Below are 57671 nucleotides of genomic sequence, written 5' to 3' on the forward strand. Positions count from 1 at the left end.
ATGGGCATGTACTCATTGAGAGATGGGTATGAGTCACTGAAAATATATTCGGAACCGCCGTATGCGACCCACGCTTGTACGGTGGTGTGAGAGGACGGAGGCCGTGAGGCCTCCTCCTACTCGATTGAAAGATTAGCCAATGGCTCTATTTAGCGTTCATTGCTCAGCGTTTAGTGGCTTAATCTTGAAGAACAGCGCATAGTTCAATGGGATGACTACCAAGGTCAGCACTGTGGCAAATAGCAGGCCAAACATAATGGTCACGGCCATGCTCTTGAAGAACGGGTCAATCAGCAAGGGCGCGACGCCAAGAATGGTCGTTGTTGCCCCCAAGATCACCGGCCGTGCCCGGCTCATCGCCGCATCGATGATCGCATGGTAAGGCTCCTTGCCGGCATGAATTTCATTATCAGCCTGATCAACCAGCACAATCGCATTTTTCACCATCATCCCGACTAAGCTCAGGAAGCCCAAAGTGGCCATGAACTCAAATGGCGTCTGGAAAATAATCAAGCCAATAGCGACACCTACAACCGCGAGTGGAACCGTTAGCCAGATAACCAGTGCCTGGCGGATACCATTGAACATGAATACCACCGCCAAGACCATCGCGGTGAAACCGTAAGGTGCGGATAGCATCAGGCCTTCATCAGCCTCTTTGGCATCTTTGTATTCACCGTGCCACTCCAACTGGTAGCCCAGAGGCAACGGCATGTTTTCGATTTCGGCCCTAATTGACTCGAACGCTGTTGACGTCAGTACGCCTGGCGCAGGGTCGGCCTGTGCCATAATGGTCGGTATGCGGTCGACGCGCCTTAGCATCGCATCCTGCCATACGACATCGTTTGACTCGATCAACTGACTCAACTGGATGAAGCTGCCTGCTGTTGAACTAAAGACCTGGGTTTGTTCAATAGCATACTCATGATTACGCTCATCTTTCGGTGCGCGAACAACAATAGGCACCAGATCATTGCCTTCGCGGTACACACCCACTTGGCGACCCGACAAGGACTGTGCAATTGCGCTGTTCAATTCTTGAGTCGTCAAACCGAACTGCTGGGTTTTTTCAGCGGAAAATACCGGGCTTAGCACCGGAACTTGCTGCCGCCAGTCATCTTGTACCGCAATCAGGTTCGGGTTGTTGTTCATTAATACTTTTGCCTGCTCGGCCAGTTGGCGCAGCACTTCACTGTCAGGGCCTTTGAACGCGGCTTCAATTTTCTTGCCGCCACCTGGGCCCAACATGAATTTCCATACATTGATAGAAGCATCCTGATAGCGTTCGCCTAATTCAACCTGTAGCTCGGCAACTAGCGACTCAATAATGTTGTAATCGTCGACATCAACCAAAAGTTGACCATAACTCGGGTTCTCTGGCTCGGCTGAGTAGGTCAGCATAAAGCGCAGACCGCCAGAGCCGATAAAGCTGATGGTATTGGTCACGCCGTCTTTGGCTCTCACGTCTTTTTCAATATCGAGCATGATGCTTTCGGTACGCGAGATATCTGAGCCTTGCGGCAGGAAGACATCAATCGCAAACTGTGCCCGCTGTGATTCTGGCATAAAGCCCGGTGGCACATAGCCGAAGGCTTTGACTCCAATAATGAACACCGCAACCATCACCATGATGCTGGTTTTCTGGTTGTTGAGGACTTTGACCAATACCCCTTTGTACAGCTTACTGGCGCGTCCTGGCTGTGCGTTGTTCTTCTGTGCGTTGACCTTGATGAAGTCATGGCACAGCAGTGGGGTGACAGTAATAGCCAGTACCCAGCTCAGGAACATGGAGTAGAGGATCACCCAGAACAGTGAGCCGGCGTATTCACCCATGTTCGATGGCGACAAGCCGATAGCGCTGAAGGCACAGATCCCGACGATGGTGCCACCGAGTAGTGGCCACTTGGTTTCGTCAACGATTTCGGCAGAAATCTCTTCGCGATTGGCATTCGGATTCTTCTGCAGCCGGGTCAGAATACCGTCGGTGACCACGATGGCGTTATCAACCAGCATCCCCAAGGCAATGATCAGGGCACCGAGCGAAATTCGTTGCATGGCGATGTCGTCAATCAGCATGACGATCAGTGTGCCGGCAACCGTCAACACCAGTACGAAGCCGATGATGATGCCAGTACGTACTCCCATAAATAGCAGCAAGACCACAAAGACAATGACAACGGCGGCAATCAAGTTGTTGATGAAATCGGCGACAGACGCTTTTACCGATTCAGACTGAATCGAAATGTTGTGCAATTCAATGCCAACAGGTCGCTGGCTTTCCAGCTCGGCAATACGGGCGGTGACCGCATCACCCATCTCAACGACATTGCCGCCAGCAACATTCGAAATCCCTAGACCGACAGCACGCATACCGTTGTAACGCATTAGTACGGATGTTGGCTCCTGGTAACCACGGGTCACTGCAGCGATGTCACCAAGGCGCAAGATGGTGTTGTTTTCACCAATACCAATTTGTAAGTTTTTCAGGTCATCAAAAGTACGTACGCTTGAGGTTGGTACTACGGCAACACGCATCGATTCTGTTTCCAGCGTCCCCGCTACCGTAACCATATTCTGCTTCTGCAGTACCTGATAGATTTGCTCGGCAGAGAGACCAAATTGTTCCAGGCGGGCACTGGCGATCTCGACAAAAATTGCTTCTTGTTTTTCTGCCATGGTAGTGGTTTTAGAAACTCCAGGTACCAGTACCAGTTCTCGCCTGAGATCATCAACGTAGTCTTGCAGCTGTTTGTCGCTATACCCTTCACCGGTGACCGCATAAAACTGGGCGAAGACATCGGCAAAGTCGTCGTTGACGATGGATGGCCCGGCGCCCGGTGGCAGCATACGCTGTGCATCATTGATCTTCCTGCGTAGCTTGTCCCATACTTGTTGCAACTCGGCATCGGTTTGGGAGAAGTTGCGTTTGATCTCTACGGTCACCTCGGACATGCCTTGCTTGGAGACGGAGGTAACCTCTTTGACCTCCTGCAGTGACTGTACCGCGCCTTCTATAACATCGGTGATTTCATCAGACACTTCCTGGGCGGTAGCACCCGAGTAAGGCGTCACAATCACCGCCTGCCGGATCACAAATTCCGGGTCTTCAAAGCGTCCGAGCTTGAGGTAGCTGAGGTAACCGCCGATCAAGGTCAGGGCGATCAAGACCCAAACACTGGTGCGTTTGGCTAATGTATAGCGCGCAATATTCATTATTTAGCCTCCATCACAATGGGTCTTACCTTGATGTTTTCAGATAAACTTGCCGTGCCTGCAACCACGATTTGTTCGCCAACTTGCAAGTTGGAGGTAACTTCTACTCGGCTGCCTCTTAGTGCACCTGTCGTTATAAAGCGTTTTTCCAATTGGTTCTCGCTGTTTACCAACCATAGGTATTGTTGACCTTGGTTATCGGGCAAAATGGCTGACAATGGGGCTGTAATAGAGGTCGATACTGCTTGTTTGTCATCACCTGGAATAACCCTTACAGTCATGCCAGGCAGAACCACGGTGTCGTTGAGCGCAACAAAACCCAGTGTTACTGAGTAGGTCTGGGTAACCGGATCTGGCTTGGTTGAGTAGGTTTTCAAGGTCAGCTCAAATTGCTTGCCCTGCAAGGCAGGGATTTGCGCCATGATTGTTGGCGAATGCTGGTCTTCTTTTAGCATCAGTCTCTCTGGTACATCTATCACCACTTCCATATCTGTTAAGTCATGAATAGACAGAATATTTTCGTTGGCCTGTACCAATACATGGGTATTGCGGTGCTTGCGGCTGATAATGCCGTCAAACGGTGCCAGCAGGTGGGTTTCCTCCAACCGGCGCTCAGCTTCGTCTAGGCGGTGTTGGGCGAGGCGGAAGCGGACTTCAATTTCTTCCAGCTGGCTTTTGGAAATTGCCTGGCTGGACTCAAAGATGGATTTGGCGCGCTGATATTCTGTTTGCATATTGCGCATCTCAATACGTGCAGAGTTTAAGTTTGTCTCGGCGTCTTTAGGATCCAGTTTAGCCAGCAGGTCCCCTTTCTTCACTTCATCACCTTCTTTTACCAGTACTTTAACCAAGCGGCCGGAGGCGCGAAATGAGAGATCGGCCTGCTGCGCGGCTTGAACGGTGCCGCTGAGGCTCATTTCCGATGTACTGGAAAAGCTAACCGTTTCGGTCATGGCAGGACGGACTACCGGCTCCTTGGTTTCTGCCGGTGACTCCGAATTACAACCCGTTAAAATTACAACGGATAGCGCTAGGCCAATAGCGGCTTTCAGTAGTTTGTAATTGGCTGAGGTTGGAAGTGGTAACTTCATTAATGCTGTCTCCGAAATGCTCGTTGTCAATGCGTGTTCTAAGTGTTGGTTTGTCATTTAATGTGGCTAATGGTAAAGAGCGTGCGGGGGGAACACTATGTATAAGAGATATTCATTTTTGGCAGAGCGCCATTACTGGCGGAGTCGATATTGTGCGTTTGTCTAGAAATGTGGGTGGAAGCTTTTTGTGGCAGGTGATTCTGCTGAGTGAGTGTTCGTTGGTTGGTTGCTGGTTGCTGGATTACAGGTACAGGGCATCGCTGCCCGGTTGGCCATATCTGTAAAGTGGCGCAGGCTGGAGGGGGAAGTGATTAGTGGATAATTAATAGTTTCAACAGGTAGGCACTGAGATCAATGCGTATAATCGCGATAATAATTAGGCCCCATACAAGGGGTTCCAATAAAAGATTCAGCTTTATCATTGTGAAAAATCCTAAATACACCATTGCCGCGAGGGGAAAATTGCTGATCGTAAGACAAAAAATCTGTGTGTGTTGTTTAAAACCAAGTTTATGGGTTAACGGTGGTAGTGGCTATGGATAAGAGAAATTCATATTTGAAGATTCAGTCTGTTGGCGAAAGCCGGTTGAACCATGGCCAAAATGGTATCAACGGCGCGTTACATCAATGATTGCGTGTCTGCGTTAGTTTAGAGTGGCCCTGCTAGATGTTTGTATATTTTTGAAAGTTGAGTAGTTGATGAGTCAGAACGACATTCTGCAAAAAATAGCCAGCTTTACGTCAATCGAGCAGGCGTTGGAGTACTTTGAAATTGACTTCGATAGTAAGTTTATCAATGAGTACCGCACCCAACTGGTCAAGCGCTTCAATGGTTACTTATTGATTTCAAAACCTGACGACTGGTTCTCTGCCCGTCGTGCTCTGAAAAATGCCTACTGCAAGGTGCAACGAGGCCGGTTGGACCCGCATACCCGCTCGGCCTGCCGTGGCTGTACCTCGTGTCAGCGGCGATAATAAGCGATAGCCTTGCTGTTAGTAAAAAGCCGACTCTGCGGGAAAGCGGATTCGGCTTTTGCTGGCTAAGTTAATGTTTCAGAACTAGATGGGTACCACGAGGATATCAACCGGTGATTTGTTGATGAGGTGCTTGGAGTAAGAAATAATATTGCTCCAGAAATCATGGTGATGACCACAAATGATCAGTTCGACCCCGTTATCTTGGATGATACCTTGTAGCTTGTTGCTCAAGTCACCGGTACCCACCAAGAAGTGTTTGATTGGATAGTCTGTATCGGTTTCGAAGGCTTTGAGCTGCGCCATTTTGGCTTCACCCAGAGGGTTTTCGTCCGGGGTCTTCTTGATATCAACCAGCTCTGGGTAGATTTCCCCGTGTGTGCCGTCAATGTGGACAAAAGAGACCTCTGCATTGAGTAGCTTTGCTAGAAAAACAGCTCTATCAATTAGCACATTGGTTTCTTCAGTTAGTTCAAGTGCAACTAGGATATGTTTGTATTTCATAACTACGCTCTCCTGCTTAGTAATTTGCCGAAGTAACTCAAAGTTACTTGGATATAACTCCAGCATAGTTCGAGACAGAAAAAAATAGTGTCGAAGATGTCTCAGAATAGCTAAAAAGCATTTAATTTGTTGAAATGTAATACAATAGTGCTGACAAGGCGGCGTCTTATCATTGCGTGTATTTATGCCTACCCTGTTGTTGTCTAATTTCTATACCGGTCACAGCATGGCTGGTGGCAAATTGGGTATGCTGAGTCTTGTCTATAATCAAGTGAAGTTATAGGCAATACTTACCCTGTTTATTTGTGAAGGAAAGCAAATATGACCTGCCAATCTGCTGTGGTGACGCCTGACATCACCTTAATGATGTCGGCATGGTTCAATCAAGACTTCCGCCTTTCGAACGACTTCCCTGTTTAGTCTCTTTGCTCGGGCTTACCGGCATTTTACCCATATAAACCGATTTCATCAGTGTGGCCTTCACACCGTTGATTTAATTGTCTATTGCCGCTGGCTGATAAGTCCAGGCGGCTTTATTGGAGAAAAGAGATGAAAAGGATCCCTGAACCATTCCGTATCAAGATGGTAGAGCGAATTCGGATGACCGATGAAGAAGATCGTCGCAAGGCATTAATCGAAGCGGGCTATAATCCGTTTATGCTGCGCAGCGAGGATGTGTATATCGACCTGTTGACTGACTCGGGCACCGGGGCGATGAGTGACAACCAGTGGGCTGGCTTGATGATGGGGGACGAGGCGTATGCCGGAAGCCGTAACTATTACAATCTCTGCCAGGCCGTTCAACATTTCTTCCGTTACAAGTTAACCGTACCTGCTCATCAGGGGCGGGGAGCCGAGCAAATTCTGTTTCCATGCCTAATTGAACGTATGCGCAGTGTCAGGGGAGGGACAGAAGCGATATTCCTCTCCAACTTCCACTTTGATACCACTGCAGGCCATATTGAAATGAGCGGCGGTAAGGCCATCAACTTACTGACTGAAAGTGCCTTCCATACCTCTATCTATGATGACTGGAAAGGTAATTTTGACCTCGAGAAGCTTGAAGCGGCGATTGAAAAATATGGCTCGACAAACATTGCCGCCATCATCACCACGGTAACGTGCAATAGCTCGGGCGGCCAGCCGGTCGCAATGGAAAACATGCGGGCGGTGTATGAGCTGGCGCAGAAGAACGATATTCCGGTGGTGATTGACTCGGCCCGGTACTGCGAAAATGCCTATTTTATCAAGCAACGTGAAGCGGGCTATGCGGATAAATCCATTCTGGCGATCATCCGCGAAATGTACCAGTATGGCGATATCCTGACGATGTCGGCGAAAAAAGATCCTATGGTCAATATCGGTGGGCTTTGTTGTATTAAAGATCACGAAGAGCTGTTTCAAGCGGTGCGTACGCGCTGTGTTCCTATGGAAGGCTTTGTTACCTATGGCGGAATGGCCGGACGGGATATGGAAGCTTTGGCCCGGGGATTATATGAAGCAGCGGATGAAGACTTTCTTCACTACCGGATCAGCCAGGTGAAATATCTCGGCGAGCGGTTGCGCGAAGGCGGGGTACCTATCCAATACCCTACCGGCGGTCATGCGGTGTTTGTCGATGCCAAGAAGATGCTGCCTCATATCCCTCCTCACCAATTCCCGGCTCACGCGCTGTGCAATGAGCTTTATCTGGAGTCTGGTGTGCGAGCGGTGGAAATCGGCTCGTTGCTGATGGGGCGGGATCCGCAAACCGGGAAGCAGAAAGAGACGGCCTTGGAGCTAATGAGACTGACGATTCCCCGGCGGGTATATACCAATGACCATATGGACTACGTTGCCGATGCGCTCATAGCGGTTAGCCAGCGGGCCGGTGAGATCTGTGGGTTGGAATTTGAGTACGAGCCACCAGTGTTACGTCATTTTACTGCAAGGCTGAAGCCGGTGAAGTGTGAGTGATTGTGTTAAAGGTGTTAAATGGTAACCACTTTGCTGAAAGAACCACCGCGGGTCGATGGCTTACGGTGGTTTTTGACCGATTTCTAACGTAGTGATGACGCTGTGCCCACAATCATAACGCTACAATAAATACCAAGTTATATGAGAATGCTCATTAAGGATATCAAAATGAAAAAGACCTTACTTGCACTGGTTGTGGCTGGCTTCGTACTGACGGGATGTGATCAAAAAGCCACACCTGAATCCCCATCTCAAACAGAGACTGATTCTGCAGTCGTGGTTGAAAACCCAACTCAAGCCGGTGGTGCTTCAACAACAGAAACACCGGTGACTTTGCCAGAGGTTGAGCAAACGGAAGCTGTCCCAGCGCAACTGCCTGAAGTGGCACAGCCAGTAGCCGATTCTGCTCACAGCGCCCGTAATGCATTGGACTGGAATGGTACCTATACCGGTATCCTGCCTTGTGCCGATTGCGAAGGGATCAAGACTGAGCTGGTGGTAAAAAAGGATGGTACGTTTATCCTGACCGAGGTGTACTTGGGCAAGGAAGACAATACCTTTGAATACGAAGGTTCCTTTAACTGGAATACTGCCGGCAACACCATAGCCCTGCCGGGTGCCGGAGATGATGTTGTGCAGTACTTTGTCGGCGAGAACCAGTTGTTCCGCTTAGACCAAGAAGGTAACCGGGTGACCGGAGAGTTGGCGAGCAATTACGTGCTACGAAAGCAGTAGTGCTCGGTGATGGGAACTGAAGAAACGATGTGGCTATTGCAAGTAAAAGACCAACGTCCATTTGCGAGTCATCAATGATAAAAGCCTCTCAGTTGAGAGGCTTGGTTTGCACAGGCTATTTCGCAACGGCATTTGGGAAGTTTTGCATTTCTTCAACGGCTTGTGCCTTATCGATTGGACGGTAAGCGCGTAGCACAAAGTTCCAACCGGCGTCATTCATTTCAATCACGTTGTTTGCTGCACCACAGGCCTCGCCTTTTGGTGCAAAGTGAATGGTGTAAGAACCGTCTTTATTTGCTGTTGCCGAGGTTGAATCTGCACTGTTTTTGTCGGTCATCAACCAACCTTCTCCAGAGTAAGCGGTGATGGACCAGTAGCCACCTTTATCATAACTCAGTGTCGGTTTTTCGAAAGTAATGCTGGCACACTCAACTTTACCCGTTCCGGCTCGTGTGGAATATATCGCATAATCTGCTGGTAGGCCTGCCCAACCGGATGCTGTACCTATCATGAAATCCTTGTTATCAGGCGTTGCAGTAATGCCCGTCGTAAAGGCTTTTTCCGTTTTGATGTCAGTGACCTGTTTTTCCCATTTTGCACGAATGGCATCACGAGAAGCGTTATCCCAATCTTCTGCCGGCTTGAAGGGCTTGGCTGATTTAGCATCAATAACGGCAGCATCTTGTAGGCGGTGGGCTTCATCCATGCCTGCGGTCGTAGCGGTCCGCATTAGGATGTAAATGTAGTCTGACCCAGCCTTTTTTGAATCAATGTAAATCTCCTCACCACCATAAATCGCCATGTGATTATCATGGTTGTTGTTGAAGAAATGCATGATTTGGTATGCATCACCTTTGGCCAAGCGGAAGGTTGCTCCTTTAGAAACATCTACCACTGCCGTTGAGTACAGCAAGTCGGTGTTTGAACGAATGATCATCTGATTATCAACAGTGACGTTGTCGCGGTTATGGTCAAACCGGTTGATTGGTTGACGTTCTAACTGCTGAGTGAAGTAAAGATCGGTTTCGGCGCGGGCGAAGTTGGCGTCAGTCACTTCGACGGCAGCCATTGTCTGCATTGAAGTGATGGCAATAACAGTCGCTAGGATAGTCTTTTTCATATCGCAAACCTTGAGGAATCATCAAAAGATGAATACACAGTATAGAATCACTTATAATCACTGAAATGAATTGTTGTTATTTGTATGATGACCAAAAGGAATTGACAGGATTAAAAGAGGCGACTGGCTCTGCAAGATAACCAGGTCGATTACAAATGAAAAAAGATCTGGCGAAACCAGATCTTTTTGATGTTGCCAGTATGTCTACCGTTGGCTGTTTATTTGGTAGTGTAGTAATGCCTAGTTGACCAGTTCGAGATCGGATTTCGGCACGCAACAACATGCCAGTACCTTGCCCGACTCTTTTTCTCCCGGTAGCAAGGCGGGTACATCGGGCTGGTCCACTTCCCCTGATTCCAACGTCATTTTGCAGGCTCCACAAAATCCGGCCCGGCAGCTGTTGGGCACATTGAGCCCCGCTGCTTCTGCCTGTTCCAGCAAGGTCTGTTGGTTATCGCCACTGAACAAATTACCGTTGATGCTGATAGTCACTTCTTTGGTTTTGCTCACTCCGCGAGTGAGTGGCCCAAAGGCTTCTTGGTGATACTGTGCCACATCAAGACCCGCATCCAACAACATCGATTTGGCATCGTCCATGAAGCGGTTTGGGCCGCATACAAATACCTGGCGCTCGCTCAACGCATCGAGCTGTTCTAAGTGCGCCGCTTCAAGCCGCCCGGATAAACCGTTCCAGGTTTTGTCAGGCCGGCTGAGGGCGATCATCACCTTCAGCTGGGGGAATTGCTTTTCTAGCGTCTTCAACTCCTCAAGGTAAGGAATATCTGCTTGGGAGCGGCACTGGTGGTAGAAGATCACGTCGCGGACTTGATCATGGTCGGCCAGGTAGCGCAGCATTGAAATCATCGGTGTTACACCACTGCCGGCAGAGAGCAATAACAGTTTGTCGGTGTGGTGGCCTAGGTGGAAGCTACCATCGGGCTGTTCTGCCACTAACGTGTCACCGACATGGAAATGGTCATGGAGCCAATTCGATATTCGACCATCATCGACCCGCTTAACCGAGATCCCATAGCGTCCCGGTCGGGAAGGACTAGACGACAGGGTGTAGCGGCGGGCCACATATTCACCGTTTATTTCTACCTGAACGGGGAGGTGCTGGCCTGGCTGGTAAGCCGGCAGTGATTGCTGTTTGGTAGGCTCAAGCCAAAAGGTGCAAAAGTCGCGGGCGACTTCCTCTCGTTCAACACAGGTCAGGGTGAGGGCTTGATTGCCATTGTCGAGATAAATCTCTTTTGGTTTGCTCTCAAGTACTTCGATCTTATCACCGGCACGAATGATCCCTTCATTGAGCGCGACCAAATTTTGGCCGAAGAAAACTTCGCCACTGCCGTCTGAGCGAAAGGATGAGAGGGTATTAAGCGGCTCTTTGAGTGCATTGAACTCGCCAGTAGCGGGATCCACCGTGGTCAGGATACACCGGGCACACGGTTTCACCACTTCGAACTCGACATCGCCGATGCGGATCCGTTTCCAGCCATCTTCGGCAAAAGGCTCGGTGCCGGATACCACCAAGTTGGTACGGAATTGATCCATTGTGTGTTGCTGGGGGCTGCGGGCATTGAGTGCCTCCAGTGAGGCTTCGCTGATCACCAGCAGTGGATAGCCATCTGCAAAGCTGACAGGCTGATTGATCTTGGCTCTCAGGCGTTGGGATTGTTCACCGGTATAGAGCAATTGGACCGGTTCACCGATAATTCGGCTGAACCAGTCATTGGCTGCTTGGGTTGTGAGGTATGCGTTGAAGGTGTCCTTCCACACGGTTGCTTCAGACTCGACCATTTCAAAGTCGGTATAGCGGAGTGTCAGCGGGGGCTGGCCGGGAAAATCGAGTACCAATCCGTTAGACAACAATGCCGCGGACACTTTGACTAGTTGAGGATGCTTTCTTGCCGTGATCATACTGCCGTCAAGCCGCGAGACCATAAAGCGTCGATCGAAACTCAACCCCTGTTGCTCAACCCATGCGTGTGACAGGTTTATTCCCGCTATCGACTTTACCGGGAATATGTTGATTTGGCTTAGCGTCGGAATTTTGGCTAATTGACTCACTGTTATCATCCTTGTGTCATTATTTTTGGTTTGGATAACGCCATTTTATCAAATACGGTTTGGTTCCGGTGGCAATTTTACTATTGATGGAATGCAGTGGCTTGATGTATTGGCGTAAAAGTCTCCCGTGGCGTCAAAATTACGCTTGGTAATTTATACTTATTTACAATATTTGTAGCTAGCTGTATGAAATTTATGAATATTTGTAAGAATTAAGCCTGATTGGTCGTTCATAATACCTACAAAATATAAATTGTTTTAAAGAGGGAGCTATGAACCTATTACGGCATTATGGGGTAAGAGCCAAATTATTGGCTTTGATCGCTATTGCAGCCATTTTAATGCTTGTTAATACAGCATTTCAGGCCAATGAGAGTTACCAAAGTGATATTGCGGATCGCAAAATCTCAATGCAAGAGCAGGTGAAAGCCGCGATTTCTTTGGTGCAATACTATTCGGACAAGTATCCATTCGAGCAGGAAACGGCTCAACAGGAAGCAAAAGCCGCGCTGGCCGCAATGCGGTTTGATGGGGATAACTATTTTTGGGTGATTGCCACTGACAATACGCTGATTATGCACCCGTTGCGCCAGCAGCAGGAAGGGCAATCGATGCAGTCTATAACCGATGCCTCGGGTAAGCAGCACTGGTTGGAGATGACCACAATTGGCCGCTTATCCGGCAGTGGTTTTTTGGATTATGCCTGGATAGCGCCGAGCGGTGAGGTATCCGAGAAAATTTCCTATGTCGAGAGTTTTGCTAAATGGGGGTGGGTGGTCGGTACGGGTGTCCACCTTCTCGATATTGAAGCGCGCTTTTTTGATAGTGCTGTTTTCCAGCTTGGCGTCAGTCTGGTTGTTGTCTCTATCTTGGTGGTATTCGGGGTGTGGATCAGCAATGACATTAGCCAGCCGCTTCAGCAATTGACCGCGCGCGTCCGTAAGCTTGAGCAAGGCGACTTAACACAAAACTTTACCATGGAGCGCCGGGATGAAATCGGCCAAATTGCGGAAGCGATGCATCAAGCATCATCTGCGATGCGTACCACATTACTGGCTGCCAACCACAATGCACAGCAGTCGGTGAGCATGGCCGGTACCATTGCCGCTGCCAGTGAACAGTGTGCCCAATCGATTACCGAGCAAAATCAGCAGTTGGCCCAGCTGGCTACCGCCATGGAAGAAATGAGCACCACTATCAATGATGTAGCCCAAAATGCCGAGACCGTTTCATCGGCAACTGCGGCAATCAACGCACAGGTTGATGCGAGCAATCAGCGTATGGTGCAGGCGATGGCAGCGATCCATAGTGTTTCTGAAGGGATAGAGCATTCCGATCAGCGAGTCGGCGAGTTAAAAGCCGGGGTAGAAGAGATTGGTAATGTTACCCAGGTGATCCAGGGGGTCTCGGAACAAACCAATCTGCTTGCCCTCAATGCTGCAATCGAGGCTGCCCGTGCCGGTGAGCAGGGGCGCGGTTTTGCCGTGGTAGCCGATGAAGTGCGTAACCTTGCCAGCCGCACTCAGCAGTCGACGATCGAAATCCAGGAAACAATCGACAAGTTAACGCAAAGTACCCTCAACACCGTTAAATCGATGGCAGACAGTACCGAGCAGACACAAAACAGTGTTGAGCATAGTGAGCAGGTACAAAATGAACTTAACCGCATTGCCGGTTTAGTCACTGAAGCCAATGACATGATCATGCAGGTGGCAACGGCCGCCGAACAACAAGGCACGGTTACCGAGGAGGTGAACAATACGGTTAACCTTATTCATACCGCGACGGATGATATCAACAAAGCGGCCCAGCATTTGGCGTCGGAAAGCCAATCTTTGAGTAAAGCGGCTGCCACTTTGGGGGATCAGCTCAAGCAATTTAAGGTGTGAGTACCTTTACTTTTCTTCCCGAGACAAAAACCACAAGTGCCAGCTTGTGGTTTTTTACTGGTAGTCAAATAGGCTTATTTGGTCAGGGCTTGGTTTAGCCACTGGTCAAACTGGCCTTTAGGCAACGCGCCATTGATTGTCTCTACCATTTGACCGTTCTTGAATACCATAATAGTGGGGATGCTGCGGATACGGTACTGTGCCGCCAGCGCTTGCTGGGCTTCGGTATCAATTTTGACGAAGCGTACATCTCCGTTGCGCTCTTTGGCGACATCTTCGAAGATAGGGGCAAAGCCGACACATGGGTTGCACCAAGGGGCCCAGAAATCAACTACAACAGGCTTGTCACTTTGGATCAGGGAAAGGAAATTGTCCTGCGTACCTTCAATAGGCATGCCGTCTAGCAGGCGATCCTTACAGGCACCGCAGTTGGCGATGTCATTCACTCGCGCCGTTGGAATACGGTTCATGGCCTTGCAGTGAGGACAGCGGGTAGTCATTGTAGTCATAATCGGGTTCCAGTAAGTCTTGTTTCTTACTAATTTAACGACTACCCAAGTATAAGCAAAGCAGGATTAACAGATTATATTGATAGAAATAATCTATCGGTTAGGTATACCTCAATGTCTACGGTCGTTATATCGTTGTTCGTTATTCTTCAATAGTTAATTGGCTTAGTGGATCAAGCCCAGTTCTTTAGCTTCCTCAATGGTAAGGCCGCTGGCACGGATGTCGCGAAGCATTTCAATACGGCGACGCGCTTCAGCTTGCTGGCGTTTGTTCTGGGAGATGTGTGAAGCGGTTTCGTCTTTGAAATCCCACTTTGAGGACACATCTGACATTTCATTATGGTCGATAGAATTGATAGACACATTAACCTCCTAAATAATCCCTGCGTCGAAATCAACTTATCTTTATCAGAGGAATTTGCTGACGTTAAGACGTTAAAATCTACTTTGTGACACATCCCAAAATTGTGCAATTTCTATGAAAACTTGCTTTTCTCCACCGACAAACGGGGGTAATGTTGACGGTTCCACATCAGTAAAAATTCACGTTGTCAGATCACTTTTTCGAGCGGCCTTCCCTCCCTTTTTGACTCAGCGTTTTTATGCCTATTGGTAGTTTGATAATTAATCATGTAACTGATTGTATATTAATGCGTTTGTTGCAATTCTAAGTTGTTTGTTGATAACTTGGTCAATTGGTTTTTAAAGGGTTTACAGCGGTCGTAGGATCCCATATCATTCGTCGCACTTACGGAGAGATGGCTGAGTGGTTGAAAGCACCGGTCTTGAAAACCGGCATACGTTAATAGCGTATCTAGGGTTCAAATCCCTATCTCTCCGCCACATTCTAATAGTCAGTAGCAATACTGGTTATTTGACCTTCTGGGTAAGCAAGGTTCAAATCCTCCATACCCAGAGCGTCTCCACCACATTCTAGAAATTGGGCTTTAAGCCGAGTTTCACACAGAATTGGAGCGGTAGTTCAGTTGGTTAGAATACCGGCCTGTCACGCCGGGGGTCGCGGGTTCGAGTCCCGTCCGCTCCGCCACTATACTGAAGCCCTTGTCGAAAGACGAGGGCTTTTTTGTATGCATCGAAATTGGCGTTCGCCCTTCGGTCGAATGAGTCCCGCTGGAGCGCCAGCCCGGCCGTTCCGCCACTGATTTAAGCCTGATGCGAAAGCGTCGGGCTTTTTTGTATGCGTTTGATATGGGCGTCAGTCCTGCGGACATATCTTAAATGCTATAGCTGGATAAATCGCTCTGCTGCTTTCGGGCGTCTTCCAATGTCTTAGGAATAGCTAATTGCCTTGATTTCATTGCTTTTACCGCGTTTTCAATTTTGCTATTGGCTTGCTACGGGCTGACAGTATGGTTCTGTTGATATGACATTTTGCTCCAATAGCCCACTAATTAGATGGTACGCCCCATCCCTTCCCTACAATAGGGTTAGGTGAACACTGGGAGAGACCATCATGCAAAACACTGTGATCATTGGCATTGATATTGGTAAAAATCTATTTCATCTAGTCGGAAGAGATAAGGCTGGCAGAGAGGTTTTCCGTCATAAGTTTAACCGAGCGAAGCTTATTCAGTTTCTTTCTTGTCATGAACCAGTGGTTGTGAAATGGAATCTTGCGGTGGCTGCCACTGGTTAGCAAGAAAGTGCGCTAGTTATGGGCATACGCCAAAGCTCATCCCTCCTCAGTATGTTAAGCCGTATGTAAAATCATATAAATATGACTTTATTGATGCTGATGCAATTGGTGAAGCGGCATCGCGACCGCATATGAGATTTGTCACGCCGAAATCCGAGATGGCACAAGTGTTAACTGTTATTCGACGCGTCAGAGCAGCTTATATTTAGGATCGAACCGCATGCATGAACCGTATCGGCTCGATGTTGCTTGAATTTGGTATCAGCTTACCCAAAGGCCACCATCAGATGAAAAATGTAATCCAACGCATATTGGATCATGATGAACTGCTTCCACCTTTGCTTCTTCTCGAGGTCAAACAATATTTTGATCATTATGAGTTGCTTAACTCACGTATCAAGGAGCAAGACGACAAATTACAGCGGAACATACGCGAAGAAGGTACAGCAAAACTTCTTCAAACCATACTTGGTATTGGCCCAATAACTGCGTGTTGCTGTTTATCAGCAGTGCCTAACCCTCGAGACTTTAAGAATGGACGGAACTTTGCGGCTTGGATTGGCCTTGTGCCCTATCAATACTCAACGGGCGACAAATCAAGGTTGCTCGGCATATCAAAACGTGGGAACAAAGAACTCAAAAGAAGAAAGCCATTTAATTAATGTCGCAGTCGTAGCTTTGGCGAATAAGGTTGCACGCATAGCATGGTCAGTGATGGCTGAACAAAAGCCATTTGAAATTAGAAATTAATACAGAGTTTGCAATGATAATCTTTGATGACAAAACGGCTAGACCACCAGATTGAAGACCTGATGGACAGAACAGCAATAGTATGCTTTCTCACTTTTGAGGACAATCTGGCGCGGCTCTCATCGTAGAGCTGGGACTAATGAAAGTCTCTAAATGACTCTGAATACATTAGCGCAAACCAACTCCGTTATTGGGTTTATTACTTGCAAAACGGGGCGTACCATACATTTTGTCCAATTACGTTTTATCGCCTCGCTTAAACCAGCCTGCCTCCCATTTTGATTCTCGAGAATTGAAGGGAGGCAGATGCTACAACAAAACAGGCCCAGCTTTGGCCTAGTGGGTGTTGGCGGGGAACGAAGCTGGGCCCGAGGGGGTGTTACTTTAGCAACTTAAAACTTGTTGCTTAAATCCTGCTATTTCAGATCGAAGCGGTCGGCTTCCATCACTTTCACCCAAGCCTTGACGAAATCAGCGACGAATTTCTCCTTGGCATCATCTTGCGCGTAGACTTCGGCAATCGCCCGTAGTTGTGAATTAGAACCAAAGACCAAATCCACGCGGGTTGCTGTCCATTTCTTCTCTCCCGTCGCTCGGTCCGTACCTAGGTATGCGCTGTTGTTAGGACATACTGGCTTCCATTCTGTTGCCATATCAACAAGGTTGATGAAGAAGTCGTTGCTGAGTACGCCAACCTTATCGGTCAAGACGCCATGTGCGGTATTGTTGTGGTTTGCGCCTAGTACACGCAGGCCACCAATGAGAACGGTCATTTCTGGCGCGGTCAGACCAAGCAGTTGCGCTTTATCCAGCAGCATTTCTTCGGCTGGCACTGAGAACAGCTTTTTAGCAAAGTTACGGAAACCGTCAGCTTCTGGCTCCAGTACCGCAAACGACTCTTGATCTGTTTGCTCGGCGGTGGCATCAACACGGCCTGCTGAGAATGGTACCTCAACATCAAAACCACCGTCTTTCGCAGCTTTCTCAACCGCAACGTTACCAGCCAGGACAATGAGGTCGGCGATGGACACGCCACGCTCACTGGTATTGAAACTAGCCTGAATACTGTCTAAAGCGGCGAGGACTTTGTCTAGCTGCTCGGGTTGGTTAGCTTCCCAGTTTCGCTGTGGCGACAAACGGATGCGCGCACCGTTTACACCGCCACGATAGTCTGAGCCGCGGTAAGTTGACGCACTAGACCAAGCGGTAAATACCAGCTCAGAAACAGTGAGCCCTGAGTCAAGAACTGCTTGTTTCAGTTCAGCAATATCACTATTTGATAGAGCCGCAAAACGTGCTTGTGGCAAAGGGTCTTGCCAAATCATATCTTCTGACGGGGAGTCTTCACCGATGTATCGGCTCTTCGGACCCATATCGCGATGTGTCAACTTAAACCAGGCGCGAGCAAAAGCATCAGCGAATTGATCTGGATTTTCATGGAAGCGTTTTGAGATCGGGCCGTAGATAGGATCCATACGCATTGCCATATCTGCGGTCGTCATGATGGTTTTGACTTTCTGAGATGGGTCATGCGCCTTAGGTGCCATATGTTCTTCATTGACACCAATCGGTTCCCACTGCCAAGCGCCAGCCGGGCTCTTCACCAGATCCCAGTTGTAGCCAAACAACATGTCGAAGTAACCGTTATCCCAAACGATAGGGTTTGGTGTCCAGGCACCTTCAATACCAGAGGTTGTCGTATCATCCCCTTTACCTGTGCCAAAGCTGTTTTTCCAACCAAAGCCCATTTCTTCCAGTGGTGCAGCTTCTGGTTCTGGCCCCATCTCTTCTTCGGAGCCTGCGCCGTGCGTTTTACCAAACGTGTGGCCACCTGCAACGAGGGCAACAGTTTCCTCATCGTTCATCCCCATACGCGCAAAGGTATCGCGGATATCGCGGCCTGAAGCGAGGATGCTTGGATCGCCATTTGGCCCCTCAGGATTTACGTAGATCAAACCCATTTGCACTGCGGCTAATGGTTTTTCTAAGTCTCGGTCACCGGTGTAACGCTCATCACCAAGCCATTCGCTTTCAGCACCCCAGTAGATGTCTTCTTCTGGCTCCCAAATATCGGCACGGCCACCTGAAAAGCCAAAGGTTTTTAGTCCCATGGATTCAATCGCAACGTTACCGGCAAGGATGAATAGGTCAGCCCAAGATAGGCTGTTGCCATATTTTTGTTTGATAGGCCAAAGCAGGCGACGCGCTTTGTCGAGGTTGCCATTGTCTGGCCAGCTGTTCAGGGGCGCAAAGCGCTGGTTTCCTGTGTTTGCGCCCCCGCGACCATCTGAAGTACGGTATGTCCCTGCTGCGTGCCACGCCATGCGGATCATGAACGGCCCGTAGTGGCCATAGTCTGCGGGCCACCACTCTTGAGAGTCAGTCATTAGTGCTTCGAGGTCTGCCTTCACGGCTTTGAGGTTCAGCGCTTTGAAGGCTTCTGCATAGTTGAAGTCTTCACCTAAAGGATTTGATTTCTTATCGTTCTGATGCAGTATTTTGATATTCAATTGGTTGGGCCACCAATCGACATTCTTTGTTGCATTGCCACCGAGGGTTGTATTCCCACCATGCATGACTGGACATTTGCCTGCTGAACTTGGTTTATCGTTACTCATTTTAAGCTCCTGTGCTGTCGGCTCATGTTGCGACAGAGTATGTAATTAGAAAACTCAATGTGAATATAGCGACAAAGCAGATTGGTCACAGATGGTTATATCGATAGTTGTGATAGACCAGACCTATCTATTAGGAATACTTATTATAACTTGTTATATATCAAATTATTATATTGGCTTTGCAGATTAAAGAAACCCTGCCTAGTAGGGTGCTGAAGCAGGGTTTGAGGTTAAGGACAAGGCTGGCCGTTAAGCGTGTTTCAGCTCAACTTCGTCGGCGATGAATCCACCGGTCTGATGCTCCCAAAGCTGGGCATAGATACCGTTATGATCCAGTAGCTCCTGATGGGTACCTTGTTCTACAATCTGCCCTTGGTCGAGCACGATCAGACGATCCATGGCAGCGATAGTCGACAGGCGGTGGGCGATGGCGATAACGGTTTTGCCTTCCATCAACTGGTAGAGACTTTCTTGGATCGCCGCTTCTACTTCTGAGTCGAGCGCCGAGGTGGCCTCATCGAGGATCAATATCGGTGCGTCTTTCAACAATACGCGGGAGATGGCAATCCGCTGGCGCTGGCCACCAGAGAGTTTGACACCGCGCTCACCGACCTGGGCATCATAGCCGACGTTGCCATGGGGGTCGCTGAGGGTTTCGATAAACTCATGGGCATGGGCCTGTTTGGTGGCACTCAGTAGCTCTTCTTCTGTTGCATCAGGGCGACCATAAAGAATGTTCTCCCTGATTGAGCGGTGCAGCAGCGACGTATCTTGCGTCACCATGCCGATTTGACCGCGCAGCGAATCTTGGGTTACCTCGGAAATGGTCTGGCCGTCAATTTTGATGGTGCCCGACTCGACGTCGTGGAAGCGCATCAGCAGGTTAACCAGGGTCGATTTGCCCGCGCCGGAGCGGCCAATCAAACCGATTTTCTCTCCCGGTTTGATATTGAGGTTTAGCCTGTCGATAACCCCTTTCTCTTCCCCGTAGTGGAAGCTGACATCGCTGAACTCGATCCCGCCTTGGTCAACATCAAGGGCTGGCGCGTCTGGCTTGTCTTCGATAGCAACAGGCTTCGACAGGGTTTTCATACCGTCAACCACAGTACCGATATTTTCAAACAGGCCGCCGACTTCCCACATGATCCATTTTGACATGCCGTTGATACGCAGCGCCAGGCTGACTGCGATAGCGATGCTGCCGATGGTAATTGCTGCGCTTGACCATAGCCAGATAGACATACCGGCGATGATAAATACCAGCAGGTAGTTGATGGCTTCGACAGACAGGTTGAAGCCGGTGACATAGCGCATCTGGCGGTAGACGGTATCCATGAAGCCGGACATGCCTTGCTCGGCATATTCGGTTTCACGGTTGGTGTGCGAGAACAACTTGACGGTTGAAATGTTGGTATAGCTGTCGACAATACGCCCGGTCATCATCGAGCGGGCATCGGCCTGCTCGGTGGCTACGGTTTTGAGCTTGGGGACGAAATACAGCTGGATGCAGATATATGCCGTCAGCCAAAGCAGCATCGGCAGCATTAATCTGGCATCGGATTGACCGATCATCACCACCATTGAAGTGAAGTAGACGGTGATATATACCAGCACGTCGAGCAGCTTCATCACGGTTTCCCGCACCGACAGCGCGGTTTGCATCACTTTGGTAGCAATTCGGCCGGCGAATTCATCCTGGTAGAAGGACACACTCTGGCGAAGCAGGTAGCGGTGAGCCAGCCAGCGGATCGACATGGGGTAATTGCCCAGCAAGGTTTGGTGGACAATCAAGGAGTGCAGGGTGATCAGGATAGGCACGACGATCACTACTAACAGCCCCATGCCTAAAAGCTTGCCGCCCTCTTCGGCCCAGAATGTATCCGGATTGTGTTCAGCCAGCCAGTCAACCAACTGTCCCATGAAACCGAATAGCGAGACTTCTACGATTGCTATCAGCGCACTGAGTACCGACATTGCCAGCAGTGGTAGTTCAAAACCACGGGTATAGTAGCGGCAAAAGGCAAACAGTCCTTTGGGAGGCTGTTCTGGCTCGTTGGGCGGAAAGGCCTGCGTGAGCTTTTCGAAACGTTTGTACATAAAATGATGATTCCAGTCTGGCTGATGTGTTTGGCAAAATAGCTCTATCGAAGGCTAACGCTCTGGCTCAGGGATGCGATGACTTGCGCAATGACATGAAAAGCATCGTGAGAAATAAAACCGGAGCAATATCTCGATAGGAAAAAGGAATGTGCAAGGAATTATACCCAAGGCACGCGTCGTCACTTGGGTATACATATTATGGTTATCGATTGTACATTTATGCAATTAAGAGTTTAAGACTTAATTCTCTATCAATCTTGCCTAATTCTGCTTATTTGTCTGATTGATACTTAGCGATAAGGCGAAACCTAGCTTGATTGTTATACATTAACATGCTGATTGTAATATACAGGTAGGAAACACTGTGAATATCACTGAAATATCTGCGGAGCAGACATTGCCGATTCGGCATCAGGTGTTGTGGCCCCATGAGAGTATCGAGTTCTGTCGTGTGCCGGATGACGCCGACGGGCTGCATTATGGGGTATATACGGACGGGCGGTTGGTGTGTGTGGCTTCGGTGTTTGTTTCGGGGGAGCAGGCCAGGCTGCGAAAATTTGCCACCTTACCCCAATACCAGGGCAAGGGGATTGGGAGTGCGGTCATTGAGGCTGTACTGACCGAGCTCAAGGGGCGAGGGGTACGTTATTTTTGGTGTGATGCCCGCAAATCAGCTGGCGGTTTTTACCAGCGCTTCGGGATGGAGCCGGAAGGCGAGCGGTTTTACAAAGGCGACGTTCCCTATTTCAAGATGGCAATGGCATTGACATAATAACGACCTTGCACACATGTTACCGGTAACTCAGCGTCCCACACTCATAATCTCAACAGTATGCTTAGCGAAGCTAAGATTGGGGCCGCACGGAATATAAAGACAATTGTAGGAAGAACAATGAAACAAAGTCAGCAACTGAATCTCGAATTTACTCCACTGGTAGAGCAGGGCTTTGCCCTTGCCGAATGTCCCCGCTGGGATTGGCGCCAGCAGGCTTGGTGCTGGGTCAATATACCTGAGGGGGAGTTATGGCGACTGAAAGGCGGCATGGCAGAAGTCCGCCGCTGGGATGACATGTTAGGCTGTGCCGCCATGTGGGGGGAGAGTGGGTTCGTTCTGGGTACCAAGTCAGGGGTGTATCTGCTGGAAAGCTGGGAGGCTGAGCGCCAGCAAATCGTGCCTCTGGAAAAAACGCACCCGAGAATGCGATTCAACGATGGCCGTGCTGCGCCTGGGGGCCGTTTTATGGCCGGTACCCGCAACGGTGCCAAAGAGGGCGATCAGGGCCAGTTTTATCAATTGATGGCGGGCGGCCAGCTGGAGAAGATGCCGATGTTCGCCTGGACCTGCAATGGTTTGGCATTTTCGCCGTGCGGTAACATTCTGTATTGGGCAGATACCGGCTCCAGCTTGGTGTACCGCGCCGACTACCATCCGGCAACGGGCGAGTATGGAGAAAGCCGCGTTTTCTGTGATCTGACCGGTTTCGCAGGCCGCCCAGACGGTGCCTGTGTCGACAGCGAGGGCGCATACTGGGTGGCGATGTACAGCGGTCAATCCGTGGTGCGGATCGGCGCCGATGGCGAGGTTACGCATGTGATCCCGGTTCCTGTGGACAACCCAACCATGGTCGCCCTTGGGGGGGAGAAAGGTAACCAACTCGTGATCACCAGTGCCGAAAGTAGCAAGGGCCCGGGACGGGTGCTAACCACGCAAGTGGACTGGCAGGGTATCGAAGAGCCCCTCGTAACAGTACTCTAACTTTTTGTGTTGGGGCGCACTTATTCCGCAATGAGGCAGTTACGCCCCTTTTCTTTAGCCTTATACAGGCAGTTGTCGGCGCGATGGATCAGCGAGTGGATATCACTCTCGGCATGGGTGATTCCGAGGCTAATGGTGTACTTGATGGTGTTACCGAGGATCGTCAGTTCGGATTGGGCGATCTCCTCGATCAAACGGTTTAGCCTCTGGATGAAAATGTCCGGTGCATTGCCGTAAAGGATGCAGAACTCTTCCCCGCCAAAACGGGCAACCAAGGCATCAGGGAAATAGATCTGCAGGGTGTTTGCCAGTTCGATCAGTACCATGTCTCCGATATGGTGACCATAGCTGTCGTTGAGCTGCTTAAAATTGTCGATATCCAGCAGGGCCAGACAGCGTGGTCCCGTGTTTTTTTTCACCAGTTGATGGTTGAAAAAGTAGCGACGGTTCCACGCCTGAGTCAGATAATCACGGTTGGCCAAAAGGTAGAGATTACGCTCGGAGTCAAGAATATTGAGCGTACTGTGTAAGCGGCAATAGAACTCTTCCTGGTTGAACGGCTTTTTCAGAAAATCATTGGCTCCGGCCTTGAGAAACTTTGCGGTTAGCGCGGGCTCTTCGCTGGCTGAGAGGCCAATAACAGCAAGCTGTCCGGGGCGAAAGCGTTTTCGGAGCTCTTTGATCAAGCTGACGCCGTCCCGTTCCGGCATCGAGTAATCGGTGATGACCAGAGAAATCGACTTATTCGAGTTGATCATTTCCAGGGCCTGTTCACCGCTGCGGGCTTCCAGAACGGTCAGGTACTGTCTTTCCAACAGGCTGCGGATGTACTTGCGGGCAGTGATGGAGTCATCAACCACCAAGGCGGTATGGTCGTGGTTGCGTTCCAGGCGCTGGAGGATCGGAATCATGCTGCTAATGCAGGTCGGGCTATCTTTGGGAATATAGTCAATGACCGTCTTCGCCAGTACTTTTTCGCGGGTCATCTCATCCATTAAGGCCGTCAAAACAATGACTTTTATCCCTACGGATAGACAAACATCTATTATTTCTCCGTCTTGGCCGTCTGGCAGGCAGTAGTCTAGAATGGCACAGAGAAAGTCAGTACTATTGTCTAAAACAGCTTCGGCTTCTGCGATGGAGTTGGCAAGTACCGGGGTATAACCTGCTTGTCGCAGCTCACTTTCAATGACTCGTCGAAATGGACGGCTATCTTCGACGACCAATATTTTCTGTTCCATCACTCTAAACCTGTAGCTGTCTATTATTATCTTTGTCTATAAGGCGCCGTATTATGGGCTATTTTATATTGAGATACAATTAACACATTCTCTTGAGCTGAGAAGAACATTTGTTTGTCTGTTAGAGGGCTGGTTTGGGCTTTCTGAATATCATACAAAATTGAAAGTGTTGAAAGGCATTATTCTCAAGGTTGATTCATGATGTTCTTTCTTGATGTTATCTCACTGATGTTAAATTAGGTTTTTGTCAGTGTGCTTGTACCATGAATGTGGTTGTTCTGACGGTGAATTTGTAAGTTCAATCTTGAAGAATTGGTTAGTATGGTTATTTAGCTGGCAGTGACAGCAACGCGTGCTAACAGCAAAAAATAAATTAATTGGGCTACCAGTCATTATTTAGTTCTGTTATCTTTTTTCAAGTAATAAATTGGTAACTTATTTTTCATTACAGCGATGATACCTTTGAATGGTTAATTACCTCGAGTGGTAGGAGAGTCTTTGATGGACAATTACACGTGGTGTAATTGCCCATGGGAAATTTAATTATTCAGCTTGGCTGTAATGCTCGAGAATAGCCGTGATTTCTTTGATCCGGCGGCAGAAGCTGTCCTTAGAGGCTCGTTCCAATTCGGTATGATCGCCATCACCGAAAGGGCCGAATCCATCCAATGTTGGGACGCCGGCACCCGCCATAATATTGGCGTCGCTGACTCCTCCGCGCTGCTCTGTTTTTAGAGAATAGCCCAGGATGGTTGCAAAGTTATCAAGTAGGGCTTGCTGTTTTGGTGAAGGGGTCATGACATCACGCTGTAAGCCGCCTTCTATCGTTGCAGTCACGCCTTCTACGCCGTGCTGGTGGATCAGTTCGGGGATCGTAGTTAGCACGCGCTCTTGCTCCTTGAGGTGGGTAAATCGTGCTTCAACCATTAATTCAGCTCCGGGAGATATCGTATTGGTACTGATCCCGCCTTTGATTTTGCCTACATTGACCGTTGTTCCTTGTTCGACGCGTGTTAATGCATCTAACGCAATCAGCAGCTTGGCAGCGGCGAGGTTGGCATTCTTGCCGAGATGGTAGTTGTTACCAGCATGGGCCGCTATCCCAGTGAGTTCGATACGATAAGTCGCTACACCTTTTCGGCCAGTCACAACTTCGTGCTCTGGACCGGCGGCTTCGAAATCGATACAGGCATCGTAATGGTGGGCGAGTTGACGGGTGACAAACTTGCTGTCATCACTGCCGGTCTCCTCATCGCTGACCAGCAGGACATCGATATTGCGGATTTGACCATGGGTTTGGTAAAGATTTCGCAGGGCACTCAAGGCGACAAAATTGCCCCCTTTCATGTCGCACGTACCAGGACCGTACACCCACTCCTCATCTTCTCGGAAGTGTTCAAAAATCCCCGGAGGGAATACGGTGTCCAGGTGGCCAAGTAATAACACTCTGGAAGCGTTGTTTTGCTGTGGTGTGGTGAACAATAGGTGATTTCCCACCTTTTCCCGATGAAAAACCTCAACATTGAAGCCAAGTGGTTTTAACCACTTTTGCATGGTCATACCACTTAGATCTACGCCATCTTTATTTCCTGTCCAGGAGTTTATTTCGACAATTGTTTTTAAGTCAGTGAAATCGATAGTTTCCATAATTTGATTCCTTGCACAAGATGAGTGTTTTTTCTGTGCGGTTTGAATAAAAGTTCCACATGGCTCACTGTTACCACACATATGCAACATTATGATGTCAAACTATATTACTATCCTGTTGGTTTTACTCACAATGCCATAGCGGCATATTTTAGAACTGCTCACAAAAGGAGTGACACATGGCTAGGCACCGGGTCGGTTTATGGATGTATGAAAATTGTGGAGGTAAGGAAATAGAGCAAAAGATCGTCAAGAAGCTGCGAGAGCGTGAAATTGATGCCCTAACTGGGCTGAATTTGGCTCAAGCGACCGCCTTTGACGGCAATATTGTATGCAACGGGCAGCAACTCAACGAACTCGACCTGTTTTTTTCGTATAACGCAGGGCAGCAGACGCCATATCAGGTGTACCTCTATCAGGTGCTTAACTCGATGATGCCAATGATCAACAACTATCAATCATTTGCGCTAACCGAAGATAAATTCCGCACCGCCCATGTGCTGAAAACGAACGGCATTACAACGACTGACTATGTGATTTGCAATAAACATAACTTGGAGCAGGTAAGAGCACATATGCAGTTCTGGGGTGGCAAGGCGATTTGTAAGCCAGTCGACGGCTGGGGCGGCAATGGCATTATCAAGCTAGAAAGCGAGCGTGATCTGGATTTGCTGATGCCGTTTATCCATCACCAACAGGCACCGCAGTTCTATATCGAGCGGGTTATCGAGAATGATTTCTCTGATTACCGTATCGACATTGTCGATAACAAATTTGTTGCCTGTTACGGACGCAAAGCAGCTCCCGGCAGCTGGAAGACCAACGTCACCAGCGGTGGCAGTGTGATTAAGCGAGAGCCAGTGCCCGAAGTGGTCGAGCTGGCTTTGAAGGCGGCAAAAGTAACCGGCCTGGAAGTGGCCGGAGTCGACATTATCTATGATGTCGAACACCAGCGCTATGTGGTGATTGAGGTCAATGGTATTCCTGCGTTTGCCACGCCAGACCAAGAAGCGTTCGGGCTGGATTTCAATGACACCAAGATAGATTTCTTGGTCGACCTCATTGACCGCACCGTCACCAAAGACAGCAAAGCGCCAGCCAAAGGCTTTATTCCCTCACTGTCTGAAGCACTGATCAAACCTAATTTGCTTACCGAGGAAGCTGCAGTATGAACACCCTGACCCAAGCTCGTCCCAGAATTGGCCTGTTGTACCTAGATCATGTACTGCGCTTCTTCAACCGCTCTAACTTCAGGGGTTGGCCGGACAAAATCGAACAGGTCACTTACCACTGGGGTAATGATAAAGACCGTTTTGTTGCTGAGGTGAAACGCAAGAAAATCGATGTGTTGATCGGCAATATTCCCGCTACCGCCTACGAGACTTTCCGTGAAATTGCCCGTGAACTGCCAGATGTACGCTTCCTGCCGTCGCTCGATAGCCAGTTCAGCAACAAATCCAAGGAAAACGTGACCCATTTTTGTGAGAAATACGATTTGCCCATCCCGCGAACCCGTATTTTTTATGCTGTCGATGAGGCGTTGGCGTTTCTGGCAAATACCGATTACCCGAAAATCGTCAAGCGCTCTTATGGCCCCTCTAACTACGGCGGTTATTTTGTCCATAAGGTGGATAGCGCCGATGAAGCATTGCGTTTGTTCTCGGAAAAACGTTATTACCCGGCTTATATTCAAGATTTCGTACCAATGAAGGCGGATATCCGGGTGATGCTGGTTGGCCACCAGCCGGTTTGTGCATTCTGGCGTCGCCCGCCGGAAGGTGAGTGGCTGACCAACACCAGTCAGGGCGGCAGTATGGATTATCAGGCGGTACCGGATGGCGTGCTTGAATTGGCGGTGAAAGCCTCCAAGGCGGCCAATGCGGAATACTGGGCCTGTGATATTGCGGTAAGCATGGAAGATGACTACACCATCTTGGAGTGTGCGACCGCTTTTGCTGCCTTCCCGTATATCCGTGACTGGATTGGCCTGTACCTGATGTGGCTGCTGGCACCGCAAGATTTCCGCAAGCCGTATTTTGCCCACCGTAACTGGGAAGAGCTCGGCAAGATTGACTCGTCGCTGCTTCGTACCATGCGTTATATCACCTTTGGCCAAGCAGACTATTCAACTGATACCGGGGAGTACGCCCCTGCTGATGAGCGCTATCGCCTGCAGGAAACGAGCTACCAGCGTGAGGAAGAGTGGCCGAGTGAGGCATGGAATTTTCAGGGTAATACTGCTTACAAAGTGATAGCTGCAACTTGCGAGCCGGTTGTGAATGTGAGCCAGATTATGGAGCAGGAAGCAGACACCGGTATCGAGCAGCGGGAAGAGGTGGCTAATGCCCCTTTGCATCATGCCGTGGCTGAGAAAAAAACGCCTAGCGAAGAAGAGTTGCTGGCGTTTTTCCTCCGGGTAAAAAGTGTCGGCAAAACCTTGGCCACTGATATCGTGACAACGTTAGGGGCCGAGGAGACGGTACGGTTACTCGATCACCAACCAGAAATTTTGCTGCAGTTCAGGAACCTCAAGCACAAGAAGTTAGCCATAATCATGGATGCATGGCGTGAGCATGGCGCTCATGAGCCGTATCGCTTTGACGAGGCGGTCGAATGAAGAAACAGTATATCTCTTACCAGGACATGATGGATTTCCTGGCAGGTGCGATGGCGAAATATCCGGATTTGATCCGCTTGCAGAGTATTGGTGATACCCATGAAGGCCGGCCCATCATGATGGTCACCATGTCGCAAGATGTGGCCTATGCGGATCTGAAACCGGCTTTGCTCTATACCGGTACTATTCACGCCCGGGAGTGGATCGGTATCGAGCTGGCGGTCAGTTTTGTCCAGTATCTGTTGGATAATTATCCGTCCAATCCGGATGTGGTGGAGGCACTGACCCGCAATACCCTTTACATGGTGCCCTGTCTCAACCCCGATGGCTTTGAGTACTCCCGTAAGCATTTCTCGTTTTGGCGCAAGAACCGCCGTGATAATGGTGACGGGACGTTCGGGGTCGATCTCAATCGTAATTTTGGTATCAATTTCCGCCAGTCGACCCAGACCAACTCCAATATCTACGGCGGGCCGGGGCCGTTTTCCGAGCCAGAAACGCAGGCGATCAAGCAGTTTGTCGAAAGCCGTGACAATATCTGCGTGGCGCTGGACTACCATTCGCAGGGCAATGTGTTTTTCCCGGCCCATAAGTTCAACCACGAAGCGGAAATTGAAGGGACGGATCTGAATATCCTCTGCGCCAATATGGCGCGGGAGATCTACAAGGTCACCAACCGCCAGTACGGTATCCATCGTGGTAAGCCGCCGGCGAACCTGATCCACGGCAGCGGGCGGGAGTATTACTACGACAGGGGGATCCTCTCGACCGTGGTCGAAGTGGGGAGCCGGAACATTCCGGATTATTTGATCAACATGTCGCAAAGCGTCGATGAAAATATCCCAGCTCTGCTCTATGCCCTCAGAACGACGATCGATTACTCAAAGCTGGCACCGAGCCGGCCGGAGAGCTTTTCAATCAAGGAGATCACCGCCAATACGGTGGAAATGGTCTGGGAGCCGGGTGCCGAAGATGAAGGTTGCTATTACCAGATCTACCGCAGTGAAACCCCCAAGGCGCCCTGTACCCGGGATAACCTGATCGCGATAACTTCGCAACTGCGCTATACCGACAAGCAACTCAAATCAGGCCGTCGCTATTTCTACAACCTGCGCAAAGTGAACCGGGTGACCCGGATCAAGTCACCGTTTGCCCCGGAGCTGAAAATCAAAACCTTGCTTGAACGCGATGAGTTTGCGTTCACCCTGTTCCCGGGCCCGGAAAAAATCGGTTATGTCGGTGAGCTGACCCGCACTAGCAATGCCGAGCACTTTGGTCATAACTCACTGTTTATCGGGGTGAACAAGACCAAGGGGATCTGCTACGGTGTGATCGACTATGACATGAGCCGGTTGCCAGCCGATGCCAAGATCAAGGATGCGCTGTTCTCGCTCTATCCGATGAACCGGGTCGGGGCGAAAATCGAAAACTACGGCGAATGGTCAGTCTCGATCCTCAACCCGGATGAGATCAGTGATATTACCGACTTCGACCAGATCCACAATGCAACGCCTATCCAGACCTTGGGGGATGCCATTGACTCGGATCAGCTGACTCAGGGGATCTGGAAGAGCTGGCATTTCAGTGCGCTGGAGAAAGAACTGATAGAGCAACAGCTTGAAAAGGGACGTTTGCTGTTGCGGCTTCAGGGGCCGGTCAGTTTGCCGGTGGGTAATGACTCACAGTTGATGCAGTTCGATATCGGTTACGGCCGTTTCGGCGGCGGGATCCATTACCGGCCCAGCCTGGATCTGATCTATCAGCGCAAGCCATTTCAGCTGGCGGTTGGTGCCAGCGCCTACCATACCGTGACATCCGAGGCGGTGGCGTTCGGTAAGCTGCAAAGTGGCTACGATGCCAACGGAGAGCGTATCTACGGGGTGGTGGATTTCACCTTGCCGAGAATGTCCGAGCAGAGTGATGTGGTTTTTACCGACGCCTACTTTGTGCTGGAAAGCGCGTCGCTGACGGGGATTAACCAGCCGATGCGCTTCTTGGTGGAAATGGTTGATCTCGATGCGCCTGATTTTGAGCAATTGGCTACCGGTGAGCCGATAGAGTTTATCGGCTACGAAGTCAGCAGCGAAGGGTTGGCCAAAACAGCCCGCCAGACATTCATGTTCGATAGTTCTGCCCGTCAATACCTTGAGGATTGCTATGATCAGAGTCGGGCGGTGAAGCTGGTGATCAAGGCCACTTCGGCGTCCAGGCAGCAGGATGCTGTGGTGGAGTGGAAGACCGCGTCGAACGACGGCACCATGTCGACCCAGTTGGTGGTGGAGTATATCGAGCGTCGCAAGCAGCCACTCGATGCGCCGGAAAATTTCCAGGCCAGCCTGGAAGGAGGCATGGTCAAACTGACGTGGGATCCCCCTTCAGACAGCGATTGGGTAGGAGCCTACGTGGTACGCAACAGTTTCCATCCTCCGCGCTCACCGTTTGATGGCGTTAAGCTGTATGCCGGCAAGGACGGTTATACTTTCGATAAGTTCGGCAATGCTAACCTGGCCAAATACTACTCGGTGTTCAATTACGATAACGTGCCGAACTACTCGGCGCCTGCGGTACTCAAGTTCAGCTCAGATGAAGTGACCCCGATTGAGTTCGATGAGTTCGAAGCCCAGGACGAGATCGAACAGCGCTACCGTCAGGGAGACTGATTGATGGGCCGGCAATGGCTGATATGAAAAAGCCGCCAGCGTGATGACTCACACTGGCGGCTTGCTTTTAGGGCAATATGTTCAGGCTAAATAGCCAATAGGTCTTTTTAACTCTGTCCCTGCCAAATCAGTTCACACTGTTGGCTGCCGTCTTTGGCAATCGGCTTTTCGACCAACCAGCGTAGCGGCGAAACGACCGGGCTGGTGGTGAAACGCACCGAGGTTTCCAGGATGGCCGATAGCGGTACCGAAAAATCGAAGTCCTCAAACTTGCCGAAGACTTCCACCGGTGTCTGCAGGCTGAAGATCTGGGCACGTTTCGACTGTGGCCGCAGATAGAGGGCAAAGTCGCGGTTGGCATAGCTGGCATCGAACTGACCATTGACCTGGATGCGGGTGGTATCGAGCAGCAAGTCGCGCTGACGCATGGTGCCTTGCTGGATATCTAATCCGGCAGCCACGCAGTTGAGCACAGAAGGATCATTGCTGGTGAAGTTCGGAATGATCGCATCGGTCAGGCTGACCGCCCACAGGTCGATCAGGTCCGACTCAAATTCCTGCGGCCAGGCGGCAAAGCCGATAAACCCGTTGGCGTTGTTCATCAGGCTATCTGGCGAATTGGCCAGGCTGGTCAGGTTGAACTGGGTGGAGATATTGCCGTGCATGCCGCTGTCAGGTGCCAGGCGGCGGGCCAAGACCCCGTAGTCGAAGTTCTCGACATGGCCACTGAGCTGGATATCGAACATCTCGCCCTTGGCCTTGATCTCGCTGGCCATTTCGATATTCCCGCCCGGCAGTTGGACGGTCATCGGCTTGAGGGTGAAGACTCCGTCTTGCAGTGCCCAGTACAATTGACCGGCACCTAACCAATCTTCGCCAGAGCGAACCTCATCGACATCCAACGAGAAGTTGGCGTTGAGCATCTCCAGGCCGTCGGTACTGATCAGGGCTGTATTCTGTTTTTCGTCAGTGTTCGGTGTCGAACCATCGGCGTTAGCGCCCTCGGTACTTTCATTTTCCCAGGCCTGCCAGTCACCGACCTTGAAGTCGTCAAGCTGGATGAAAGGTGCACGCAAAGCCAGTTCGAGGCGCGGGCGAAGCTCCGCCTTGATTGGCGGCAGCCAAGCCCCTTTCCCCGTTAGCTGGCTGTTGTTGACCTGTACCGTCATATCATTGAGGTGATAGCCCCTGGCGTCCATCGACAGGCTGGCGGCCAGCTTGACGGGTCCGTAAGGCGGCAAATCGATATCGCTGAAGGCTTCGAGCCGGTCGAGATTAGGGGTAAAGGCCTCGAAGGTGAGGTTGAGCGCCTGCGGATCGATCGGCAGGCTCAGATGGGAGCTGGCATCAAAGCGCATGTCGCCCAAACTGGCTGCCAGTGTAACCGGCAACGTATTTCGGCCGTCATTGGCTTCCTTGAGGGAAAGCGATGACAGCTTGAAGGATGCCGCTTTGCCTGCCGCCATACCGTTGATAGTCAGGCGGGTTGCGGTGTCAGGCCCGGTTACAAACCGCCCTTGGTCCAACTGGACTGCCAGCGCTTTGCCGGTGTAGCTGTCGGCAAGATTGGCATGGCCGCCGATCAGAGTTGCATCGACTTCTGTGTGCTCCATCAGCTCCAGGATAGTACGGCCCGACAGGGAGACCGCTAGCTTGGCTCGGTCCAGACGCATATCAAAATCATCGGTGACATCGAATCGGCTCAGGATAGCCCCGATATCCGGCTGGTTGACCGCAAGGTTGAGGTCGGCTTCGATATTGGCGGCGTTGACACCCAGGCTCAGGTCACCTTGGTAGGCGCTGCCTGCAAAACGTGCACTGATCGGCGCTTGGGTCATTTTGCCGTCACGGATTTTGCCGCTGAATGACAACTTGTCTAGCTGCTGATCTGCCCATTTCAGTTTGTCGGCACGGAAGTTCAGATCGGCGTCGGCAATGACCAGATCGCTGCCCAGTAGCGGCACGTCCAAGTTCACCCCCTGGGTCGGTACGGTTTGCTCGACCTGTGGCAGTTCGTCATCGTTGATGAATTGGCCGAACTGGGTGAAATCCAGTTGCGAGAACCGGGCATCCATCACCAGGAACGGGCGCTGTTGGTCCGGTTGCCAACGCAGCGTGACATCGCCGTAGCTTTCCAGTAGCGCCAGATCGGGCATGGCCAGATCAATCCAGCCGTTCTGGTAGCTGAGCTTGCCATCGATATGGATGGTGCCGGAGATATTGGTCTGGGTTCCCAGCCATGGATTGAGCAGGCTGGCATCGTCGCTGTTGACCTTGAGATCGAACCAGCTGCCTTCTTCCCAGCGGGTATGTTTCAGGAGTCCCTCGGCGGTGACGGTGATGGCCGGAGAGTCGAAAGTCAGGGTGGTTGGCCAATCGCGGCCCATCATAATATCTTGCAGGGTACCGGCCTGGGCCTGGATGTGGGCCGGGATGCCCATCAACTGGCCCTGAATGTCGGACTGGAACGGGCGGCTGATGCCGGCATTGAGCCTGGCTTGGTCAATGCTGAAGCTCGCTTCGCTGCCCCACTTAACCAATGCCTTGTCGATGGCAAGGGAAAGCTCGGCGCGCTCCAGCCATTCACTGAGCTTGGTACCGTTGGTGGTCACCGCGAGCTCGGCACGATCCAGATGGCCTCGGGAGTAGGGAATTCCGGTGATCCAGCGCGCCATTTCACCCAAGGGGGATTGTTCGGCCCCCAACCGGATATCCAGGTTGGACACCCAACCAGTGGCATCCAGTGACGCTTGGCCGCGGAATGGAACCTCGGCAATATCGGCGGTCATCGGGGCTGCCAGTATCCCGGCTTTGCCGTTTATCGATAGCGACAGGTTCTCAACCGGTGTTCCCAGCCCTTTGATCTCATCAATTGAAAGATCGACCCGGGTGGTGGTTTTCTCCAGCCATTGCTCGAGGGCTCGTTGCAGCGGCGATTGCTGGGGGGCTGCGGAAAAAGCCCGCATCATAGGCTGGGGCTCGGGCTGCAGCCAGGGACGCAGGTCGATCAGCGGAATGTTCAGCTCGCCATTAATGACATTGTGAGCGCCGAGTTCGATATTCAGGTACCCGGCCCCGTGGGTGATCGGGCTGTCGATAACCAGATCGCTGATCTTGATGTTACTGGCAGAGGCGTTGAGGTGAGTTGATACCGTCAGCGGCGCAACGTGCTTCACATCCAACCCGAACAGGGCTTCGATAGGGCCGGTATCCTGCCACTGCAGGCTGATATCGGCACTCAGGATATCAGCGGCGTCGGCATCGATATTCAGTTCGGCACCGGCAAAGGAGCCTCTCGCTTTGACCTTGCCGGTCTGCTGGTTGATCAGTTGCTCCAGATCGCCGGTGAGCTGGATATCATAAGGCTGGCCTATCATCGCTCCCTTGGCCGTAAACTCCCACTCGTTACCGGGTTGGCTGAGGCTGAGGGAATCGAGGTACCAGTCGAAGAACTGCCCCTGGCTTTGGTCTTCGAACATGACCGATAAGTTGCTGGCAATGATACGGTCGGTGATGGCGAGCTGCAGGGCTCCGCTTTTTCCGCTGTTCGCTTCTTGGCTAGCGGGCTCTGGCTGCGGGCTCTGAGCCGATCCCAGCAACCAGTTGGCTTTTCCGTCATGGGTTTTGGCCAAGTGCAGATTGATGCTGTCGAGCTCAAGGTAGTCGACTGCCAGTGTGCCCCTAAGCAGCGGCAGCACCGCGATTTTAGCGTTGATTTTGCCTGAGCTTAGCATTGGTCGCCATTCGAAGGCCTCGATGTTGTCGATATGAACCCCTTCGAGGTGAACCTCGGGACGGAATGACAGGACCAGCCCCATCTCCCCGTCAATGCGGGTTTCCCGCTCGAGGTTGGCGGTCAGCCACTGGTTTATATCGTCTCGGTAGGGTGTCAGGTCAAGCTTCACACCTACCGCGAGGGCGGCGGTAAGAATGGCTGTGGGCGTGAGCAGGCCAAGGCCAACCCACTTACTGATTTTCTTCAGGGGGGATTTTACCGCTTTTGTCGGTGCCGCTGGGTTTGTTGGTGGTGCCGGCTGCTTATTGGCAGCATGGTTGTTATTTTCTGGGCGCATAATGATTGCTGGAAGGCGAAGGACAAACAAAAGGTATCGGCAAACTATCGCCGCTACCGCAATTTTGGATATTGTTTTATTAGTGGTTGTAACCTTACCATGAAATGGGTTTAGGAGGCATTAGCGGCGGTGGAATTTACATAGCACTGACGGTTGTGTCCGGTTGTTTACACACTGTAAATAACCATTAATTTCATTAATGTAAACGATGATTGCGAACGGTTTGAGCCATGCGGATTGGATAAGTAAAATCACGGTACGATTGGAGTAATGTATGACAGAACAACGTACAGAATTATTCGCGGCCAGAGAGTTGGGATCGGGGTTTGAAGCCGAACCGACGTCGCACCTGACGGTGACGCTTCAGCCCGGCCAGCATTTGGCGATTAGCGGGCCATCTGGCTGTGGAAAATCCAGCCTATTGCAGGTTATCGCTGGTTTGCGTCCGCCTTCTTGCGGTGAAATCCACTGGCAACAAACCACGATAAAAGAGCAGAACCTGTCTTGGTGGCGGCAGCAGTTCTGCTATCTGCCCCAGCAAGCGGTGATGGGCGGGGACACGATTTTGCAGGCTTTGATGCTGCCTTGGCACCTTAAAGCCCTGGCCCTTCCGGAACCTTCCCATGAGCGATGTCTGCAGGTATTGGCATCGTTGGGTATTAGCCATTCTCTCGAGCAGTCGACCAGCAAACTATCCGGTGGGGAGAAGCAGCGTCTGGCGATTAGCCGCGCGCTGCTGATGGATCGCGCGTTGTGGTTGATGGACGAGCCGACCTCGGCGTTGGATCCTGCCAGCCGTGACAGCGTGATCGCACTGCTTGACCAGTTGTCGCTGACGGTGATCTCCGTATCCCACGATCCGGTCTGGGTGAAATCGGCGCAGCTTCATCATCATATGGGAGGCGGCAATGAGTGAGACTTTGGCGATCAGTAATTGGGCTCTGGCGGGGTTTTACCTGCTGTTTCTCATTCCTCTTGGCCTTTTCCAGCGTTGGGAATTCGGGCTGAGCAAGACGCTGATCTCGGCGGTTTTGCGAATGACGCTGCAGTTGTCGATAGTCGGTATCTATTTGCAGACGCTGTTCGCTTTCCAGAACCCGTGGCTCAATACCTTGTGGCTGTCAGTGATGGTAATTGTGGCCGGGTTCAGTATTTGCCGCCGTGCAGGCGTACCGCCGAAATCTGTGTTACCGGCTGTATTGAGTGGTCATGTCGTTGCGCTGCTGGTCGTTTTGCCCTTGTTATTGGCGGGGGTGATCCAGGTAGAACCTTGGTGGCAGGCACAATATCTGATCCCGGTAGCGGGAATGTTGCTGGGTAACTGCTTGGCCGCGAATGTATTGGCGTTGGAGCGTTGGTACAGCAGCTTGAAAGACAAGCAGGACGAATACCAATTTTACTTGGCGATGGGAGCGCCTAAGCCGGAGCAGCCATTTATCCGCACGGCGGTGAAAGCCGCCTTGGCCCCACAGTTGGCATCGATGACGACGTTGGGAATAGTCAGCTTGCCGGGCATGATGACCGGTCAGATCCTCGGCGGTACCGAGCCCTTGCTGGCGGTGAAATACCAGCTGGTGATCATGGTGGCGATTTTTATCTCGGCCACGCTGTCGGTCACCACGACCCTGACGGTTGCCAGTCGCTCTGCCTTTAATCGTTATGGTCAGTTGATGTATTAATGCGTGCAGGCTATTGAACGTAGATAAAAAAACAGCCGGCATTGCCGGCTGTTTTTTCGAGAATAAGCAATTATTCTGCGATTTCTGCGTTGTGGTAAACGTTCTGCACGTCGTCACAATCGTTTAGCGCATCAAGGAATTTCTCGAATTTCGCTACGTCTTCACCAGCAACTTCAGTCATGGTTTGAGGAACGAAAGAAATTTCTTCAACGTCTAGTGTTACTTCAGGCATTGTCGCAGCTAGTGCGTTTTTCACCTTGAAGAACTCAGTGTGCGGAGCAAATACTGTGATCACGCCGTCTTCACACTCGATGTCAGATACATCAGCATCTTCCATCATTAGGTTCTCAAGTACTGCTTCTTCGTCGTCACCTTTGAACTGGAATACAGCCTGGTGCTCGAACATGTGAGCAGTGGTACCTGGAGAGCCGATTTTTGCGCCGTTCTTAACAAACGCTTGGCGAACATCCATGAATGTACGGTTGTTGTTGTCTGTTAGACAGTCAACGATCACCATGGTGTTACCAGGACCGAAACCTTCATAGCGTGCAGTTGCGAAATCTTCACCGCCGCCACCTTTCGCCTTGTCGATCGCTTTCTCGATAACATGGCTTGGAACCTGATCTTTTTTCGCTTTTTCAATTAGGCGTTTCAGGGAAAGGTTGCTATCAGGATCAATACCGCCGTTTTTCGCACTTACGTAAATTTCTTTACCGTACTTTGAATAAACTTTGATCTTTGCGCCCTGTGTTTTTGCCATAGAGGCTTTACGGACTTCGAAACTGCGTCCCATAGGAATCACTCTCTTTTAGATATTTGGGATTTCTGTTGGAGGCGGATTTTATCAGTAACCAAGGCGGTCTGGCTAGGGGGTATAGGTTGAAAGGCGGGTTGATTGGTGGGGTAGATCAAGATCTGTTTTGAAATTTGAACCAATCTTCTCACTATCGCTAGATTATTCGTGGTGAAAACGGTACAAAGCAAAGGCCCAAGTCAATTGGGAAAAGAGAAAAACAGATAAAAATAAAGAGACGTAATACCAATGAAAATTGTTGCTGTCACCGCTTGCCCAACAGGGATTGCCCATACCTACATGGCCGCTTCAGAGCTGACCAAGGCTGCCCAGCAGCTCGGGGTACAGATGATGGTGGAAACCCAAGGGGCGATGGGAATTGAAAACCAGCTGAGTATTCAGGATATCGGCCGGGCCGATGTGGTCCTGATTGCCTCTGATATCGAAATTGAGCACCGGGCACGATTTACCGGCAGCAAGATCCACTGTGTGACGATCGAAGAGGTGCTCACCGACCCTGTTGGCGTGATTAATCGCTGCAAAGAACTTTGATTGCGTCACGCTATGACTAAACCAGCATGATAATTGAACGCCGTATCACCTTTACCCTTGATGACGAGGGCCTGCCAGCTTGGAAGCTCAACCGGCTGAAAACCTTGGCGGGCTATTTCCGCTCGGTGGTGGTGATCCACAATATTTCCCAGCTCAGGATGGCCAATGTCGAACAGGCGATGCGAATGATAAGCCTGGGCTGTATGCCGGGCGATCTGTGTCAGTTGATGATCGAAGGCTCGGATGCCGAGCTGGCCTGCATGGTGCTGACTGATTTCGTTACCGAGCACTGCCATTTAGTCTGTACTGGCCACCGCCACCTCAGCCAGCGAGAGGCTAAGGCAGAGATTGCCTTGCCTTTTGCCTATGAGCTGAGCCAGTTATTGCCGTTGTCCCAGCTTGGCGCGAGTTCGCTCGACAAAGATGGTGTACTGACGCAAATCAGCCGCCAGTGCGCCCCCGGCCAGTCCGATAAAGCCGCCCGTTTGCTGGAGCAAATGCAGGCGAGGGAGGCTGTGTCGTCAACGGCGATGGGTAATGGTATTGCGCTGCCGCATATCTTGACGCCTGATGTCGAGGTTCCGGTTGTCGTGCTGGCACCGTTGGTGCAGCCTGTCGAATGGGGGGCCAAGCGCGGGCCGGTTAGCTGTGTGGTCGGCTTGGTATTGCCAGCTCCTCCCCTGCGAGAGTATTTGCTGGCGTTTTCTTCTTTTTCCAAGCGGCTGCTGGAGCCTGATTTTTGTCAGCTGTTAACGGAACACTCACGGCCAGAGGTTCTGAAGGCGGTGGTACTCGACAGCTTGTCGCTGCCGTTCCGGTGACCCTCTACCATCAAACGCAATCGCGCTAATCTCTTCCCCGATAATCCGAGGGGGTCATCCCGGTTTTGTTCTTGAACACCCGGTAGAAGTAGTTCACATCCTGAAAGCCGCATCGGGTGGCTACTTCGTTCAGGCGGAAGGTGTACTTTTTCAGCATGAACTTTGCCCGCTCAATGCGTACCCAAGTGATGTAGTCGGCCATGCGCATATGCCCCTGTTGGCGAAACAGGCGCGACAGGTGGTTAGGCGTAATGTTGAAGCGCTTGGCAATGGAATCGCGGGTAATGGGGCGGTGGAAGTTCTCCTGAATATAGATACAGATCCCCTGGTAGAGATCTTCACTGCGCTTTTTATGGGTGTTGCTGGGGGCCGCGAGCATCTGCTGGCAATAGCTCATTAAGGCTTGCAGCAGGTGCTCGTCCATCGGTTTTTGCAGTGGCTCTTTGGAAAGGGCATTGAGCGCGGCAAGGATATGGTCGATGGCAAAGCCGGTCCGGGTTTGGATACTGTGCTTTTGCACATCGTAGAAGTTGGTCTGCCCTTTGGACTTGCTGACTAGGCTGAATCCGAGTTGGCGCTTGCCAAATAGCAGGCTGAGTACCGAGCAATCGGTATCCCAGTTGGGTTTGTTCCAGCTGTTGGGGGGAATATACAGGGCATCACCGGCCATGATCTTCACTTCGGTAATACCATGATCCGGATCTTCCAGCTGGTTGAGGTACTCACCGCTGATGACCATCTCCAGCCGGGGGAAGTTGACCTGGTAACTGAATGGTGGCGGAGTGACATGATCACCGGCAAACCAGATCCGGTTGAAGTGCTCACGCTCGGCAAGCAGGGTTTCGATAAGCTGGTGGAATACTTGGCTCATGGTACTAATTGGTCTTGGCTCAGATGTGCTAGTGGCTGTTATTATCTTTTGCTCTTGTCTCTATTGTCCTTGTTCTCGGCCTGATACCGTGAAGCTGATCACCTAAATTTCTCGTCTCAGGCTGGAAAATCGTGTTACTTAAGTCTAGCTGCTGTTATTTTTTGATTTAATGCATGCACTATTTATGAACCACTACATTGTTTTAAATTGTTGATTTATATTGGCTTTATTGACTTTGCGGGTGGTTGATATAGCTGGGTTTATTATGAGAGTCCGATCACACAACAATACAGGTGTTACAAATGTCCAGTAAATGCTCCTCTGGTACACTATAAGAGGCGTACTAAAAAGCCGAAAATATCCCCAACGGTAAACAGTATGCCGATATAAATAATCAAAGGGGGAACACTCATGATCACCAATCTGATTAATGAGCAGTTGATTTGCCTAGACCTTAAGGCAACGACAAAAGAAGAGGTGTTTGTTGAGATGATCGACATCCTGCACAAGCAGGGTCGAGTCAGTGACAAGCAGCAGTTTTTGGCCGATATCCTTGCCCGCGAAGAGCTGGGCAACACAGGCTTTGAAGACGGCGTAGCATTGCCGCACGCCAAAAGTGCCGCAGTCAGCGAGCCGGCAGTCGCCATTGGTATTAGCCGTAGCGGTATTGAATACGGTGCCGAAGATGGTCTGCCTTCCAAACTATTTTTCATGATTGCCTCGCCAGACGGCGGTGCAAACCACCATATCGAAGTGCTGGCCGAGTTGTCTTCCAAGTTGATTGAAGACGGCTTTATCGATGCTTTCCTCGCGGCTAAATCGGAAAAAGACGCGCTGGCTCTGTTGCTGGAAAAAACAGAAACAGCAGAGGCACCAGCGGCTGAAAATGGTTTCCTTATTGGTGTGACAGGTTGTCCTGCCGGTGTTGCGCACACTTACCTTGCAGCGGAAGCGCTTGAGAAGGGAGCGAAAGAGCTAGGCTACGAAATCAAAGTCGAAACCAATGGTTCTATCGGGGTGAAGAACAGCCCGACAGCCGAAGAAATTGCCCGTGCCGAAGCGATCATTGTCAGCTGCGACAAGCAGGTGGACATGGCTCGTTTTGCTGGCAAGCGCTTGATTAAAACCGGTGTTAAAGCACCGATCAAAGATGCCAAAGGCCTGATTGGCCAAGCCTTGGCGGCTCCAGAGTACCAAGCCTCTGGCGAGGATGCGCCAGTCGAGAAAGGAAGCAAAGTGACTCAGGCGCGCTCTGATCTTTACCGCTACCTGATGAACGGTGTATCGCACATGATCCCGTTCGTAGTAACTGGTGGTCTGTTGATCGCCCTTGCTCTGGCAATTGGTGGTCAGCCAACAGAAGCGGGTATGGCCATTCCTGATGGCAGCATGTGGAACAAGGTACTGGATGTTGGTGTCGTTGCATTCACACTGATGATCCCTATTCTTGCCGGTTATATTGCTTACGCCATTGCTGACCGTCCGGCGCTTGCACCGGGTCTGATCGGTGGCTGGATTGCCAACAACGGTTCGTTCTACGGTGCGGAAGCCGGTACAGGCTTCATCGGTGCTATCGTTGCGGGTCTGTTGGTGGGCTACTTCGTTAAATTTATTGTTACCCGCAACTACCACAAGTTCATCCAGCCGCTGGTGCCAATTATGATTGCGCCTATTACCGGTAGCTTGTTTATCTCGAGCTTGTTCATCTTCGTCATCGGTGCGCCGATTGCGAGCCTGATGGATGGTTTGAACGCGATGCTAACCAGCATGAGTACCGGTAACGTTGTTCTGCTGGGTATCGTTCTGGGTGGTATGGCTGGTTTTGATATGGGGGGTCCATTCAACAAGGTTGCCTTCTTGTTCTCGGTCGGCATGATTGCCAGCGGCCAGACACAATTTATGGGTGCGATGGCATGTGCTATCCCTGTCGCTCCACTGGGTATGGCGCTAGCGACAGTGATTGGTCGCAAGTTCAATATCTTTGAAGAGTCCGAAATTGAAGCCGGTAAAGCGTCTGGTGCAATGGGCTTGGTCGGTATCTCGGAAGGTGCGATTCCATTCGCGGCGCAAGACCCAATGTCGGTTATCCCTGCCAACGTACTAGGCTCTATGGTTGCAGCTGTCATGGCCTTCTCATTCGGTATCACCAACAGTGTTGCTCACGGTGGCCCGGTTGTGGCTCTACTTGGCGCGATGAACAAACCGGTTCTAGCACTGGCGTGTATGGCGGCAGGTGCGGTAGTCACAGCACTGGTAGCTGTTTCACTGAAGAAGATGCGTCAGGCTAAATCACAGCAAACTGCTGTTGCTTAATCCCCCAAGCAATAGTGTTACACAGTAAGGCCTGAGTTACTGTGTCCTGAAGCTCCCTTATCTGAGGGAGCTTTTTGGCTTAGAGGGAGGGGGTGGTTCGTTGATTAACCAAGAAGAATCGATGAAAAGTAATGAAAAACCTCTCATTGCAGGTGGTTTTTGGTAGTATGCGCTGCTGGTATGCGATTAACCCAGAGTGTTAATCGGATTTCATTAGCTCCTCAATAGTCGGTTTGGGGTCTTAATGAAATCTGCATTAGAAATAAGGAAAGCTATGACTACTTCCTCTCGTTTTTATCGTATGCATAACGTAATTCAGGATTATGCATGGGGCAGCACCACATCGATTGGCCAGTTGTTTGGTATCGAGAACCCTGAAGGCAAGCCGCAAGCGGAGATCTGGATGGGCGCGCACCAAAATGGCTGTTCGCAAATTGAAGTCGATGGCAAACCGACACTGCTATCTGACTTTATTGAGGCTGACAAAGCGAACCTGATCGGTGCTGATACAGCCGAGACATTTGGTGAGTTGCCATACCTTTTCAAAGTGCTGGCTGCAGAAAAAGCCCTGTCAATTCAGGTTCACCCGAGCAAAGCCCAGGCTGAGGCGGGTTTCGCTAAAGAAGAAGAGCAGGGTGTACCTCGTACGGCAGGTAACCGCAACTACAAGGATCCCAACCATAAGCCTGAGCTGGTTTATGCTCTGACACCTTACCAGGCCATGAACGGTTTCCGCGAGTTTGGGCAAATTGTCTCTTATTTCCGTGCCTTGGAAATTGAAGAAATTCATGCGTTGGTTGCAGCGCTGGAAGCAAATCAGAACGAGCAAGGTCTTGAAGGTTTCTTCGAAGCTATGCTGTCGTTGGACGGTGAAGCGAAAGAGAGCAGCGTGGCCAAGCTACTGGCCTATGCCGACGCGCACAAGGATGAAGAATTGTTTGCCCTGATCTTGGACTTGGCAGAGCAATACCCTGGTGATATCGGTCTGTTTGCCCCGCTGATGCTGAATACCCTGACACTGCAGCCGGGCGAAGCCATGTTCCTGGATGCGTGTACGCCACATGCGTACATTAAGGGCACGGGATTGGAGATCATGGCAAACTCCGACAACGTACTTCGCGCAGGCCTGACGCCAAAATATATGGACGTGCCTGAGCTGGTTGCGTGCACCCGCTGTCAGCCAATGCCGTTCGATACTTTATTGCTGGCCCCGCAGACTGAAAATGGCGCATTGCACTACCCAATCCCTGTGCCTGACTTCAAGTTCAGCGTTTACCAGCAGGCGGACAATGTAGAGCTAGAGACAAGCAGTGCAGAAATCCTGCTGGCGGTAGATGCGCCATTGACCGTCGCTCACATCGACGGTGAATCAGTGACTATTGGCAAAGGTGAATCAGTCTTTATTCCGGCCAATACTGGTGCTTACCTGGCGAGCTCTGAAGGTAAATTTGCCCGCGCCTACAACTAGGTGTGGTACATTTGAGCGAATTGCGGGATTGTTGCTCGGTTGGTGAAGTGCAGTTCGAAAAGCCCTTTACATCAATCGGATGAGCTCGTACCATACGCCGCACTTACGGAGAGATGGCTGAGTGGTTGAAAGCACCGGTCTTGAAAACCGGCATACGTTAATAGCGTATCTAGGGTTCAAATCCCTATCTCTCCGCCACATTCGAAAGCCTCGTCAAACGACGAGGCTTTTTTGTATTTCTTGGGTTCTGAGTAAGGGATTTGAATCAAATCCGCCATACCCAGAGCGCTCCGCCACATTCGAAAGTCTCGTCAAACGACGAGGCTTTTTTGTATTTCTTGGGTTCTGAGTAAGGGATTTGAATCAAATCCGCCATACCCTGAACACTCCGCCGCATCGACTTTCTATGATAGATTTTACCTATTAAATCGATAAGCATAATCTGCGTGACCTATTTCCTTATAGTGGCATAATGAACTCATCAACAGGGAGCAATGAAGAAAAGGCTCCAGTTGCAACAAAGACTTATCAATATTTAGGGAATTCATTATGTTCGAATCAAAAGAAGGCCAAGCGGTACCACAGGTTACCTTCCACACTCGCCAAGGCGATCAGTGGGTAGACGTGACGACAGAAGAACTATTTGCAAACAAAACGGTTATCGTCTTTTCACTACCGGGCGCATTCACCCCAACTTGTTCTTCTAGCCACCTGCCTCGCTACAACGAGTTGGCATCAGTTTTTGCAGAGCACGGTGTTGATGACATCCTGTGTGTTTCTGTCAACGATACGTTCGTGATGAATGCATGGAAAGCTGACCAAGAAGCTGAAAACATCACTTTCATCCCAGATGGCAACGGCGACTTCTCGAAAGGTATGGGCATGCTAGTTGCAAAAAATGACCTAGGCTTCGGTGATCGCTCATGGCGTTACAGCATGCTGGTTAAAGATGGTGTGGTAGTGAAAATGTTTATTGAAAACGACGAGCCGGGCGACCCGTTCAAGGTTTCAGACGCAGACACTATGCTGTCTTATGTTGCTCCAGAGCACAAACTACAGCAATCAATCACGGTATTTACTAAGCCTGGTTGTCCATTCTGTGCCAAAGCGAAGCAGAACCTCATTGACAATGGTCTGAACTACGAAGAAGTGATTCTAGGCAAAGACGCCACAACTGTTAGCCTGCGTGCAATCTCTGGCCGCAGCACGGTGCCTCAGGTATTCATCGGTGGTCAGCACATCGGTGGCAGCGAAGAGCTAGAAGCTTTCCTTGCCAAGTGATTGCTGAGCTGAAATAGCCGCGAACTTACCGCCGCTCTATCCGCACAGTAAAAAGCCAAGTAGGGTTATCCCTACTTGGCTTTTTTGATATTGGTGCAAATGCAGTGAATGGGCTAGCGGCGTGGACGGCGGCCGCGTGATGAACGCTCTTTGTGGGCTGATGCTGCTTTGGCCTGTGACTTCAAGATCGATTCCACCGTTAGCTCCATCGGCTCTTTGGGTTTAAGGCCGTGCGGGAAAGTGCGGGCACGTGGGGGGAGATCGTATTCTTCTGCGGAAGCACGTGGCATGCGCTTGAAACGGTAAAGGTAGAAGTTCTCGAGCTTCTCTCTTGCCCAAGCCGTCTTCTTTAGATACTTCACACTGCTCGCAATCGATGGGTTGGTATGAAAACAGTTGATTCGCATTGCCGTATCCAGGATCTCCCAACCGTAGTAGTCCACCAACTCTTGCAGTAAGGTTTCTAACTTAAGACCGTGCAGTGGGTTGTTCTGTTGTAATTCAATTCTTTCTTCATCGGTCATCATAACGAGTTCCTAAGTATCTAACTTAACCAAGATTGGTTGGGCTATGTGGTATGGGCTCGGGATTCTAGCAGAGTTTTCTAAGCTCATATACCGCGTTATTGTTTCTTGATTTAGAGCCACTAGATCTTCAAAACAATGCCTTATCTATAAGCTTATAAATTCTCGCTGAACCTGTATCTTGAAATAGCTTGGGTATAGTCATATGCCAGTGGGCTTGGAGAGTAAATAACTAAGGTGATGATTAAGGCCGTAGATTCCATTTATTTATTGTTACCGTGTGGTAATGGTTATTTGTATCTTTCCCGTATTGTTCGTTTTTGTGCAATAAGTAAAATGGCCTCATCAAAAAGAGGGGCCGATATGAAAAAAACGATTTTTAATAACTTCCGCTACATTGGCTGGATAGTGATCTTTTGTTCCATGCTGGGGTCGATGCTACTAATCATGATCGGTGCGTCGAAAGCGTATTCTGCCTTTGATGTCTTCATTTTCAATGCCACACCTCAAGCTGAGTTAATGCATCTCGACAAAGCGGATATTGCCATTAGTTACCTGATTAAATCCTTAGATACCTTCTTGGTTGCCCTGGTGTTGTTCATTTTCTCTCACGGTGTATTTACCCTGTTTATCTCGGATAAAACAGCCGATGAGCAGCAGAGTACACAGGTGCTGAAGTGGATCAAAACCCCGAATATTGGCCATTTAAAAAACATTTTGGCTGAAGTCATCATTGTGATTTTGTTTGTGAAGTTCCTAGAGCTGGTATTGGTTAATTTCAATGACCTGAGTTGGAGCATATTAGTGTTGCCCGCATCCATTCTTCTCTTGAGCCTAGGATTGAAATTCCTTGAATTGGGACAACACGAACAAGCAGGGCACTGATCCTGCTTGCTTCCATCTTTTGTCACCCCGTTATGCTAGCGGGTGAGCAAGTATACTTAACGTGTCTAAATAGATTAGGGGGTTATCATGGCTAAGGGATCGTTCATTTTGCATTCCAACTATCCACCATCGGGTGATCAACCTGAAGCAATAGCACGGCTGATATCTGGCTTGGAGAGTGGTGCCACCCACCAAACGCTACAGGGGATCACAGGTTCCGGAAAAACCTTCACCATGGCCAATGTGATCCACCGTGTGCAGCGCCCTACCTTGATACTTGCCCATAACAAAACACTGGCAGCACAGCTGTATAGCGAAATGAAGCGCTTCTTTCCTGAAAATGCCGTGGAGTATTTCGTCTCCTATTACGATTACTACCAGCCAGAGGTCTATATTCCGGCCAGTGATCGCTTTATCCGTAAAGACTCCGCGATTAATGAACACCTTGAAAGGCTACGTCTATCGACCACCAAGTCCTTGATTGAGCGCCGAGATGTTATTGTCGTTGCTTCGGTTTCATCGGTATATGGATTGGGGGATCCCAATGACTATCGTGTTTTGCAAATACCACTTACCGTGGGGGCACATATCGAGCGGGAAGACTTTATTCGCCGTCTTGAGCGCCTGCAATATACGCGTTGCGAGCGCACCATTGAACGGGCAACATTCCGAGTGCATGGTAATTGGGTTGATATCTTCCCGGCAGACTCAGAGCATAGAGCGATCCGGGTTGGCTTATTGAGTGACACAGTAGAAAGTCTGCAGTGGATTGATCCCCTAACCGGAAAACAACTTGGTAAAATCGAACATTATTTTGTTTCACCAAAAACGTTGTATGCCACACCGCGGGATAAGATCCTAACGGCCAGTACAGAAATACTTCGTGAGCTGGAAGAACGGGTTGCAGAGCTTAACGGTGAAAACCGCCTTGTCGAAGCGGCACGCCTCTATGAGCGTGTTATGAGTGATGTCGAAATGATGCAGCAGCTAGGTTATTGCTCCGGGATTGAAAACTACTCCTGTTATTTGAATGACCGGGATCCCGCTCTGCCACCAACGACGTTGCTTGATTACTTACCGAAAGATGGCTTGCTGTTTATTGATGAGTCTCATGTGATGGTTCCGCAAATCTCAGCCATGTACCGGGGGGATCAAAGCCGAAAAGAAACCTTGATTGATTACGGTTTCCGCTTGCCGTCGGCGAAGAACAACCGGCCTTTAAGCTTTAAAGAGTTCGAAAAAATCAAACCCCAAACCATCTTTGTATCGGCGACCCCTGGTGATTATGAATTGAATCGTTCACAGGGTGAGGCAATTGAGCAAATTATTCGCCCGACCGGCCTGCTTGACCCTGAGGTGGAGGTAAGGCCGTCAGCGGATCATATCGATAATTTGCTGGGGGAAATTTCGCAGCGAGTTGATAAGAATGAACGGGTACTTGTGACCACGTTGACGAAGAAAAGTGCGGAGGATCTTAATGACTTTATGGTTGAGAAGGGGATCCGCGTGCGTTATTTGCACTCTGACGTAAAAACGGCTGATCGGGTCGATATCATTAATGGTTTACGGGCGGGTGAGTTTGATGTCTTGATTGGTATTAACTTGTTGCGTGAGGGATTAGATATTCCAGAAGCCTCGCTCGTGGCTATCCTCGATGCGGATCATGCCGGGTTCTTACGTTCGGTACAGGCCCTGATCCAGATAATTGGCCGGGCTGCGCGCAACGCTAACGGTAAGGCTATTTTATATGCCGATAGAGTGACCCCCGCCATGCAGCAGGCGATCAATGAATCAAGCAGCCGCAGGCAGCGCCAAGTGCTCTTTAATCAAGCTCATGGGATCACGCCGATGTCATCGTTGCGCAAGCAGACGTCAGAGCATGAAGCACCACAGGAACAACAAACTCACTCGGTTGCGTTTTGTGAAAACTTATCTGTTTTGTGTCAGCAGATCACCGAAAAAGAACAACATCTGCTTGCGGCCGTGGACGCCAGTGATGCACAGCAGATCAATGAGATCCGAGTTCAGCTAGATGAGCTCTACCGTCAGTTCATTTATATGTAATATGGCACTTGGCAAGACAGCCCTTTAAGCCTCCCATTACCTTAAAGGGCTACCTTGTTGTTATTTCCGGCAATGTTACGCTTACCTGCTTACCTTCATTGACTCTTTTTTGAACTCTTCAAGCAACTTCTTGCCTTGGCTGTCATCACTATAGATACTGAACCCAAGTACATGGAGTAAGCAATAGGAAAGTTTAGGATGAGCGAAAAAGTAAAAAATGCACTGGTGTGGTTAAAGGAAATGCTCGATTCGCAGCAGGTGCAGTTCCAGATCGTTGGCGGCCTTGCTGCAACCATTCATGGTGGTAGCAGGGAGGTGGCGGATATTGATCTATACATTCGAAGGGTTGATGCCGACAAAATCCTACCATTGGTACGTGCCTATATTTCTAAGCCTCTAGCCCACTATGTTGAAGGTGGATGGGATTTGCAATATTTTCAATTGAGCTATCAGGGGCAGAAAATTGAAATCGGTATGTCTCCCGGCACCAAAATAAAAGCAGCAGGCAGTGGTAATTGGATTGAGCTCAAAACGGATTTCTCTCAATCTGTTGTTGGGAGTTATTTGGGCGTTGAAGTGCCCACGATCCCTGTTGTCGAGTTGATACGATACAAGCGGGTGTTGGGTAGAGAGGTCGATCTCATTGATATCAATGAGCTGACCGGTGGTTCTGCGTCAACATCCACGTAGGTTGCGGCTATTCGCCGCAGGCCTTTTCGACGTGTTTGGCATCAGATTATTGTTTTCCACACAAAGTTAAGCATTTATTGCCAACAAGTACGAGCCATCCCATCAGCCTCGCCTTTGGGGATGGCTCGTTGGCTTTGTGTGCAGTGGTCAATGAGTCTTAGTTGCTGCTCGGTTAGAGAGCCATTGCCTGCCTATGTAACCGACTGGATTTATACGCCAGTCCAGAGCCGCACAGTAGAATGAATCCACCAATTCCGAGGAATATTGCGGCATCACGCCATGTATCGGCTGAAATAGCAATCAAGCTAACCAGTATCCCCAGCAGCGTCAAGGCACGCCCCATGAAGATCCCGTTGGTATGATCAATAGGGCTCTGCTCCTCTTGGCTCATTGGCATGGCGAGCAGCTGGCGAATATCTTGCGTATTACGTTCGGCTCGGGACAGCCAAGGTGTCAGCATGAAGAAACCACCAGTGAAAATGAGATGTGCGATGAAAGTGGCGGCAATCTTAAAATCGACATGCTCTCGCGCAGTCAATGTATAGTCGAACAAGGCGGCTACCCACTCGACCTTGAAGCCGAAATGCATGAACAGGGAAACTGCCAAACCGACCAAAATCGTTGCCCATCCCGACCAGCCCGGGGTGCGCAGGTTAAGCAGGGCCAAGAAGGATGGGATCGACAGTGGCATCTGAATCATGGCGGTGAATAGCATCATGATGTCGAACAGGCTGTAGCCTTCCAGCCGAGCAAAGAAAAGGGCAACGGCACAGGCCATGACGCCCGTCAGCAGGGTGGCCATTTTGCCAATCAGCATTTGTTGCCTGTCTGTTCCTTGGGGATTAACCAGTGAGAGGTAAATATTGTTTACCACGATACCAGCATTGCGGTTGAGTGCCGTGGTCATTGGGGAAACGGTAGCAGCCAGCATAGCCACCATCACCAGACCTAGCAGGCCGTTTGGCATATAGTGGTCGATGTAATACAGATAGGCGGCATTATCCGCGCTGGCACCCAGGTTCGGGTAACTGTCGACCAGATTAATATCCAATGAAGCGACAAACCACGGTGGTGAAAACCATAGTAGAGGCGCAAACAAGAAAAGTACTCCGGCCAAGGTTGCTGCTCGAGTGGCTTCTTTTTCGTTGCGGGTGATCAAGAACCGATAGCTGCTCAGCGCATTGTTGGTATTGAGGGTTTGGCTAAAGAGCACTGCACCTATCCACAGAACAAAAATCTGCCAGATGGCAATATCTTCGCCCATGATGGTATGGGATAGAGAGTCGACAGGGAGTACCAAGACTTCTTTTGCGGCGGTGAAACCGACAACCAGCGTGATGGCGATGAGTAGAACCAACTGAATCACATTGGTGGCAGAAACGGTCCAAACACCACCGGAGACAGCAATGAAGGTGACCAGTAAACTGATCCCAACGATAGTAACGTCAATGCTGATGCCAAAGGTCGCCGATAAAAAGGCCCCAAGCCCGTTAAGCCAAATGCCGGCTCCGATAAGGGTGATAGGAAAGCTCAGCCAGGTAAAGGTTTGCTCGGAAGATTTATCGAACCTCAACTTGATCACATCCATGGCGGTGGCAACTCGCAAACGGCGATAGCGTTTGGCAAAGTATAGCGCCGAGATGAAAAAACCTAGGGCATTCCCCCAGAACACAAACATGATACTCAGCCCATCGGCATAGGCTTTCGCGGCAGCACCGGTAAAGGTCCAGGCAGAAAACTGGGTCATGAAAGCTGTTGCGCCAGCCATCCACCAAGTCATGGCACTGCCACCCTTGATGAATCCTTCCGCGCTAGTGGCCTGATGCCGAAAAGCTTGTGTCACTTTGATGATAAAAACAAAGTATAGGGCGATCATGGCCCAGTCTAGATATGTCAATGCCTGTACCTGCTTGTGGAAAAGTTCCTGGAGGGGTTATTGGAATTGTATTTTACTTTTTTGGAAATATTGATTCAAATTGATCTCGGGGTTTCATGATCACAAACAAAGCAGTTTTCAGGTGGTACGTGATAGGAGGAGTAATTAATTATTTGAAATGTTTCTATTGTGGTTTCGATAGTCATGTCATTGTTGTTAGTAGGTGGGATTCTCTATTTATTGCTCTTTAAGTCTTGTATTACAGGATATTTTGGAGGATGAATAGTGGGATTACATTCACATAATCCACCAGTATCTGCTACATCCATCTGAAGAAGTTGCTATTATTTTCGAAATTCGTATAAACGTTTCGATTTTTGCATTGTTCAGAGGTTTACATGCTAGCTCACCCTCTCGTTGATACTTTTCAGTCTCTCAATCGTTACCTACAGTCGCAGGTCATTGGCCAGCCAGACTTGGTTAAGCAGTTGCTAATTGCTCTATTGGCTGATGGGCATATTCTGGTGGAAGGTCCGCCTGGGTTGGCAAAAACGCGAGCAGTAAAAGTGCTAGCTGAGTGTATTGAAGGCAGTTTCCAGCGTATGCAGTTTACCCCTGATCTTTTGCCTGCAGATTTGACCGGAACAGATATTTATCGCCCAGAGACCGGGGCTTTCGATTTTCAGGAAGGCCCGATTTTCCATTCGCTGGTACTAGCTGATGAAATCAACCGGGCACCGGCCAAGGTGCAGTCGGCGATGTTGGAGGCGATGGCCGAAAAGCAGATCACCGTGGGTAAACAGACGTATACGCTTCCTGAGCTATTCCTGGTGATGGCAACCCAAAACCCGATCGAACAAGAAGGGACCTACCCACTGCCAGAAGCTCAACTGGACCGCTTTTTGTTGCAGCTCCAAGTCGAATATCCAGATAGTGACAGTGAATTGGCAATACTGCGGCTCAACCGAGGTGAGGCACTGGGCGTGAAAAGTGAAGAGGCCGTCCATCTATCACAGCAGGATATTTTCAAGGCGCGCCAGCAGGTGCTTGAGCTGTATATGGCGGAAGAGATTGAGCAGTATATTATCCGACTGGTGATGGCGACGCGAACACCAGAAAGATACGACGATCAGCTGGCAAGCTGGCTGCAAATGGGCGTGAGTCCGCGAGCGACCCTGGCGCTGGACCGCTGTGCCCGGGCACATGCCTGGTTGGCTGGGCGCGACTTTGTCACCCCGGATGATGTGATGACTATGGCCTATCCGGTGCTGCGCCACCGACTGTTGCGCAGCTATGAAGCCCAGGCGGAAGGGATCGACAACGATTTCATTATCAAACAGCTTCTGAGCTGGGTGACTAGCGCATGATCCTTCCAGCCCATAGTGATGGTATTCATTTGTCGCTGGCGGAACTGTTGCATTACCAAAAGCAGTCAGTCCGCTGGCTTCCTCCTGCCCGTAGTATCTGGTCCTATCTCAGCGGCCAACATGACAGTGCTGGTAAAGGGCGGGGCATGGACTTTGCCGAGGTACGTCCATATCAAAAAGGGGATGATATTCGGTCTATTGACTGGCGTATTACGGCCCGAACGGGTAAGCCCCATACCAAGTTATATACCGAAGAAAGAGAGTGTCCGGTGATGCTTGCGGTTGATTTATCCTCGACCATGCAATACGGCACTCGGTTGTTGTACAAGTCAGTTCAAGCGGCACATATCGCCAGCTTGATTTGCTGGTTAACGGTGGCGCAAAAAGATCGGGTTGGTGCGGTTGTTATTGGAGGTCAGCAGGTAATTGATTGCCCGCCGACAGCCCGTCAGCAAGGGCCACTACAGATCATGAATGCGATAAAAGGTATTCATGACAAAAGTTTAAAGGTGGTTCAAGAGCAGCATCAAGACACATTTTTAGTGGCAATGAATCAGTTACACCGTCTCTGCCCGAAAGGCAGTGAGCTAATTGTTATTAGTGATTTCAATCAGCTATCAGCCTGTACTGAAAAGCGGTTAAAGCAACTGGCTCAGCACAATAAGTTGAGGCTACTCCATGTTTTTGACCCAATTGAAAAGGGTGAAACCGCATTTCGGGGCCGCCATTGGCTCGGCGATCATCAACGGTCACTGCCGATAAGCTTCGGTCGCAAGTCCACCTTGCAGTCTTTGCAGAATGATTTTGAGCATCACCAACAGCGTTTGGCAACACTCTCAAATCAACTCCAATCCCCTGTTTACCATGTCTCTGCTGGCAAACCATTGATCGACCAGCTTGGAGGATTACGTGGATAGCGTATTGAATCTTGCTCCCTTGGATCTACCCGCGGAGCCTAGCTGGTGGCCGTTGCCGACATCTACATGGGTGGTACTTGGCGGGCTTCTCTTTATTGTCCTGCTTCGGCTCGGATATCACCATTACCAAACCAGGCTCAAGCGGAAAGCCTTGGGCCATCTTTCACGGCTGGAGAGCCGACCCGATCTGCCGGCTCTTGATTGTTTATTGCGGCGTATAGCCTTGACCTATTTTCCGCGTAATCAAGTGGCTGGGCTATCTGGTGAAGCATGGTTGGCATGGCTCGATAAACAGTTGGATGGACAGCTTGATGGGCAACTCGATAGTTTGCAGTTTATGGCTCTGAAAGAAGGTTGGCTATCCGGTCTGTATGGCAATAAGCCACTGGAACAAGATCAGTGGCAGACGTGTATCGCAGCCAGCCGACATTGGATTTTGCACTTCAAAACGGAGGGTAAATGCTAGCGTTTGATTACCTCGCCGTAGTGCTGTTGCTTCCGCTGCCATGGGTTGTCCGTCGTTTTGCCCGTGAGGTTGAGCCTGTATCCGTGCTAAGGCTCGGACGCCTTCCCAATGATCTCGATGACAGTATTCATAACAGCAGAGTGCCAATGGTACTGAGCATTGCCGCTTGGCTGTTTTTGCTATCGGCCTTGGCCCGCCCCGTTTGGCTCGGTGAGCCAATAAGTGTTCCGATGGAGCATCGAGACGTGATGCTGGTAGTTGATCTGTCGGGCTCAATGGATATCGAAGACATGAATGGAGGGGGAGGCGAAGCCATAAGCCGGATGACGGCAATGAAAAGTGTTCTTGTTGATTTTGTTCGTCGGCGTGAAGGGGACAGGCTAGGGTTGGTGTTATTTGCCGATCACGGTTATCTCCATACTCCGCTGACACTGGATATTCGCAACCTGGAGCAACAAATCGAACAACTTACATTGGGTCTAGTTGGCTACATGACCGCGATAGGTGAAGGTGTTGCCATTGCCACTAAGACCTTCATTGATAGTGAAGCTCCTCAGCGGGTCATGATCCTATTGAGTGATGGTAGTAATACCATCGGCGCGGTAGAGCCAATGGCAGCGGCGGAGCTCGCCAAGGATAGCAATGTCACCATTTACAGTATCGGCTTAGGGGCCGAGTCCATGATGGTCGAAAATGCCTTTGGTGAACTGCACGAAACCAACCCGGCCTGGGATCTGGATGAATCGCTGCTGACTGAAATTGCCGAATTGTCGGGAGGGCAGTACTTCAGGGCCCGTAACCAGGATGAACTGGCAAAAGTGTATTCGTTGATTGATGGGCTGGAGCCGATTTCTGATGCCGAGCAAACTTGGCAACCTCGGTATGACCTTTATCCGTATCCGTTGTTTATGACTTTGCTGCTGATGGTGATGTTGGCTGCCTACCGGAGGCATTATGGTTAATTTCTTGTCCCCTCACTGGCTACTGGGGCTATTGGTTGCCCCGGTTCTGCTTTGGCTGAAGTATCATCGGCAGCAGCAGGGCCTGATCGCACCGCACCTACAACAAGAACACTTTTATTCTCGAAACCGTTTCAGCTGCTGGGTTACCCTTGCCTGGGTGATGGCGATGGTCGCTATGGCCGGGCCTCACTGGCGTGAGCAGGATCGGCCCCACTCTGAACTTGAACGGGCACGGGTTGTTGTGATGGATATGTCGCAGGCCATGTATGGCCGGGATATCTCGCCAAGTCGCTTTCAGCAGGCATTCTACAAAATTACGGACCTGATCAGCCTGCTGGATGAAGGCTATACCGGTCTGGTGGCCTACTCGAATGCGGGTTACACCATCAGTCCCCTGACCCATGACAACAATACCGTGCTGACCCAGATTGAATATTTGTCGCCTGATGTCATGCCGACCCCCGGCAAGAATGCCGCTGCCGGGGTGGAAGAAGCAATGACGCTTCTGGCGCAAACCTCGTTCGGGACTGGCGATATTCTGCTGGTCACCTCGGGGATCAGTGAAGCGGAAAGAGCCGATATTGCCTTGCTGTTGTCAGATACACCTTATTCTTTGTCTACTTATGCCATAAGTACTCCGCAGGGGGCCGTCCTCGACGACAAGCATGGTCAGCCACGTCTTGGTCGTGGTGGCCAGCCCGTGGTGTCTCGCTTGGTGCCTGAGCGTTTGAGCGCCTTGTCTGCGCTAACTGGTGGTATTTCGGTAACTTACCAGCATTCGCAGCAAGATATAGAGCAACTGTATGGATTCTTGACAAAAACACGCAGCCTCGAGGAGGTACGTGAGCTGTCGGAAGGGTTATCGAGCCAGTTTATCAACGATGGCTACTGGCTGCTGTGGCCGCTGGCTGGCATGCTGCTGTTTGCCTTTCGGCGCGGGGTGATCTGGTCGGTCGGTTTGCTGGTGTTGCTTCCGGCATCCCCGGTAGAGGCGGGCAGCCTGAGCCAGCTGTGGAACAATGCCGATCGGCAAGGTTACCAGCACTACCAGCATAGAAATTACCACCGGGCGGCGAGTACCTTTGTTGATCCTGCCTGGCAAGGCGTGGCCCTGTATGAATCTGGTGACTATCAAGGGGCGATTGACGCGTTTTCACAGGTGACTGACGGCAGCAGCAATTACAACCTCGCTAATGCATTGGCCAAGTCCGGTCGGCTGGAAGAGGCGCTCGTCAAATACCGCGAAGTGATAGAAAGCCATCCTGAACATCAAGGGGCCAAATTTAATATTGGCTTGGTGGAAGGGGCGCTGCAGGCGCTTGAAAACCAAGACCGCGATAATCAGGAGCAAAGCGGTGAGGCGGGGGATAATGGTAATTCCGATGAGGAGGAGAGCGGTGACAGTGATGGTGATGAGGAACGTGATGATACAGGCTCTGATGACAATCGTGGTGGCGTGGACAACCTAGAGTCGGATCCCGACACTGAAAATGTCCCTGAACAGCAAGGTGAGAGTAGTACTGGTAACAGTGATTCACAGGGTAACCAGCCAGAAAACCCACAGTTTTCTCCTGATAGTGATGGTGATTTTTATCCGCCGCAGCAACAGCATGGTGAGTCTGGCGAGTATGACGCGGATGAATTTACTGCAGGGGCGGCTGACTTGGACTTTGGCACGCCTACCGAAGACGATATTGAAGCAATTCGCCATCAGTTGAGTGAACTCGGCGAAATCAATCCCGTGCTCAATCGGCTTAGTCTCATTCAAGATGACCGCACCTTGCTGCTGAGAAACTTACTGCTGATGCAGGCTGAGCTGAAAGAGCCTTCTGAACAAACCGAGATCGAGTGGTAATCAAAAATGATAAACAGAGTTCTAATCTTGTTGTGTGGCTTAGCGCTAGCTCCGTTTAGTGTAATGGCCGATAGTCTGGTGGATAACGGGCTTGATGATTTAATTGGTTTATCGGCTGAGTTGGTGCGCGATACGGTGTATCCGGAAACGGAAGTGACTTACATACTGAGGGTCGAGTCACGGGCCGATATCCACTTCACCCGCGTCAATCCGCCTCGGGCCGAAGGCGTCAATGTACGTCGAGGTAGTCAAGACCACGAGTATTATTTTTTAGGTAATGAAGAGTTTAGGATATCAACCTATCGATTTTTTGTTTCTTCCGAACACGTGGGTGCCATCATCCTCGAGGGGGCATCGTTGACCCATGTCGCAGTCAATGAAAACGGTACCCGTCGGCGGGTGAGGAACAAGGCCAATTTGGTTAATCTCGAAAGCCGGGCTATCCCCGACAACTACCACGGGCTGTGGCTACCGTCAGACAGGGTCACATTGGAGCAGGAGTGGTCGACGCAAGCGTCAGCGATACAAGTCGGGGACTCAATCTCGCGGACTCTCAGCCTGTACATTCAGGGCAGAAATATTGACTCGTTTCCAGAGTTAACCGTGGATTACCCTGAGGGTATGAATGTCTATAGTGAGCAGCCGAAATTCGAAACTACCGATGGCGGTATGACGATGACACTTCGCCAGGTTATTGTGCCACGAGCTGAGGGGTTGTTCGATATACCGAGTTTGGCCATACCTTGGTTTGATACTGGCAACAATACAATCGCGGTGGCCAGTGTGAAGGGGTTGGCTCTGAACATACAGCCTAATCAGGTACAGACGCTGGCGCTGGGGGAGCCGCAAACCGAAGGGAGGAGTGAAAAATACTGGCGCTATGCCACCGTGGTTGCCGTCCTACTCTGGTTGCTCACCTTGCAGCGCCTCTATCGAGCTCGTAAGCAACTAAACGGGCTGGGAAGAGCGGCGGTAGGAAGTAGTAAACAGGACAAGTGTAACCTTCAAGTTGCGTTGGAGCAGCGTAACCACCAAGCCGTTGTTGGGGCTTGGGGAGTTGCTGAACCATATGTAAAAAAAGAATGTGGCCAATTAATGGATGCCTA

Annotated in this window: 41 protein-coding genes, 3 tRNA genes and 2 pseudogenes (1 of these 46 running past the window's edge); 30 read left to right on the forward strand and 16 right to left on the reverse strand. The window is 50.4% G+C overall.

Features of this window, described 5'->3' with window-relative positions; genetic code table 11:
• Positions 1-90: pseudogene (locus C9J03_RS27190) on the forward strand (group II intron maturase-specific domain-containing protein); the annotation flags it as partial.
• Between the two features lie 66 nt (positions 91-156).
• On the opposite strand, the gene C9J03_RS16080 reads toward C9J03_RS27190, so the two are convergent.
• Positions 157-3213: an efflux RND transporter permease subunit gene (locus tag C9J03_RS16080; protein WP_044620576.1), complete on the reverse strand. Its 3057-nt coding sequence runs from the start codon at positions 3211-3213 to the stop codon at positions 157-159.
• The gene (locus C9J03_RS16085; protein ID WP_044620577.1) at positions 3213-4304 is read right to left on the reverse strand and encodes an efflux RND transporter periplasmic adaptor subunit; all 1092 of its coding nucleotides are present in this window, start codon (positions 4302-4304) and stop codon (positions 3213-3215) included. The genes C9J03_RS16080 and C9J03_RS16085 overlap by 1 nt, the downstream gene beginning before the upstream one ends.
• Positions 4305-5003: 699 nt before the next feature.
• Here C9J03_RS16085 and C9J03_RS16090 point away from each other — a divergent pair.
• Entirely contained in the window at positions 5004-5279 is a 276-nt protein-coding gene (locus C9J03_RS16090; protein ID WP_039460313.1) for a nitrogenase-stabilizing/protective protein NifW, read from the forward strand.
• Between the two features lie 84 nt (positions 5280-5363).
• On the opposite strand, the gene C9J03_RS16095 is transcribed toward C9J03_RS16090, so the two are convergent.
• Complete coding sequence (locus C9J03_RS16095) at positions 5364-5783, reverse strand: universal stress protein (RefSeq protein WP_044620578.1); 420 nt, start codon at positions 5781-5783, stop codon at positions 5364-5366.
• Between the two features lie 549 nt (positions 5784-6332).
• Between C9J03_RS16095 and C9J03_RS16100 the strand changes: the two genes are divergently transcribed.
• Positions 6333-7739: a tryptophanase gene (locus C9J03_RS16100; protein WP_044620579.1), complete on the forward strand. Its 1407-nt coding sequence runs from the start codon at positions 6333-6335 to the stop codon at positions 7737-7739.
• Between the two features lie 168 nt (positions 7740-7907).
• Entirely contained in the window at positions 7908-8474 is a 567-nt protein-coding gene (locus C9J03_RS16105) for a copper resistance protein NlpE (protein ID WP_039460306.1), read from the forward strand.
• A 115-nt stretch (positions 8475-8589) separates the two neighbouring features.
• Here C9J03_RS16105 and C9J03_RS16110 read toward each other — a convergent pair whose 3' ends face one another.
• Together C9J03_RS16110 and C9J03_RS16115 are read right to left on the reverse strand one after the other, a co-directional pair.
• Positions 8590-9594, reverse strand: coding sequence for a DUF1214 domain-containing protein (locus C9J03_RS16110; protein WP_039460304.1), 1005 nt, complete (start codon positions 9592-9594; stop codon positions 8590-8592).
• Positions 9595-9834: 240 nt separating this feature from the next.
• Complete coding sequence (locus C9J03_RS16115) at positions 9835-11673, reverse strand: hybrid-cluster NAD(P)-dependent oxidoreductase (RefSeq protein ID WP_044620580.1); 1839 nt, start codon at positions 11671-11673, stop codon at positions 9835-9837.
• A 263-nt stretch (positions 11674-11936) separates the two neighbouring features.
• On the opposite strand from C9J03_RS16115, the gene C9J03_RS16120 reads away from it, so the two are divergent.
• On the forward strand, positions 11937-13553 hold the full coding sequence (locus tag C9J03_RS16120) for a methyl-accepting chemotaxis protein (RefSeq protein WP_044620581.1): 1617 nt from the start codon (positions 11937-11939) through the stop codon (positions 13551-13553).
• Positions 13554-13627: 74 nt separating this feature from the next.
• On the opposite strand, the gene trxC is transcribed toward C9J03_RS16120, so the two are convergent.
• Complete coding sequence (gene trxC, locus C9J03_RS16125) at positions 13628-14062, reverse strand: thioredoxin TrxC (RefSeq protein ID WP_044620582.1); 435 nt, start codon at positions 14060-14062, stop codon at positions 13628-13630.
• 165 nt (positions 14063-14227) lie between these two features.
• Positions 14228-14425 (reverse strand): hypothetical protein, encoded by a 198-nt coding sequence (locus C9J03_RS16130; RefSeq protein WP_039460297.1) that lies wholly within the window; start codon positions 14423-14425, stop codon positions 14228-14230.
• A gap of 389 nt (positions 14426-14814) precedes the next feature.
• On the opposite strand from C9J03_RS16130, the gene C9J03_RS16135 reads away from it, so the two are divergent.
• The 3 genes and pseudogenes from C9J03_RS16135 (at position 14815) to C9J03_RS16145 (ending at position 16469) form a co-directional block, all read left to right on the forward strand.
• A tRNA-Ser gene (locus tag C9J03_RS16135) sits at positions 14815-14905 on the forward strand.
• 128 nt (positions 14906-15033) lie between these two features.
• Positions 15034-15110, forward strand: a tRNA-Asp gene (locus C9J03_RS16140).
• A 426-nt stretch (positions 15111-15536) separates the two neighbouring features.
• Positions 15537-16469: pseudogene (locus C9J03_RS16145) on the forward strand (IS110 family RNA-guided transposase).
• A 416-nt stretch (positions 16470-16885) separates the two neighbouring features.
• Here C9J03_RS16145 and katG read toward each other — a convergent pair.
• Positions 16886-19087, reverse strand: a complete 2202-nt coding sequence (katG, locus tag C9J03_RS16150) for a catalase/peroxidase HPI (protein WP_044620583.1) — start codon at positions 19085-19087, stop codon at positions 16886-16888.
• A 249-nt stretch (positions 19088-19336) separates the two neighbouring features.
• Entirely contained in the window at positions 19337-21184 is a 1848-nt protein-coding gene (locus tag C9J03_RS16155; protein ID WP_044620584.1) for an ABC transporter ATP-binding protein, read from the reverse strand.
• Between the two features lie 367 nt (positions 21185-21551).
• Here C9J03_RS16155 and C9J03_RS16160 point away from each other — a divergent pair, with 367 nt between their 5' ends.
• Both C9J03_RS16160 and C9J03_RS16165 read left to right on the forward strand, forming a co-directional pair.
• The gene (locus C9J03_RS16160) at positions 21552-21959 is read left to right on the forward strand and encodes a GNAT family N-acetyltransferase (RefSeq protein ID WP_044620585.1); all 408 of its coding nucleotides are present in this window, start codon (positions 21552-21554) and stop codon (positions 21957-21959) included.
• Between the two features lie 120 nt (positions 21960-22079).
• Entirely contained in the window at positions 22080-22943 is an 864-nt protein-coding gene (locus tag C9J03_RS16165; RefSeq protein WP_044620586.1) for an SMP-30/gluconolactonase/LRE family protein, read from the forward strand.
• 20 nt (positions 22944-22963) lie between these two features.
• On the opposite strand, the gene C9J03_RS16170 is transcribed toward C9J03_RS16165, so the two are convergent.
• Both C9J03_RS16170 and C9J03_RS16175 read right to left on the reverse strand, forming a co-directional pair.
• Positions 22964-24184, reverse strand: a complete 1221-nt coding sequence (locus C9J03_RS16170; RefSeq protein WP_044620587.1) for a response regulator — start codon at positions 24182-24184, stop codon at positions 22964-22966.
• Between the two features lie 543 nt (positions 24185-24727).
• Positions 24728-25831 carry a M20 family metallopeptidase gene (locus C9J03_RS16175; protein WP_044620588.1) on the reverse strand — a complete coding sequence of 368 codons (1104 nt, stop codon included), beginning with the start codon at positions 25829-25831 and terminating at the stop codon, positions 24728-24730.
• 179 nt (positions 25832-26010) lie between these two features.
• Here C9J03_RS16175 and C9J03_RS16180 point away from each other — a divergent pair, with 179 nt between their 5' ends.
• From C9J03_RS16180 to C9J03_RS16190, 3 genes are read left to right on the forward strand one after another with little or no spacing between them, the layout of a single operon-like run.
• On the forward strand, positions 26011-27003 hold the full coding sequence (locus tag C9J03_RS16180) for an ATP-grasp domain-containing protein (protein WP_044620589.1): 993 nt from the start codon (positions 26011-26013) through the stop codon (positions 27001-27003).
• A complete protein-coding gene (locus tag C9J03_RS16185; protein ID WP_044620590.1) occupies positions 27000-28448 on the forward strand; it encodes an ATP-grasp domain-containing protein in 1449 nt (482 codons plus the stop codon). The genes C9J03_RS16180 and C9J03_RS16185 overlap by 4 nt, the downstream gene beginning before the upstream one ends.
• Entirely contained in the window at positions 28445-31108 is a 2664-nt protein-coding gene (locus C9J03_RS16190) for a M14 family zinc carboxypeptidase (protein ID WP_044620591.1), read from the forward strand. Before C9J03_RS16185 ends, C9J03_RS16190 begins: the two co-directional genes overlap by 4 nt.
• A 107-nt stretch (positions 31109-31215) precedes the next feature.
• Here C9J03_RS16190 and C9J03_RS16195 read toward each other — a convergent pair whose 3' ends face one another.
• Positions 31216-35181 carry an AsmA family protein gene (locus C9J03_RS16195; RefSeq protein ID WP_082060425.1) on the reverse strand — a complete coding sequence of 1322 codons (3966 nt, stop codon included), beginning with the start codon at positions 35179-35181 and terminating at the stop codon, positions 31216-31218.
• Between the two features lie 274 nt (positions 35182-35455).
• On the opposite strand from C9J03_RS16195, the gene C9J03_RS16200 reads away from it, so the two are divergent.
• Positions 35456-36097, forward strand: a complete 642-nt coding sequence (locus C9J03_RS16200) for an ABC transporter ATP-binding protein (protein ID WP_044620592.1) — start codon at positions 35456-35458, stop codon at positions 36095-36097.
• Positions 36090-36860 (forward strand): ABC transporter permease, encoded by a 771-nt coding sequence (locus tag C9J03_RS16205; RefSeq protein WP_044620593.1) that lies wholly within the window; start codon positions 36090-36092, stop codon positions 36858-36860. Before C9J03_RS16200 ends, C9J03_RS16205 begins: the two co-directional genes overlap by 8 nt.
• 70 nt (positions 36861-36930) lie before the next feature.
• On the opposite strand, the gene C9J03_RS16210 is transcribed toward C9J03_RS16205, so the two are convergent.
• Positions 36931-37653: a YebC/PmpR family DNA-binding transcriptional regulator gene (locus tag C9J03_RS16210; RefSeq protein ID WP_044620594.1), complete on the reverse strand. Its 723-nt coding sequence runs from the start codon at positions 37651-37653 to the stop codon at positions 36931-36933.
• Between the two features lie 249 nt (positions 37654-37902).
• Here C9J03_RS16210 and C9J03_RS16215 point away from each other — a divergent pair, with 249 nt between their 5' ends.
• Positions 37903-38205, forward strand: coding sequence for a PTS fructose transporter subunit IIB (locus C9J03_RS16215; protein WP_044620595.1), 303 nt, complete (start codon positions 37903-37905; stop codon positions 38203-38205).
• A gap of 26 nt (positions 38206-38231) precedes the next feature.
• The gene (locus C9J03_RS16220) at positions 38232-39026 is read left to right on the forward strand and encodes a PTS sugar transporter subunit IIA (RefSeq protein ID WP_052829557.1); all 795 of its coding nucleotides are present in this window, start codon (positions 38232-38234) and stop codon (positions 39024-39026) included.
• 25 nt (positions 39027-39051) lie between these two features.
• Here the strand turns inward: C9J03_RS16220 and C9J03_RS16225 are convergent, their stop codons facing one another.
• Positions 39052-39897, reverse strand: coding sequence for a helix-turn-helix domain-containing protein (locus tag C9J03_RS16225; RefSeq protein WP_039457415.1), 846 nt, complete (start codon positions 39895-39897; stop codon positions 39052-39054).
• A 411-nt stretch (positions 39898-40308) separates the two neighbouring features.
• Here C9J03_RS16225 and C9J03_RS16230 point away from each other — a divergent pair, with 411 nt between their 5' ends.
• From C9J03_RS16230 to C9J03_RS16245, 4 genes are all read left to right on the forward strand, one after another.
• Positions 40309-42210, forward strand: coding sequence for a PTS fructose transporter subunit IIABC (locus C9J03_RS16230; RefSeq protein WP_044620596.1), 1902 nt, complete (start codon positions 40309-40311; stop codon positions 42208-42210).
• Between the two features lie 274 nt (positions 42211-42484).
• Positions 42485-43678, forward strand: coding sequence for a mannose-6-phosphate isomerase, class I (manA, locus tag C9J03_RS16235; protein WP_044620597.1), 1194 nt, complete (start codon positions 42485-42487; stop codon positions 43676-43678).
• A 107-nt stretch (positions 43679-43785) separates the two neighbouring features.
• Positions 43786-43876: transfer RNA gene (locus tag C9J03_RS16240), tRNA-Ser, on the forward strand.
• A gap of 351 nt (positions 43877-44227) precedes the next feature.
• Entirely contained in the window at positions 44228-44959 is a 732-nt protein-coding gene (locus C9J03_RS16245) for a glutathione peroxidase (protein ID WP_044620598.1), read from the forward strand.
• A 113-nt stretch (positions 44960-45072) separates the two neighbouring features.
• Here C9J03_RS16245 and C9J03_RS16250 read toward each other — a convergent pair whose 3' ends face one another.
• Positions 45073-45483 (reverse strand): VF530 family protein, encoded by a 411-nt coding sequence (locus C9J03_RS16250; protein ID WP_197078573.1) that lies wholly within the window; start codon positions 45481-45483, stop codon positions 45073-45075.
• A gap of 363 nt (positions 45484-45846) precedes the next feature.
• Here C9J03_RS16250 and C9J03_RS16255 point away from each other — a divergent pair, with 363 nt between their 5' ends.
• The 3 genes from C9J03_RS16255 (at position 45847) to C9J03_RS16265 (ending at position 49122) form a co-directional block, all read left to right on the forward strand.
• A complete protein-coding gene (locus C9J03_RS16255) occupies positions 45847-46368 on the forward strand; it encodes a YqhA family protein (RefSeq protein WP_044620600.1) in 522 nt (173 codons plus the stop codon).
• A gap of 87 nt (positions 46369-46455) precedes the next feature.
• Positions 46456-48432, forward strand: coding sequence for an excinuclease ABC subunit UvrB (gene uvrB, locus C9J03_RS16260; protein ID WP_044620601.1), 1977 nt, complete (start codon positions 46456-46458; stop codon positions 48430-48432).
• A 198-nt stretch (positions 48433-48630) separates the two neighbouring features.
• Positions 48631-49122 carry a hypothetical protein gene (locus C9J03_RS16265; protein WP_044620602.1) on the forward strand — a complete coding sequence of 164 codons (492 nt, stop codon included), beginning with the start codon at positions 48631-48633 and terminating at the stop codon, positions 49120-49122.
• A gap of 172 nt (positions 49123-49294) precedes the next feature.
• Here the strand turns inward: C9J03_RS16265 and C9J03_RS16270 are convergent, their stop codons facing one another.
• Positions 49295-51019, reverse strand: a complete 1725-nt coding sequence (locus tag C9J03_RS16270; protein ID WP_107291729.1) for a sodium:solute symporter family transporter — start codon at positions 51017-51019, stop codon at positions 49295-49297.
• Positions 51020-51396: 377 nt separating this feature from the next.
• Between C9J03_RS16270 and C9J03_RS16275 the strand changes: the two genes are divergently transcribed.
• The 6 genes in view from C9J03_RS16275 to C9J03_RS16300 are tightly spaced (at most 6 nt apart) and all read left to right on the forward strand, a layout consistent with a single transcriptional unit that may run on beyond the window.
• On the forward strand, positions 51397-52365 hold the full coding sequence (locus C9J03_RS16275) for an AAA family ATPase (RefSeq protein WP_044620604.1): 969 nt from the start codon (positions 51397-51399) through the stop codon (positions 52363-52365).
• Positions 52362-53282: a DUF58 domain-containing protein gene (locus C9J03_RS16280; RefSeq protein ID WP_044620605.1), complete on the forward strand. Its 921-nt coding sequence runs from the start codon at positions 52362-52364 to the stop codon at positions 53280-53282. The genes C9J03_RS16275 and C9J03_RS16280 overlap by 4 nt, the downstream gene beginning before the upstream one ends.
• Entirely contained in the window at positions 53275-53748 is a 474-nt protein-coding gene (locus tag C9J03_RS16285) for a DUF4381 domain-containing protein (RefSeq protein WP_044620606.1), read from the forward strand. Before C9J03_RS16280 ends, C9J03_RS16285 begins: the two co-directional genes overlap by 8 nt.
• A complete protein-coding gene (locus tag C9J03_RS16290) occupies positions 53742-54710 on the forward strand; it encodes a VWA domain-containing protein (protein ID WP_044620607.1) in 969 nt (322 codons plus the stop codon). Before C9J03_RS16285 ends, C9J03_RS16290 begins: the two co-directional genes overlap by 7 nt.
• The gene (locus C9J03_RS16295; protein ID WP_044620608.1) at positions 54703-56565 is read left to right on the forward strand and encodes a VWA domain-containing protein; all 1863 of its coding nucleotides are present in this window, start codon (positions 54703-54705) and stop codon (positions 56563-56565) included. Before C9J03_RS16290 ends, C9J03_RS16295 begins: the two co-directional genes overlap by 8 nt.
• Positions 56566-56571: 6 nt before the next feature.
• On the forward strand, positions 56572-57671 hold the 5' portion of the coding sequence (locus tag C9J03_RS16300) for a BatD family protein (protein ID WP_044620609.1). Its footprint extends 127 nt past the window's final position; the window shows 1100 of its 1227 coding nt (coding positions 1-1100); the start codon lies at positions 56572-56574; the stop codon falls past the right edge of the window.

The sequence above is a fragment of the Photobacterium gaetbulicola genome (genome assembly GCF_003025515.1).
Classification (GTDB): Bacteria; Pseudomonadota; Gammaproteobacteria; order Enterobacterales; family Vibrionaceae; genus Photobacterium; species Photobacterium gaetbulicola.

What these genes read in the sequence shown, in the direction of transcription:
- C9J03_RS16080 (WP_044620576.1), bottom strand. Translation starts at nt 3,213, where the DNA reads ATGAATATTGCGCGCTATACATTAGCCAAACGCACCAGTGTTTGGGTC.
- C9J03_RS16085 (WP_044620577.1), bottom strand. Translation starts at nt 4,304, where the DNA reads ATGAAGTTACCACTTCCAACCTCAGCCAATTACAAACTACTGAAAGCC.
- C9J03_RS16090 (WP_039460313.1), top strand. Translation starts at nt 5,004, where the DNA reads ATGAGTCAGAACGACATTCTGCAAAAAATAGCCAGCTTTACGTCAATC.
- C9J03_RS16095 (WP_044620578.1), bottom strand. Translation starts at nt 5,783, where the DNA reads ATGAAATACAAACATATCCTAGTTGCACTTGAACTAACTGAAGAAACC.
- C9J03_RS16100 (WP_044620579.1), top strand. Translation starts at nt 6,333, where the DNA reads ATGAAAAGGATCCCTGAACCATTCCGTATCAAGATGGTAGAGCGAATT.
- C9J03_RS16105 (WP_039460306.1), top strand. Translation starts at nt 7,908, where the DNA reads ATGAAAAAGACCTTACTTGCACTGGTTGTGGCTGGCTTCGTACTGACG.
- C9J03_RS16110 (WP_039460304.1), bottom strand. Translation starts at nt 9,594, where the DNA reads ATGAAAAAGACTATCCTAGCGACTGTTATTGCCATCACTTCAATGCAG.
- C9J03_RS16115 (WP_044620580.1), bottom strand. Translation starts at nt 11,673, where the DNA reads ATGATAACAGTGAGTCAATTAGCCAAAATTCCGACGCTAAGCCAAATC.
- C9J03_RS16120 (WP_044620581.1), top strand. Translation starts at nt 11,937, where the DNA reads ATGAACCTATTACGGCATTATGGGGTAAGAGCCAAATTATTGGCTTTG.
- trxC (WP_044620582.1), bottom strand. Translation starts at nt 14,062, where the DNA reads ATGACTACAATGACTACCCGCTGTCCTCACTGCAAGGCCATGAACCGT.
- katG (WP_044620583.1), bottom strand. Translation starts at nt 19,087, where the DNA reads ATGAGTAACGATAAACCAAGTTCAGCAGGCAAATGTCCAGTCATGCAT.
- C9J03_RS16155 (WP_044620584.1), bottom strand. Translation starts at nt 21,184, where the DNA reads ATGTACAAACGTTTCGAAAAGCTCACGCAGGCCTTTCCGCCCAACGAG.
- C9J03_RS16165 (WP_044620586.1), top strand. Translation starts at nt 22,080, where the DNA reads ATGAAACAAAGTCAGCAACTGAATCTCGAATTTACTCCACTGGTAGAG.
- C9J03_RS16170 (WP_044620587.1), bottom strand. Translation starts at nt 24,184, where the DNA reads ATGGAACAGAAAATATTGGTCGTCGAAGATAGCCGTCCATTTCGACGA.
- C9J03_RS16175 (WP_044620588.1), bottom strand. Translation starts at nt 25,831, where the DNA reads ATGGAAACTATCGATTTCACTGACTTAAAAACAATTGTCGAAATAAAC.
- C9J03_RS16180 (WP_044620589.1), top strand. Translation starts at nt 26,011, where the DNA reads ATGGCTAGGCACCGGGTCGGTTTATGGATGTATGAAAATTGTGGAGGT.
- C9J03_RS16185 (WP_044620590.1), top strand. Translation starts at nt 27,000, where the DNA reads ATGAACACCCTGACCCAAGCTCGTCCCAGAATTGGCCTGTTGTACCTA.
- C9J03_RS16190 (WP_044620591.1), top strand. Translation starts at nt 28,445, where the DNA reads ATGAAGAAACAGTATATCTCTTACCAGGACATGATGGATTTCCTGGCA.
- C9J03_RS16195 (WP_082060425.1), bottom strand. Translation starts at nt 35,181, where the DNA reads ATGCGCCCAGAAAATAACAACCATGCTGCCAATAAGCAGCCGGCACCA.
- C9J03_RS16200 (WP_044620592.1), top strand. Translation starts at nt 35,456, where the DNA reads ATGACAGAACAACGTACAGAATTATTCGCGGCCAGAGAGTTGGGATCG.
- C9J03_RS16205 (WP_044620593.1), top strand. Translation starts at nt 36,090, where the DNA reads ATGAGTGAGACTTTGGCGATCAGTAATTGGGCTCTGGCGGGGTTTTAC.
- C9J03_RS16210 (WP_044620594.1), bottom strand. Translation starts at nt 37,653, where the DNA reads ATGGGACGCAGTTTCGAAGTCCGTAAAGCCTCTATGGCAAAAACACAG.
- C9J03_RS16215 (WP_044620595.1), top strand. Translation starts at nt 37,903, where the DNA reads ATGAAAATTGTTGCTGTCACCGCTTGCCCAACAGGGATTGCCCATACC.
- C9J03_RS16220 (WP_052829557.1), top strand. Translation starts at nt 38,232, where the DNA reads ATGATAATTGAACGCCGTATCACCTTTACCCTTGATGACGAGGGCCTG.
- C9J03_RS16225 (WP_039457415.1), bottom strand. Translation starts at nt 39,897, where the DNA reads ATGAGCCAAGTATTCCACCAGCTTATCGAAACCCTGCTTGCCGAGCGT.
- C9J03_RS16230 (WP_044620596.1), top strand. Translation starts at nt 40,309, where the DNA reads ATGATCACCAATCTGATTAATGAGCAGTTGATTTGCCTAGACCTTAAG.
- manA (WP_044620597.1), top strand. Translation starts at nt 42,485, where the DNA reads ATGACTACTTCCTCTCGTTTTTATCGTATGCATAACGTAATTCAGGAT.
- C9J03_RS16245 (WP_044620598.1), top strand. Translation starts at nt 44,228, where the DNA reads ATGTTCGAATCAAAAGAAGGCCAAGCGGTACCACAGGTTACCTTCCAC.
- C9J03_RS16250 (WP_197078573.1), bottom strand. Translation starts at nt 45,483, where the DNA reads ATGACCGATGAAGAAAGAATTGAATTACAACAGAACAACCCACTGCAC.
- C9J03_RS16255 (WP_044620600.1), top strand. Translation starts at nt 45,847, where the DNA reads ATGAAAAAAACGATTTTTAATAACTTCCGCTACATTGGCTGGATAGTG.
- uvrB (WP_044620601.1), top strand. Translation starts at nt 46,456, where the DNA reads ATGGCTAAGGGATCGTTCATTTTGCATTCCAACTATCCACCATCGGGT.
- C9J03_RS16265 (WP_044620602.1), top strand. Translation starts at nt 48,631, where the DNA reads ATGAGCGAAAAAGTAAAAAATGCACTGGTGTGGTTAAAGGAAATGCTC.
- C9J03_RS16275 (WP_044620604.1), top strand. Translation starts at nt 51,397, where the DNA reads ATGCTAGCTCACCCTCTCGTTGATACTTTTCAGTCTCTCAATCGTTAC.
- C9J03_RS16280 (WP_044620605.1), top strand. Translation starts at nt 52,362, where the DNA reads ATGATCCTTCCAGCCCATAGTGATGGTATTCATTTGTCGCTGGCGGAA.
- C9J03_RS16290 (WP_044620607.1), top strand. Translation starts at nt 53,742, where the DNA reads ATGCTAGCGTTTGATTACCTCGCCGTAGTGCTGTTGCTTCCGCTGCCA.
- C9J03_RS16295 (WP_044620608.1), top strand. Translation starts at nt 54,703, where the DNA reads ATGGTTAATTTCTTGTCCCCTCACTGGCTACTGGGGCTATTGGTTGCC.